The organism is Algoriphagus litoralis (assembly GCF_003259255.1).
GTDB classification, from domain to species: domain Bacteria; phylum Bacteroidota; class Bacteroidia; order Cytophagales; family Cyclobacteriaceae; genus Algoriphagus; species Algoriphagus litoralis.
The window spans coordinates 1-57,671 of record NZ_QGOL01000008.1 but is presented as its reverse complement, the minus strand read 5'-3'; the positions used below and the strand labels follow the sequence as shown (position 1 = coordinate 57,671).

Here is a 57,671-nt window from a genome sequence, read left to right as displayed (position 1 = left end):
TATCTGGATATGAACCTGGGTATTTCCCAGCAGTTTGTGACAGTGATCAACCCAAAGATTCCGCCAAAAGTCTTTGAAAAGGCTCAGGGAAATTTCGTTAAATTGGAAAGCACAGGAGCTGACCTTGGGACAGTGAGTAACGGCAACCCTAAACCCGGGGAGCGCTTTCAGGTTTCTTTCGAACAAAACAGCCAGATCCTATCTGCAGGGATTTCGGTTTCTAATCCCTATTTACCAGGAGAGCAAGTTCAATTCAAGTCATCGGATGCCTATGCTTCGCTTGAGCAAAAGGCACTTTTGCCGGAGCTTTTTGGACATATTGTCGAATCAAGGGTCTCCAAATCGGATACCAGCTTGACCTATTTCCTTTCGCTGCATGGGAAGCAAAGCGCCCTTTATACCGACCGTCCGGATGAAAATGGACAGATCCTATTTGATGCTGGTGGACTTTCACACTGGGATCGAATGATCATCCAGTTGGAAGACGGCGCAGAGATGGAAGGGCTTGAAATCATATCGCCAGTGATTGCCACTAAGTTTAAGCCTGATTTTGTTTTCCCGGCTTTATCCATTGTACCAAAGGATCTCAGTTTTCTGGATCAGCTCCAAAAAGCCTCGGCGGTTGAGAGTTATTACCTGGAAAATTACGATCAGGATTCATTGGAAGTGGTCACAGGATTTGTGGCAGATCACACGTTTTTGCTGGATGATTATACCCGATTTGAGACTGTGGAGATTGTGATCCGGGAGTATGTTCCGAGTGTCTTCGTCAGAAATCAGGATAAGAAAAAAGTATTCCGATTGGTCAATGAAGCGGTCAAGTCAGTGTTTGATACGAATCCCCTGATTTTAATTGATGCTATGCCGGTTTTTGATTCAGACTTGCTTTCGGGATTCAATCCCAAGTTTATTTCCAGATTGGATATACTAAACAGGGAGTTTTATCTGAATGACCGAACCTATCCCGGTGTGTTGAGTTTTAGCAGTTATGAAAATAATTTTGGGCTCTATCCTTTGGCACCAGCCTCTCGATTTTTTGATTATCCGGGCTTGCAGCCCAAAATAGAATTGGATAAATCCCAATTTGCTAGGCCTGGCTCAGGCGGTGAATTTCCAGATTTTCGAACTGTAATTTATTGGGGCAAAGCCGAATCATCCACCATTGAAGCGCCTAAGTTTACCGGTGAGTATTTGCTTTGGGTCAGATATACGGATCAAACAGGTCAAATTCAGATTTCTAAAAGAAAAATCACCATTACGCCATGAATCGGTGCTACTTAACCTTTTTTGTGCGCCGATTTAGTTTGGCTTTGCTGTTTGCTTCTGGATTATTGGGGTGCAGGGAGCCCTTTGATCCAGAGCCAGCTCAACTCCAAACATCAGTTTTGGTTGTCGAGGGATACTTGGATTCTGAAGGCAGGGAGAGCCTTATCAAGCTAAGTAGAACTGTAACTTTGAATTCAGACACAACGCTGGCACCTGAAATTGGTGCAAAAGTCAATTTGCTAAGTGAGGATGGTATGGTATATCCCCTACCAGAAAATGAGCCTGGACTTTACTTTTTTTCCTATGATGTGCCGGAGGATAGGAATTACAAGGTGCAAATAGAACTTCGAAATGGAGATCTTTTTGAGTCTTATCCACTAAAACCCATATTGACTCCGCCTATCCTCGATGCTGGGTTTCTAAGAAAGGAAGATGGCGTAGAGATTTTTGTTACCACCAAAGGAGATGAAAATGCCGATGACTTTCTCTGGACGTATGATGAAGCATGGATTTACCGTCCTAGGATTCGGGTACCTTACATTTATGATTCCACGATCAACACTGTGCGGGATCGTACTGACGCTGAAAATATTTCCCGTTGTTTCAAATCTGAAGTTAGCTCTGATATTCTTTTGGAGACTAGTTCAAGATTTCAGGAGCAGGTAGTATTTCGGCAGACAATTACAGAAATCCCTCAAGGTAATGAGCGGATTCAAGAGCGCTACAGCATCTTGATTAGCCAAAAGGCAATTGATTCGACTGCTGTAAAATTTTGGGAAACTTTGAAAAGGAATACGGAAGATATCGGTTCTATTTTCAGTCCTCTTCCATCTTTGATATCCGGAAATATAACAGCGGTGGGAAATCTGCAAATTCCGGTAATCGGACAGATCAGTATGGGAGTAATCCAAGAAAAAAGAATCTACATCGACCTGGAGGATGTTTCACCCTGGGGCTATCTTGATCCGGAATTCAATGACTGCATCATTGAAAAAGATTCCGTACTTGCTAGATTTTATGACCCTATTTTTGTCAATGGCGCCGTTCTTCCCGCAAGGCCCTATATTCCTCCTGGCGGAACCGTCATCTTGGGTTATTTCCCTACGTCTCGCAGATGCGGAGACTGTACTCTTTATGCATCACCACTTACACCTGACTTTTGGGAAGATGATTAATTTAGGACAAATACGTACTGCTTTTTGGAAATTTGATCAGTGGATAAATGTTGTCAAGACTTGGTTTTCCTTTTCTTGTTTCTCCATTTATCTGCGCAATTCTAGTTTGCTTGTTGCTTTTGTGGTCTTGTTTTTTTCCTGCAGAGAACCATTTGAACCGGAACCAACTCAAGTTCCGACTTCAGTTTTGGTCGTGGAGGGATATTTGGATACGGAGGGATTAGCAAGCGAAATCAAACTTAGCAGGACAGTGCCTATCAGTGCCCAGGATACATTATTGGCTGAATCAGGTGCTTCAGTCACAGTTTTGGCTTCAAATGGTACCACTTATCCGCTGCAAGAGCAGAATCCTGGAGTCTATATTTTCTCTTATGATCTTCCAGAAGAAGGCGAATATCGTCTCGAAATAATCCTCAGAGGAGGGGATCGCTATGAATCTAAGCTGATGCGTCCCATCATCACTCCAGATATTTTGGATGCGGGATTTATCAGGGATGAAGATGGCGTTGAGGTATTTGTCAATACTCAGGGCAACGAATTGGCGGATGATTTTCTGTGGACGTTTGAAGAGACCTATATATCCCGTCCCCGGATCAGGACAGGATATATCTATGATGCCGCTATCAAAGACGTTAGATTCAGTACTGATGAAGAGCAAATCGCGCTTTGCTTCAAAACTGAATATAGTCCCGATATTTTGCTTGAGACCAGCTCGAGATTTCAGGATCAGGTAGTATTCAAGCAGACCATTACCGAGATCCCCGTGGGAGATGAGCGGATTCAGGAGCGGTATAGTATTTTGATTTCCCAAAAAGCCATCGATCCCGATGCGGTGAAATTTTGGGAAACATTGAAAAGAAATACAGAAGACATTGGGTCCATATTCAGTCCTTTGCCTTCTCAGATTACCGGAAACATGAGATCGGTCAATGGTGAAAATACTCCTGTGGTAGGTCAGGTCAGTATGGGTGTAATTAAGCAGCGGAGAATTTATATAAATCTGGCAGATGTAGCTCCTTGGGGATATATCGATCCTGAGTTTAATGACTGTGTCATTTCTGAGGCACCGGTAATGATCAATGAATATGATCAGGTTTTCAGCAGTGGATTTATCCTGCCTGTTCGAGAGTTGATGGTGGGCACAACCATTGTTGGTTATTTCACCACGTCAAGAAGATGCGCTGATTGTACGCTGTATGCTTCGCGGATCAAGCCTGATTTTTGGGAAGATGAATGAAACTAGGTGTTTTTCTTTCCCAATTCAGATTGGAGGAAATTGGACAACCGAGTCTTGTATTCGCTCTCTCCTGGATAAGAAGGCGTGAGCCCGGATTTTTCTGGGAAGGATTCCATGTGAAGGGTCTGAGTCGGAAAGGCAAAGCGAACACCCAGTACATTAGCCAACTTCACGATTTGAATCAGGATCTCATGACGAGCCTTTAGTTCCTCTGGCCAGGTGGGCACTTCAAAAAAGATGTAAAACATCACATCCTGACTGTAGGCAGAAAGATTGTTGAAGAAGATGTTGAAGTAGTCTTTTCGAGTCTTCGGATGCGCCAATACAATCTCATGCAGACCTTTGACAAACTCCTCGATCAATTCAGGCGGCGTATTGTAGGTGATAGTCAGTATAGTGAAAAACCGCCGGTATTGTCGTAGGCCATGATTATCTACGACCGCATCGGCAATTTTTCCGTTTGGCACATACATCACAGAATTTCGGAAGGTACGAATCCGGGTGGATCTAAATCCCACTTCTTCTACTGTTCCGTCGATTTCTCCGGAAGTCACCCAATCACCCACCTGAAATGGCTTGTCAATAAAGATCATCACCGAGCCAAAAAAGTTTTTGATCGTATCCTGAGCCGCGAGAGCGATTGCCACCCCACCGATAGAAATCCCTGTGAGGAAGGGGAGAATGTCAAAGTTTAGCCCGTCGCGGAGGACAAACAATGTTCCCACGATTATGACCAAGGCTTTAAGCGTTTTTCGGATCAGCGGGACAAGCTGGTCATCCAGGGTAGATTCCGTCTTAGAGGCTAAATGACCAAAATATGCGGCTACCACATCGACGATTTTATAGAAAATCACCGTGATCAAAAATGGCTTCAGTGTATCAAAAACCGGAATGATCCAGGCATAGATCTCTACTGGCAACTGCAAAACCCGGATCATAAATGAAAGCAGGAGCACGATCAGGTAGAAGCTGGTAATTTTGGCAACTGGGAGCAGGTAGTTTTCTCCCACATTGCTATATCCCAGCCGATCTACGAAATAGATCAAGCCTCTATCCACCAAAAAGGTAAAAATCAGATGAGCCAAAAAGGTCAGGAAAATTAGAAACGTGATCCCGACCAGTTGCCATAATTGGAGTCCCAAGTATTCGGTAGTGCCTATTTTAGGCAAAATATTCAACAGTCGATCGGTGCCATAGGGATAGGTCTCTTGGTGAAGTTCACTGATCTGAGCGACGGAGAAAGAGGAGAATTTCCATCGATTGCCTGTTTTTTCCAGAAAAATCCCGGGAAGCTTGGTGCGGTCAAAATAAAACCGTTGCTCTCCATTAGCGGTGGAATCTTCGAAATTTGGATCATTTGGGATTTCACTGGTCCGGATCACGATTCCTTTTCCTTCAAATATCTGTTGAAGTTTGACCACCAGTTCTTCCGGTTCGGAATCGTTGTTGGCGAGATCCAAGGTTTTTGCTGCTCTTGCCGGATAAAAATGATTTTTGTCCAGATTATAGAAAAAGGTAAGCGTAGTATGGTAGGGTGAGCTCAGATTGATTCCATCTTGGACCAAATCGAGATCTTCCTGATCTGTAATAAGTTGAGAATAAGTGGGGTTGGCGAAGGAAAAGAGAAAAAGAAATCCTAGTAAAATCTTTTTAATCATGGGTGATTTTGTTGATTTTGACGCTGCAAGGTACTCAATCCATCGGGGCAAGCCAAGTTTGGAGTCATTAGTCAGGCATGAGGTATTCCATGATTCGACTGCCGCTCACTGTTCGGATGATGTATTGGTTTTTTGTCGGCTGGTGACTCACTTGGATTACTCCCTCGCTTTCCAGTGGTGTGGTGGTAAGCATATTTCCCTTTAGGTCGTGAATGTAGCCAAAGCCCTGCTCAGGGTCTGACACTGCGATGATCCTCCTGCTGGATCCAAAATCAAAATACCCAAACCAGAGTCTCGCTCCAGAAAGCGGAAGCGTGAACAATTCTTTTTCAGCATCATCCAGGATGATTGTTTTGGAATATTGTCTGGAAAGAATGACCTCAGAGATCCCTGCCTGGTCAGTTACCAATTCAAATATGTTGTCACGATCGGCCTTGACCAGCTGGGTTCGATACGTAATTTCTCCATTGAAATTGGCATGGATCAATTCTCCGGATTGGGAAATTGCCGCGATTTTCAAAGTGTTTCCACCTGTTCCGGAAGTGATTTTCACCGGATCGGCAAAGTCTTTACCCAAATTAAGCGGTGCCCCAGCTTGCTTTTCGCCTCTTCTATTAAATAGATGCACAACTCCTCCTTCGACCTGTGCGACCATGTAGTCGCCCTTGCCGGGTACTCGGATGTGGCTGGGAGCGAGGACCACAGGTTTGTTTAATTTTAGTGGATCCCATCCTTCCAGCTTTTTACCGGTGCGATCCAGCAGCCAAAGGTTCCCCGATGCAGTAGCGATGAAATACCTGTAGTCTCGGGTATTGTCATAGTCTACTAGTGTTAAGTGCGTGATCGGTTCATTCCAAGCAATGGGGAATCCGGGCAGGGAATTTCCAAGGCGATCAATGCCGTAGATATTTTCCGCAGTGGCGATGAGCAATTGGAGTTTACCGTTTTTGAGATAGTCAATCTGGTATGCCTCAGATACTATCGGGCCGGAGAGCTGCTGCGTATAGACTGTTTCGCCTGCTGAATTTATCAGATACAAGACATGATTCCTGTCCTGGACTACCAGATCCTCGGTTTTATCGTTGAAATTGAGGATAGCTTTTGGCCCATAGCTAATCCGCTCAGGCAGAGAGATGGTATTGGAGGGAACTAGGTTCACTCCTGATTTCTCCTGAACTGCGGATAGTTCAGTCGTCTGGTATGGGATAGTAAGGCTTGCTTCCGGTTCTCCGCCTATCTGATTGATTCGAAAACTGAGGTAGGGAAATGCTTTGAAAACGCCTGAATAGATTTGAAGGAAGGGACTCCATTTTGGATTTGTGGTTTTCTCCCATTTTTCCCAAATCCTATCCAAAATGAACGTTTTGGAATATCCGGCTGCAGGGTGAATGGATCCCTGGGCAGGAGAGGATTCTGGAGCTTTGGCCCAAGTATTTCCCGATGCAAAGTCATCCAAAACCACCTTCATACCCGGTGCGGAATTGGCCAGGATCAGGACTTCATCTACTATGCTGAGATGAGTCTGTGGGAATCCCATGAATTTGCCTCCAAACAAATAGGCGGGAAATTCTTCCTCCGGAAAGAACAGGATTTCTGAATCACGATAGAAGTCAGATTGATTCGATTCTGTGTTGTTTCTGAATTCTTTTAGAAAAGCTAAGGTCTGACCAGGATCCTGGATTCTTGCTAAAAGGACCTTGTTATTGCTCTGGTTACCGATTGTTTCCAAATCAAGCAAATAAAATTCACCAAAAAAATTGTCCAAAAATCCCCGATCCGTAAGTCTGTTTTGAATTTCACCGCTGAGAGTGGACTTTGGATTAAAGGCGGCATTCTGAAGTTTTTGAGTTTCAAAGACCCCATCCAAATTGATTTGGGTGATGGCCTGAGTGCGATTGGAAATCAGCTTTTCAATGACCGGAAAATTAGCTTGAACTGATGGGGTAAAGTTGATCTCCTGGCCCAGAATAGCAGGTCCCTTGAAGGTCAGCTGTCCTTCCTCAAAGCTCAAGTTCATCACAAAAAGTGCCTCATTTAGAGCCAACTCTTTAATCGTTGAGTTTTCTCGCTCTGTGGTGACTCCCCGCAGAAAATTTGAAATGCCTTTGGCCGAAAGTATCAACCTGCCCAAATTGGACTCTTGGTTGAGGACGGGACCCATGGTCGATGCAAGGGAATTAGGCTCAGCACTGAGGTATAGCCGAATGGCATCTTCCAGGATAAAGGATGAGGATGAAGCCAGCAAAACATTTCCCAGAACAGTTATACTCCATTTTTGGGTATTATCTGAGCCAAAAAACTCAATTACATCCAAATCACTGTATTTACGGGATTGAACTCTGATAGTCTTGGGTACTTTAGTTTTGATTTCGTTTAGGAAGTTTTCTGGTGAACTAGCTCCAAAATTGACCGTAAACAAAAGTTCAAAACTGTCTATACCAGTTGGATGGTAGCTGACCGTGACTTGTTTACTGCGGAGCGTTCGCGATATCTGGCCATTTCCACCGGTTATACTATCTAGGTAACTTAGTTGTTCGGCCGTCTTGGAAAAGGCAGGAATCTGGGATAGGATTCCCCAAACGGGCTGATTGACCAATTCATTCCAGGTCTGATCTGCCTGGTTTGATTCAAAAACAAAAACCGCATCTGACTGAATCAGTTCTAAACTATTGAGATTTCGGGATGAAAAATAATTCTGATAGACCCAATATCCTGCCCATGACACGAGGATTAGGGCTGCTAGGACTAAAAGACTTTTCCAGATTTTCACTAGGCTACTTGTATGGTTTTGACAGATAGTATACAAAAAATAGACCTAAGAAACTCCAGTTTGAGCCGGAGAATCTTAGGTCTAGAAGTTTAATGATTAGAAATTACTTGGACAGCTTGTCCAAGACATTCATTACTTCTTTGACATGACCTCGGGAGGTTTCCAAAAGCGCTTTTTCTTCAGCATTCAGATCAAGCTCAAGCACTTTTTCTACCCCGTTTTTGCCCAAAATCACCGGTACACCTAGGTAGCAATCATCGATGCCATACTCTCCGTCCAGTTTGATGCAAACTGGGAATACCCGGCGCTGATTCTTGAGGATAGCTTCCACCATTTGTGCAGCAGCAGAACCAGGAGCATACCATGCAGAAGTTCCCATCAGTTTGACCAGTTCTCCACCGCCAAACTTTGTTCTTTCAATAATTGCATCCAATTTATCTTTGGCTACTAGTTCTGTCACAGGTATACCTGCTACAGTAGTATAGCGAGGAAGCGGTACCATGGTATCACCATGTCCACCCATTAGGATCGCCTGGATTTCTTTGCCGGATACGTTGAGTTCTTCAGCTAAAAATGCTCTGTAGCGTGCTGTATCTAGGATACCTGCCATGCCGATCACTTTGTTTCTGCTCAGTCCTGAGGTCAAGTGCGCTTGGTAAGTCATGACATCCAGAGGATTGGATACTACGATGATGATGGCATTAGGGGAATATTTCACCACATTTTCAGTCACTGACTTCACGATACCTGCATTGGTTTCGATCAGGTCATCTCTTGTCATGCCTGGCTTGCGGGGAAGTCCAGAGGTGATCACCACGACGTCGGAATTTGCTGTCTTGCTGTAGTCGTTGGTGCTGCCCACAGTGCGGCTATCGTATTGGTTGATTGGGGCTTTTTGCCAGATATCGAGGGCTTTACCTTCGGCGATACCTTCTTTGATGTCTACTAAAACAATTTCTTCGGCTATTTCGCGATAAGCTAAAACATCGGCACAGGTCGCGCCTACATTGCCTGCACCCACTACGGTTACTTTGCTCATGATTTTATTGATTTTTATTTTTGATTACTGGCTTGAAAAGCGCCGCTAAGATATTAAACAACAATTAGGATTCGAAGTTTGCCCAAGAATACTTTAGCCAGCAAAATGGTTTTTTGATAGACGAAAAATTGAAAGGATAAACAGGCTATTCAAACATCTGTCTCAAACTGAAAAAGCCAAAAGATTCCCGATAGGACCGGAAGAGTCGTTGATTGTTAGCATTGTAATACTCAGCCAGAGAAGTCATCATTTTGGCTTTTATTTTTGGATTACTGTCAAAAATCTCCTGAATCGCAAAGTGGGGAATCACGATCAATTCGGCTTCTTCAGAGACAATCAGGGCAGTGTAGGTACGCTTGGCATTTTCTAGGAGGGAATTTTCCCCAAAAGCTTCCCCACGACTCACTTCCATGATCGTTTCAAAATTATCCTTGATGTCTATGGTCAGGTTTACTTTCCCCTTTTTCAGTAAGTATAAGGCCTGACTGGGGTCTTTGCTGAAAAATACGACCTCATCGCGAACATACTTTCGGTGGTGCATCGCAGGAATAAACTTGGCCATTTCCTTTTGCCGCAGGCGCTCAAAAAATTTGATCCCCTGCATAAAATCAAACATGAGCAGTTGGTCCTCATCGTAAGTTTTTGAAAATGGATTTATCATGGATCAGATCTTTTTGAAATAGACGATACGTTGGGTCGCTGGAGTACATTTAGCCCAGTCAGCGATTCTCATACCGATGACCCAAGCGATTTCTCCACCTGAAACTAAGACTTTTACCGCTCTTTTTTTAGCCAGAGGCACTTTGAGATCGATTAAAAAATCCGAAAGCTTTTTGGAAGCACTCATGCCCAAAGGATTGAATCGATCCCCTTCTTGCCAGGATCGGATTTCGAGCGGAAATTCCAACTTTGATTCATCCAATTGCGCGTGGATTGGATTTTTGTCCAAGGGAATGGGCCGGTTATGTCTTGAAATTGAAAATCTTCCCTCAGGAAGAATGACCTCATTTTCACTTCCCGAAATAAAAACCGGTATAAAATCCTCGTCTTTCGGTGCCAAGATCAATTCTTTTCTGTCGAAGTGGAGGCTGTAGGTTGCACTTTGAAATACAGCGCCGGTTTTCGGTTGATCCAAACCCTCAGCGATCACCTGGGCTTGCTCTGAATTGAACCCAAAGGGTCGAAGCCAAAAGTACAGTAAAGTGGCCGCTCCAGGTTGATACTGTATCGCAGCGAAGGGGAGGTATTGATATCCTGATTCCTCCCGGATAGAAGTGGTTTGCCAGGTTTCAAAAAGTCCTCCAAAGGCCTTTCCTGTATCTTTCAGTCGCTGAAAACTGGTTAAGAGGTTTTTTTTAGCGTCTGTCCCAAGACTATAGATGGCTGGAAGTCCGTTGATTCGGAGGTTGTTGCGCTTGTAGTCAGCCTTGTCATTTGAGCTGTCATCTCTCCAAAGGAGTCGTCTAGAATCCATGTAGCTGCGGATTTCTTCTCTGGAAAATGGCAATAAGGGTCGAATTAGCCAGCCTTTTTTATCAGCCATTCCATAGATTCCCTCGATTCCTGTACCGCGCAGGAGATTGAGAAAAATGGTCTCCACTTGATCATCTTCATGATGGGCCAGCAAAATTCCATCGAGGTTTCGTTCGGCTCTGATTTTTTCAAAAAATGCATATCGAATTTCTCTAGCTGCCATCTGTACCGAGATGCCCTTAGCCTGGGCATAGACTTCCGTTTCGGCACGACAGAGATGGAAGGGGATGCTATTTGCCTTGGACCAAGTTTCAACAAATTCCTGATCTCCCTTACTTTCAGTGCCTCTAAGTTGGAAATTGACGTGTGCAATTTCAATAGGAATTTTGGATTTGACCAAAAGATCACCCAAACACATACTGTCCATACCTCCGCTACAGGCTAGAAGGTAAACTGACTTCTGATCCAGAAGATGAGTGGCGAAAATATGGGTTTGGAAAGCGTCGAGCATTGATCAAAAATAGAGGTTTCTTCGTGAAAAAGAGAAATAAGATGGCCTGTTAAGAATGATCAAAATCCCAGGCTTAGCCAAAACCGTAATAGAGTTTTCCAGTGCTTTCTTCTATTTTTGCCGACAGCCAAGCCGTTATGACTATTCGCTTTCCATTTATTGCCATGTTGTGTTTTTTGTCTTTATCCTTTTCAGGAGAAAGTTTTGGGCAGCAGACTACCACTCTTGAAATCAATAAGGCTGATCTGCTGAAAGGGGCTTCTGGATTTGAGCGCCTCCTAGGCAATGTGGAAATGAAGCATCAGAATTCCTTAATCTTTTGTGATTCGGCACATTTTTACAGAACAGAAAATCGGGCTCAGCTATTTGGGAAAGTGCGGATCGAGGATATCGAAGACCCAATTACCACCACGAGCGCCTATGCAGAATATGATGGAAATACCAAGGTAGCCAAGCTCAGAAATAACGTCATCTTCACCAATCAGGAAACTACACTCTACACGGACTATCTCGATTACAATCGGGAGACCAATATCGCCACTTACTTCAATGAGGGCAGGGTAGTCGATTCGACCAATGTGCTCACCAGTGAGCGTGGCGTGTATGAGGTCAATTTGGAGCGGATTACTTTTCGGCAAAATGTGGTCTTAGTCAATCCCGACTACACCATGAAAACCAACAATCTGATTTACCTGACTATTCCTAAAACCTCCGAAACCAAAGGATTGACTAATATCGTGTCCAAGGAAGGCTACAAATTGGATGCACAGAAGGGGAGTTTTTATGACACGCAGCAGAAACAGTTTCGGTTTTTTGATGGGATCGTGGAGACCGAAGAGAGCCGGATCAAAGCGCAAGAATTATTCTACGACGAAGGCAAAGCCTATTACGAGGGAAAGGAAGACGTCAGGGTATTGAACAAAGAGCGGCAGGTAGAGGTCTATGGGGATTTTGGAAAATATTGGGAAGATCGCAAATACAGCCTGGTCCATGGTAATGCGCTCGTCCGAAAGTATTTCGAGCGGGACACCTTGTTCATGATTGCCGATACGCTGATCTCCCAAGACAGTGAGGCGGATACTGCCAAGTATTTATTGGCATTTAATTCGGTCAAACTGACCAAAACAGACCTTGCCGGAATTGCAGATTCCTTGGTTTACAACTATTCAGATTCTTCAATCAGGTTGTTTCAGGATCCGGTCATGTGGAATCAAAAAAGCCAAATATCAGCCGACTCCATGGTCTTTTTCATAGCCAATGAGGAATTAGACAGGGTTTTCATGAAGGACAAAGCTTTTGCCATCATGCCAGATACCCTGCTAAACTACAACCAAATGAAAGGGAGGCAGATGACAGGGTATTTCGCAGAAGGAGAGATGGAGAGTTTACTCATCGAGGGAAATGGGGAATCCTTGTATTTTGCTCTGGAAGCTGATACGCTGACGCAAGGCGTCAACCGTATCCTCAGCGCCAATATAAAATTGACTTTTATAGATGGAGCCATCCGCAAGGCCAATTTTGGAATCAGGCCGGACGGTAAGTTTACCCCGGTGCAGAAAATTGATGAAAAAGTATCACGCTTGGATGGGTTTAATTGGAGAATTGCAGAAAAACCCGATCAAAATGTAATCGATGCATGGCGAAAACCTGTGGAAATAGACCTGGAGGCAGAAAATCTTTTTGACGAACCGGATGTCAAATTGGAGCTGCCAACAGACGCGCAAATACAGGAAAACCTAGGAAAATCGGGTTTGGTCCCAATTAAAAAGTCGTTGACTCCATTAATCAAAAAAGGCAACTGATTAGACTGAAAACTACCGGCTTTGGTTTTTTGAAAGGTTAACAACAATTAACCCATAATTTTATTGTATTGGGAATCAAAAAAGTAATTTTGTCCGTATATTAAATTTCAGAAAACCAATCTGACGATCCTATTGATTAAAGTTTTACATGAAGTCCTTATTCAGATTTTTTACTTGGATGCTATTCTTTGCCCCGCTGTTGGCTGGTGCACAGCAGGTCCGTGTATTGAGTGAGGTAGTCGATTTTTCAGGAGAGATCGGATCATCCCAGCGCAAAACAATCCTTCTTCAGAACGAATCCAATCAGGCAAAAACCTATTTTCTAAAAAATGTCAGGGGAAGTGTCGGGTCTTCACAAAAGGTAAAAATCTGTCTCAACGATCAGTGTTTTGACTCAAAAAAAGACTTGAGTAAGATTTCACTCAAATTAAAACCAGGTGAAATATTCACTGATTTATACTTGGAATTTGAAATGGGGATAGCTGAGACTCGGGGAAGTTTCGACTTATTTTTTGTTAACGTTGAAAATATTCGTGAAAACTTTGTCGTTGAAGCCAGGTATGAAGTAGCTGCAGGATCGACCACTGATTTTACACATAAAGACATCAAATTGAGTGAAATCTACCCTAATCCCAGCAATCGAATTGCACAATTGGATTATGAGTTGGTCAACCCAAAAGCAAAAGCAAAAATTACAATCAACAGTTTTATCGGGAACCCGGTAGCTGAATTTGAACTTGACCCAGAAAGAAATTCGTTGGTTATCAACGTGACAGATTTTCAGCCAGGCGTCTACTTCTACACCCTTTTTGTTGACAACAAAAATGTGGTGACTAAAAAGTTGCAGGTCAAGAAGTAAAAATCCTTGAATAATTCAGGCATTTGAATACGAACAATTTACCCGTATATTTGCGGTCTTGAAAATGAGTATGCAGTCAAAATCCCTCCTATTTCTATCCATTCTGTTTCTGTTAGCTTCCTGTGGGCCTTTCTCTAAGCTGGAGAAGAGCACTAATTGGGAAGAACTGTACAATGGAGCCAATAAATATTATCAAGAGGGAGAATATAGCAAAGCAATTATTCTCTACGAAAAAGTCTTGCCTGTAATCAAAGGTTCAGAAAAGGCGGAATTGGCTGAGTATAACTATGCCAACTGCCACTTCAAGATCAAGCGATACATAGAATCTGCCGGGTATTTTAATACCTTCTACAGAACCTACAATAGAAGTCCATTGGCAGAGGAAGCGCTTTTTATGCATGCCTATTCCCTGTACCTAGACGCTCCCGATTATAACTTGGATCAGCAAAGCAGTCAGGAGGCAGTAGCCGCTATTCAGCAATTTGTTACCCGGTTTCCAGAATCTGCAAGCTATGAACGAGCCATGGAGATGTTGATAGATCTAGAGGGGCGGTTTGAAGAGAAAGCCTACAGTGAGGCGCAGATGTATTATAGATTGAAGGACGGGTTATTTCCAGGCGATTTCTATCGTGCTTGCATTGTGAATTTTCAGAATTTTGCTAAAGACTATCCTGAAAGTGAACACAATGAGGAGCTTGCTTACAAGCTGGTGGAAGTAGGTTTTGGCTATGCCAAAAATTCAGCTTTCGACAAAAAGGAAGAAAGACTTAAGGATGCCATCACGTTTGCCAATACCTTTTACAGAAAATATCCCTCTAGCCCATACATGGGCGATGTAAAAGAATTTGAAAGTGATACCCGAGAAGAGCTTGATTCGCATCTAAAGCTTAAAAAGGAATTTGCAGAAAGAACCGCAGCAGCAGAGGCAAAAGCGCTGTCAGAGGTTAATGCAGCGAAAGAAGATAATTAATCAGAAAATTTAAAACCAATAATAGCATGGCGATCAACCCATCAATTGTAACACGTGATCTTGACAAAGTGGCTGAAAAGACTGGAAACATCTATGAGTCACTTCACATCGTAGGTCAGCGTGCCAAGCAGATCTCCTCCAATCTGAAAGAAGAACTGAATAACAAACTTTCCGAGTTTGCCTCTACAGTAGATAATCTTGAGGAAGTGTTTGAAAACAAGGAGCAAATAGAGATTTCCAAGTTTTATGAGCGTATGCCTAAGCCATCTACCATGGCCATGGAAGAATTTATGGAGGGAAAAGTCTATTTCCGATTCCCTGAACAAGAGGGGGCAGAGTAATCACCATGAGCCTTCAAGGTAAGCGAATCCTACTTGGAGTGACTGGCAGCATAGCCGCCTACAAGTCCGCTCATCTGACTCGCCTACTTATCAAATCCGGAGCTGAAGTGCAACTCATCATGAGCGCTTCAGCTCTTGATTTTATTACCCCGCTGACCTTAACTACCCTCTCCAAGCGTCCGGTATATTCTGATTTTTTCGACAAAAAAAGCGGCGAATGGAATAACCATGTCGAGCTAGGCCTTTGGGCAGATCTTTTTATTGTTGCGCCATTGAGCGCAAATACACTCGCCAAGTTTGCCAATGGCCTGTGCGACAATCTTCTATCTGCAACGTATCTATCTGCCCGTTGTCCTGTAATGTTGGCTCCGGCCATGGACCTGGATATGTACCAGCATCCCGCCGTAAGAGACAATCTTCGCAAAGCCCAGTCTTTTGGAAATATTCTGTTGGATGCCGAAAGCGGTGAATTGGCCAGTGGGCTAGTGGGGCAGGGTAGAATGATGGAACCTGAGCATATTTTGATGCAAATAGAGAGGTTCTTTCACCATAAGGCAGACTTTAAAGGAAAGAAAGTCATGATCACACTGGGGCCAACCCAAGAAGCCATCGATCCGGTAAGGTTTATCAGCAACCATTCCTCCGGAAAAATGGGGTTGGCACTCGCAAATTCCTTTAAGTCCAGAGGTGCAGAAGTTTATTTGATCTCTGGTCCAATTTCGATTGCTATCGATTCAGCCGATTTTTATTTAACTCAGGTGAAATCAGCCTCGGAGATGTATCAGGCTGCGGAAGCGATTCATGGAAGTATGGACATCTGTGTTTTTGCAGCAGCAGTCGCGGATTATGCACCTGCTAAAATAGCTGAAGAAAAGATCAAAAAAGATGATTCAGAAATGTCCATTCAGTTAAAAAAGAATGTGGATATCGCTTTTGAATTGGGTAAAATCAAAAAGCTAGGACAGATTCACGTAGGATTTGCGCTAGAAACGACGAATGAAGAAGCCTATGCCAAAGCCAAATTGGACAAGAAAAACTTCGATATGATCGTTTTAAATTCTGCCACTGAAAAAGGAGCCGGTTTTCAGCATGATACCAATAGCGTGAGAATTTTTAGACCCGATGGAAAGTCTCTGGATTCCGGACTTGTCTCCAAAGTTCAGGTAGCCGAATTGATCTTGGATGAAATCAAAAATATTCCTGTTTGGATTTGAGTACAGTGATTTTACCTACTTTAGAAGCATGACCAAACTGAGATTTCTGATTCTTTTTTATTTTTTGGCTCTAGGAGCACAGGCTCAAGAGCTCAATTTCACCGTGATCATCAACAGCGACCGATCTCAATTTCAAAATACAGATATCTTCAATCAGATGAAGACCAACTTTGAGCAATTTCTCAATGGCAGGTCTTGGACCGATGATGAGTTTCGGCCAGAGGAGCGAATCAAAGGCAATCTACTGATCACAATCAATGAAGTTCCGCAGATTGGATTTTATAACGCCACAGTACAGGTCCAAGTCGTTCGGCCAATTTATGGCACCAACTATGAGTCACTGATATTTAATTATGTTGATCGGAATTGGAGTTTTGAATACCTGGACTCCCAACCCCTTGAATTTAATCGTTTTACCTTTCTGAATAATATCAGTTCGCTATTGGCTTACTATGCGCATATCGCATTGGGGATTGATTATGATACCTTCGAAAACCAGGGGGGCAACCCCTATTTTGAAGTGGCAAATGATATCGTAAACAATGCCCAGCAATCTGGAAGGCCAGGGTGGGTACAATCTCAATCGGATCGGAGAAGCCGGTATTGGTTGATCAATGATATTTATGTCTCGACGATTTACGGTTCTATCCGTGAAGCCTATTACTTATACCATCGCCAAGGGATGGACCTGATCCAGATTGATCCTGAAGCAGCCTATAAGAATATTTTGGAAGCGATCCGGCTGGTGGCTCAGGCAAATAAACTCCAGCCCAATGGTATTTTTACCATTACTTTTGTGGATGCCAAATCCGATGAAATTGCGGAGGTACTCAAAAGTGCTCCGTTTGATATTCGTGACGAAGCGGTCAAGCTGCTTTTGGAAGTAGATCCAAATAACGCTAGAAAGTACAACGAGCTACTAAGAAGCTAAGGCGGTTTTTTTTAGCTTTGCCCAAAGCTTATCAAGTATATGCTCAAATCACTCAGTATATCTAATTATGCCCTGATCGATCAGTTGAATATGCAGCCCAGTAAAGGGCTCAGCATGATCACCGGAGAGACTGGCGCGGGTAAATCCATTATGCTCGGAGCAGTGGGACTTTTGCTGGGCAATCGATCTGACTCCAAGGTGCTCCTTCATGAAGACCGAAAATGTGTAGTAGAAGGAGTCTTTGACATTTCTGAATACGGACTTAAGGATTTTTTTGAACAGGAGCAATTGGACTATGAGGAAAGCTGCATCATTCGCAGGGAAATCAGTCCAAATGGGAAATCCCGATCTTTTGTCAATGATACTCCCGTTTTGCTTGATTCTTTGAAAATCTTGGGATCAAAGCTGATGGATGTGCACTCCCAGCATGATACCTTACAGTTAGGAGAAGGGGGATATCAGCTTGGTTTGGTGGATGCTTTTGCCCAGACTTCGGTTGAATTAGGGATATACCAAGATCGATTTAGAAGTTTTCGCGCCGCGAAAAAGAACTATGAGCAACTCAAGCAAAAAGCTTTTGAGATGCAAAAGGAGGCAGATTTCAACCAGTTTCAACTCGACGAGCTGAGTGCAATGGCATTGGTGGCAGGAGAGCAGGCAGAGCTGGAATCTACCCAGGAAGTACTGGAAAACGCAGAGGAAATCAAGTTGAAAATCAATGAGATGCTGGGGCTTTTTCAGGAAGAGCAGTTTGGAGTGATTCAGGGAATGGGTCAAATTCAATATGGCATGCAGAGCCTTGAACGCCTGGCACAAAAATTTTCAGAGCTGAAAGAACGCTTTCAGAGTGTATTTATTGAGGTAAAAGACCTGACCGAATCACTTGTGGATGAAGAAAGCAAGGTGGAAATTGACTTTGAGAAATTGGAGCAAATCCGGGATCGGCTCAGCAAAATCTATCAACTTCAAAAAAAACATGGTGTGGGCACGGTGGAGGAATTGATGCAGATTGAAAGTGAGCTCGCGGACAAAGTTTTCCAGTTTCAAAATCTGGATGAAAGTCTGGCAGAAGCTGAAAAAGAACTCAATTCAGCCAAGCAATCAATGGAAGCCGCTGGTCGAATACTTACTGATAAGCGCAAATCTTGCTTTTCCCAATTCGAAAAAGAGCTCCAGGTATTGTTGGCTGGCTTGGGAATGGAGAATGCCAGGATTCAGTTTGAGCATAAAGCTATTGCTCCTTCTCCTTTAGGTTTGGATGAGCTGGAAGTGCTCTTCTCTGCGAACAAAGGGGGCACACTTCAGGGCTTAAAGAAAGTCGCCTCTGGTGGTGAATTTTCCCGATTGTTATTTGCGATTAAGTATTTGATGGCAGATAAAATGGCGCTTCCTACACTGATTTTTGATGAGATTGATACGGGGATTTCCGGAGAAGTTGCCCTACAAATGGTTCGGATGATGAAGGAGATCGCGACGCGACATCAAGTCATTTGCATTACCCACTTGCCACAGGTGGCGGCTAAGGGCGAACTGCACTACTTTGTTTACAAGGACAATTCTGCTGCGAAGACGGTGAGTAAAATCAAGCTTTTGGGATCTGAAGAGCGGGTTGAGGAGCTTGCCAAAATGATCGCCGGAGCCAATCCATCAGCTTCTGCGCTGGAGAGTGCCAAAGAGCTCTTGGCGAATTGAGCCTTCTTCTCCCAAATTTTTCCTACTTTTACCCCGTATTTTTGAAATCAATCCAAAAGCTATATGCCAGAAAATTTGCTAAAAGGAAAAGTAGGGATCATCACGGGTGCACTGGATGAGAATTCAATTGCCTGGAAAACTGCCTTAAAAGTAAAAGAACAAGGTGGTCGATTTGTACTCACCAATGCTCCGATCGCCATGCGTATGGGCGCCATCAAAGAACTTGCAGAGGAATGCAATACCATCGTAATCCCTGCTGATGCCACTGTAGTGGAAGATATCGAGAAGCTATATGCTGAGGCTAAGGAGTTTTTGGGATCTGACTTTGATTTCCTTTTGCATTCTATCGGAATGTCACCTAACATCCGTAAAGGACGTAGCTATGGCGACCTGAATTATGAATGGGCAATGAAGTCATATGACGTTTCGTCCATTTCATTCCATAAAATGATGCATGTGGCCGAAAAAATGGACGTGATGCGGGAATGGGGATCGATCGTCGGACTATCATACATCGCAGCACAGCGAGTTTTCCCTTTCTATACGGATATGGCTGACGCCAAAGCTTTGCTGGAAAGCATCGCCAGAGGCTATGGTTACCGCTATGGCAAGCTGAAAAAAGTAAGGGTAAATACCATTTCCCAGTCTCCGACCAAAACTACTGCAGGTTCTGGAATCGGAGGATTTGACTCCTTTTATAACTTTGCAGAAGCACTTTCTCCACTTGGAAATGCATCTGCTGAGGCTTGTGCGGATTATATCGTGACGATGTTTTCTGACTTGACTAGAATGGTCACTATGCAAAACCTCTTCCATGACGGTGGATATTCCTTCACTGGAATCTCTGAGGATATCATGGAAAAGTTTAAAGATTTATAAAACCACTAATCTCCACCGAAAAACCCGATTGATTTCAGTCGGGTTTTTTTATGGCCCTCTTTCAATCCAAATCACATTTTTTCCTGACGCATTTTATTTTAACTTATTGTCTTAATTCCTAGCCACCCATCTTATGTACAAGCAAATTTTACTCACTGCCATAGTTGGCATTGCTTTAGTTTTTCAGAGTATTTCTCAAATCATGCCAGCTCCTGCTAGGGCAGAGGGCGAAGGGCCTTATTCCAAATTGATCATCCGGGGAGTGATTTTGGTCGATGGGACCGGTGCTCCACCTGTAGGGCCTGTAGATATCGTGGTTGAGAAAAACCGCATAACTCAAATCCAGACTGTCGGCTACCCAGGTCTTCCCATTAGTGAAAATCGTCGTCCAAAGGCAGATGAAAACACAAAAGTGTTGGATCTTGAAGGGCACTATTTACTTCCCGGATTTGTCGATAGTCATGGTCATATTGGTGGTGATGGACAAGGAACACCAGCAGAATATGTGTTTAAACTTTGGATGGCACATGGGATTACCACAGTGAGAGATCCATCTGCGGGGAATGGTTTGAATTGGGTTCTAGATCAAAAGAAGAAATCTGCCTCAAATGAAATAACAGCCCCAAGACTTTTTGCCTACACCGCATTTGGTGCGGATTTAGATCGAAAAATTACCAAGGAAGAAGAGGAATTAAGAGAGAAGAAGGAGCGCACTCCAATTACTACTGCCGAGCAAGCCAAAGCTTGGGTAAATGAAAATAAGGCTAAAGGAGCTGATGGGATCAAATTTTTTGGAGCTAATCCAGAAGTAATGCAGGCAGCAATAGCTGAGAATAAAAGAATAGGACTTCGCTCTGCGATGCATCACCAACAATTGGATGTGGCGAGATGGAATGTGCTGAATTCGGCTCGGGCAGGGCTGACTTCAATGGAGCATTGGTATGGATTGCCAGAGGCACTTTTTCAGGATCGTACGATCCAGGATTTCAGATTGGATTACAATTACCAAAATGAGCAGCATCGGTTTGCTGAGGCAGGTAAGCTGTGGAATCAAGCTGCACCTCCTTTTTCCGAGCATTGGAATAAAGTGATGAATGAATTACTAGAGCTTGACTTCACTCTCGATCCGACTTTTAATATCTACGAAGCCAATCGGGACCTCATGCGCGCTAGGACTCAGGAATGGCATGCAGTTTACACACTGCCATCTTTGTGGCGTTTTTATGCTCCCAGTAGACAATCTCATGGTTCGTATTGGTTTGATTGGACTACTGAGGAAGAAGTGCAGTGGAAAAAGAACTACAATCTCTGGATGACTTTTGTCAATGAATATAAAAATCGCGGTGGTCGGGTGACGGCTGGATCTGATTCCGGATTTATCTATCAGCTGTACGGATTTGCCTACATCCGGGAGCTGGAGTTGCTCCGTGAAGCCGGTTTTCATCCATTGGAAGTGATTCGATCTGCTACCATGTATGGGGCGGAAGCACTGGGAATGGATAAAGAAATCGGGACTGTTGAGGTTGGCAAACTGGCGGATTTTGTCATTGTGGAAGAAAATCCCCTTCAGAATTTGAAGGTTCTCTACGGGACAGGATCCATTCGAATCAATGAAAATAACGAACCCATCAGAGTAGGCGGCGTTAAGTACACTGTGAAGGACGGGATCGTGTATGACGCTAAGCAGCTTCTGGAAGATGTGCGAAAGATCGTGGATGAGCACAAAGCCAGAGAAAATGCACGGATTACCCAGCCTGGCTTGGACTGGGAATGATCAAAGTCGGAAAATAGCGGTTGAAGACAGATCAGGATTGCCAATTCCCCACTTAATTAATCCAGCCATAGAAACCCAAAAAAGTAAAATATGCCCAATATCGAAGTCAACGGAGTGAATCTCTACTATGAGGAAAAGGGATCTGGGAAAGAGACTGTTTTTTTCGCTCATGGATTGCTTTGGAGTCATCGAATGTTCCATCAACAAATGGATCACTTGAGTAAAAGGTACCGGGTGATTGCCTACGACCATCGGGGACAGGGGCAAAGTGAGGTTAAAGGACCTTTTGACATGGACACGGTGGCATCTGATGCAGCAGCATTGATCCAAAAGCTAGGAGGTGGCCCCGTTCATTTCGTGGGATTATCTATGGGCGGATTTGTGGGAATAAGACTGGCGGCAAGGCATCCTGAATTGATCAAGAGTTTGGTTTTGTTGGAGACTTCGGCCAATGCTGAGCCAGTGGAGAATTTGCCTCAATACAAGACTTTGAATGGTATCGTCAAGTGGCTTGGCGTGATTCCTCCTATCGCATCTAAAGTAATGCACATCATGTTTGCAGAGAGTTGGCTATCAAATCCTGCGAATAAGGCCTTAATCAAACATTGGAAGACGGAACTATCCTCCAACAAAAGAAGTATTACCGGTCCTGTGGACGGTGTCATCTATCGCAAAGGCGTCGAGGATGAATTGTCCAAAATTTCATGCCCGACCATGATCCTAGTTGGGGACGAAGATGTTGCTACTAAGCCCGAGAAATCAAAATACATCCAGATGGGAATAGCTAAAGCAAAACTCCATGTCATTCCCGGCGCGGGTCACAGCAGTTGTATTGAAAAGCCTGATGAAGTCAATCGCCTGATCGGAGAATGGCTGGAGGAAATGGGATAAATAAAAAAAGGCCAAACGGCCTTTTTTTATTGGACAGGAGCAAGTTCTTCCAACTTAATAGAAGTGATGTTGTATCCAGTAGGTGCTTCTCCTCCCATGAAATTATAGATAATCGGTCCAAACGCAATTCTCTGAGGGCCAGGGATGCTATTTGTGAAAAATAAGACAGCTTCCTTTTGTCCTTGTTTTACTTCCACTTCAAGCCCTTTTTCTGCCCCAATTTCAAACAAAATAAAGGCTCTAGAAATTAGTAAAAAATCATTGATTTCTAATGTGAGTTTATAATCCTTACCTACTGCCATATTTGTCGTAAGGTAGTTGGAGACCGGGAAAAAATACCCTCGACTACCTACGATTTCCGGCGAAACTCTAAAAGCAGTTTTACTATATCCTCCAGAAATCTTGACATCCATTCCGGTAGTTACAGGTCTGCTTGGAGTTATTTCCCAACTTTTTATTCGGTTCCTTTCCAGTTCTTCTTTAGACGGAATAGCAGGGATAGTTTTAGAAATATAATAGTCCGAAGTCCTTGAGTCCAATGTTTTAGGATCAAGCTTTGAATTGGTTATCAATTTGTTTTTTGTCAAAGCTGTAGTGGGTTTGACCGTTGATGAAGGGATTTTAGACGTTGTAAACTGACCAAATGAGGACCAGACTATTCCAAACATCAGAATCTGAATTAATAATTGTTTTTTCATGGCTGTGTGAGATATGGTTAAAATTTCTTGAATTCCACTCGTCGATTCGCCGCTTTTTCCTGAGCGGAGGAGTTGCTGATTACGGGTTCGGACTCACCTTTTCCAACCGTCTGAAATCTGGAGCCTGAGATGCCGAATTTTTCCGTCAGGTAATTGGCCACAGCCATCGCTCGCTTTTCCGAAAGGATCTGATTGCTGTTTTCGTCACCGTCGCTGTCTGTGTGACCAATGATCTGGATTCGCAGGTATTCGTCATCCTTCAGCACTTGTCCCAATTCATCCAAAAACTCAAAAGAGGATGGTTGAAGCTGGTCTGAGGCCGTCTGAAAGAGGATGGCTGTGGTGGAAAATCCTTCTGCCTTAAGCAGCTTTGACCTCAAATCCTCACCTTCCTCCGTGATTTTCAGGTTGGCAAATGCAACCACGAGGTCTTTCTGCAGGTCTACTTCCCGCACATAGAATTGAATGTATTTGCCCAGGTTATCCGAGGCGAGCGACGGAATGTCAATGACTTTGGTCTCATCTAAAAACAGCCGGACACGCTTTCCATTTTTGATCAGCGTAAAGTGAATGATGTCATTGAGCATTTCGGTATAATCAAATGGGATCTTGTTGCTGATTTTGGAAGCAGTGCCATAGGTCTCTACCAGAAAGTAATCGGAGGCGCCATTATACCACAGTGGCATCTCGATTCCTGCACCTTTTTTTGATTTAGAAATCAAGGGCTGCTCGACCAAATGGATTTCAAACCGAAGCGCAGAGGTTCCCTTGTATTCGAGGTTGTAGGTGAAAAGGTCAAACTCAACAGCATAGTTTTCTGGCAATTCAGAAGGGAGATTTGGAGTGTAAAATCCTGTGCCTGAAGTACGCAGTGCTTTGAAATCATCTACCGTGACGATCTCGCCTCCAGAGTTGGTCTCCCATTTTGATGGGAAATCTCCCAGTGCATCCCGCTCAAAATTGTCGGTATACATGACCTGACCATTTGGAATGAATTGATCTGCTACAGAAATAGTCCTACCTGTGGATGCAGAGGATCCTCCAGCTGAATTCGAATTGCCTGATTTGCTTTGTTTTGATTCGGAGGTATTATCAGATTCCTCTGTGCCGGACTTTCCGGAATTTTTCTTTGACTTGAAAATATTGGGTGCATCGAAGACCGCTTCTACAGCTTCATCTGTTTTTTCTGCAGTTTTGTCTTCTACTTTTCGTTCTACTGTCCGTTTGGCTGATTCTTCGGCTGCTTTTTTCAGATCCTTGATGAATTTGGATTGGGAAAATGCAGGATTTGTTCCTAGGAATAAGCTAAAGAGTGCAAGGGTGAATGCCGATTTTAATACGTGATCAAAAGTTCTCATAGTAACAGGATTTGATTAGGGCTTTTTGAAAATGATGCGTTTAAGCGGGATTCCATTTTGAATAAGGATGAGTTCATACTGTCCTTTTTCCAGTTCATTGATATTTAATAGAATCTGCCGACTCTTCAGAAGAGGAAGATTTCCTTCATATTTGCCGGGCTTCTTTTTCATACCAAATGCTCAAACCAAAACTACTTGCCTGAATTGGGAAGGAGTTGTCAGCCTGTAACAAGATCTTGGTCACAGGTAACAGACCAAAAAAAAGGCCTCTGAATTGATCCAGAGGCCATAAATTCATTGAAAAACTAGCTCAATTAGTTTGTTGATATTCGGTTGGGCTTAGTCCAAAACTGGCTTTGAAGCTTTTCGAAAAGTGGGAGAGGTCATTAAATCCAACCGAATACGCTACATCCGAAACACTCAGATCACCTCGTTTCAGCAAGCTGGCGGCAGTTTTCAGGCGTTGATCCTTCAGGAATTCCATGGCAGAATGCCCAGTGAGGTGTTTCAATTTCCGATGAAGTTGCATCCGGCTCATGTCCATGGCGGCTGCAAAATCCTCCGCCCCGAAGTCAGGGTTTTCGAAATTCTCAGTGACTACCTCCTGCAGTTTTTCCAGAAAGCGCTCTTCCACCGAGTTGATGGCAAGTTCCACCGGCTTTAGAATAACTTCTTTGCTGTAGCGTTCACGGAGTTTTTTGCGCTGAGCGATCAGTTTTTTGATTTCCTGTGCCAGCAACTCATGATTGAATGGTTTAGATAGGTAGCCGTCTGCTTCGGCCTCACTTCCCTCCAGCTGCGTGGATAGTCCCGCTGAGGCCGTCAGGAGAAAAACTGGAATGTGCGAAAGAAATTCATGGGTTTTGATCCTGCGACAAAGTTCGAGACCGCTGACCTGAGGCATGGCGATATCTGATAAAATCAGATCTGGGACTATTTCCTGACAGATTTTCCAAGCCTCCTCTCCGTTGCTTACTGGAATGACCTGGTAGTCATTTTGGAAAATCTCCAGAAGAATGGCGCGAGTGTCCTGATGATCTTCAGCAATCAGTAAAATGGGGATTTCTTTGTTGGGAGAGACTTCTTTTGGATAAATCAAGTCTTGACTTTCCTGATCAAACAAGATCACGTTTTGGGGTAAATGGTCCAAAGCTATTGGTAAAGTCACCTCGATAGCCAATTGATCCTCAACTTTCTCCGCATTTATACTTCCGTTGAGCCGCTTGACCAAAGCATCTACAAGCGACAGTCCTATACCAAAACCGGGGTTGGTCTGCTGATTTTGGTAGAATCGGTCAAAGATCCGTTTCACCTCCTGTGGTCTTAATTCTGGAGCCGTGTTTTGAATTCTGAAGCGAAGTTGGGATTGATCGGCTGAGGAATTGATCTTGATGGCACCGCCTTCTGGGGTATATTTCAAGGAGTTACCAACTAGGTTGGTGAAAATTTTTTGGATCAGATCAAGATCAAACCATACCAAATCGTCTGAAAAATCGAGCTTGGTCTTCCAAATCAGCCCCTTTTCTTTTGCTTCAAACTCAAAAGATTCCAAGAGCGAAGGGAGGTGGTGGCGAAGCTTTCGCTTCTTTAGCAGGACCTGGATCTCACCGTTTTGGAGTTGATTCAACGATAGGATTTGGTCTACCAGTTCCAGCAGCCGGTTGCTTTGCTTTCTGATCAAAGCCAGTTTAGCGGAGTACTCTTCAGAGATTTCCGGATCTTTTTCCAAGACTTGGAGCGGACTGTCGATCAGCGTTAGAGGAGTACGGAATTCGTGGGAGATGTTTTCAAAAAAACTGCTCTTGACCTGATCCAACTCTGTGATTTTTCGGGCCAGATCCAGTTTTTTTCGTTGGTAGTAGAAAAAAATAAAAAAACCAGCTACTACCAGCACAAGTGCTAAAATCCCAATCAGAAGCTGGAATTTTCTTCGTTGCGAGACTACTTGGAGGGCTACTATTTCTTTGTCTTTTTGGGCAGTTTGGTATTTGGTTTCCAGTTCTTGAAGCTGATCGAATTCTATCGCCCGATCAATAGAATCCTGCATGACCCAGGCTTTTTCAAGGAATTCATAAGCCTCCCTGTCTCGGCCTACTTTGCGATAGAGGGTTGCGAGATTGTAAATGGTACCATTCAATGGGCCGATATCTTGTTCTTCTTCGGACTGAAAGAGTTTTTGGGCAGTTTCAAACTCGAGAATTGAGGCCTCCCATTCCTCCATACGATTCAAAAAATTGGCATAGATCCAATGCGCTCTAGCATTGCCATTGATGTTTTGAGGATTTTGCGCGTTCTGCTGAATAGTTCTCAGATAAGTCTCCCTTGCTTTTTCCAGTTCACCCTCTGATTCATAAGCCCATCCAAGTCCCCAAAGAGTGGATGTCAGGAGCTTTTGGTCTCCTTTTCTTTCAAAAAAACGAATAGCATCCGTGTAGATGGTTTCGATCGAGTCTAGTTTCCCTTTGCCAAAGTCCTGAGTGGCGACGTAGGTGCGGAGATCATAGTATCCGGTGCTGTCTCCCGTTTCCAGTGCAAGTTTCAGCCCTTTGGAATAATAGAAGTCACCGGTCTGAAGGAAGTTTTCGTCCCGATTTTCCTTGGTGCTTAGCATCAAGGTGCCCAAGTTGGTCAAAGCCTTGATCTGCGTTTCCCGTCCTTTTTTGGTCGCATCCCCGAGGCTGTCGATTTGGAGATAATAGGAGGTGGCTTCATTTTGGCGAAACCGTGAATAATTCACATTTCCTAAGACTAGGAGCGCCTTCATTTCCAATTCTGGATAAGGCTCGAATACGCTCGTTTGTAGAAGACTGTCTGCGATGTGTGAGGCAGGCGTATGCTTTTTTTGAGATTGGAGTGCCACTGCTTTCAGAAGAAAGGCATGAGCCTGATTAAGGGGATTTGCTGAGGTCGAATTGATCAGAGAATCTGCAAGTGTAAGTGCGGATTCAAATTTCCGCTGGGTCAAATAGTTGTCAAATCTGGATTGCAGGTTTTGCTGGATTTGGCCGAAAGAATGATTGGCTGAAAGAACATTCAGCAGAATAAAAATGAGCGAAAACAGCAGCTTTTTCATAGTTTTTGTAAAAAGTGCAAATTGAAGTTATAAAATCCTAAGTTTCAAAGAATCGGATTTTTCAAAAAAATCAAAAAGATTGAAACCTTTTCTTACATTTGAATGTATATACATTAAATCCAATTGTAAATAAAATGGGAAAAATAGAGGAGGCGATTCAGCAGAAGGAGTTCAAAGATCCATATAACAAATTGGTGGTGAATCTGTTGTACACACATAGTTATATGGTGACTACGCAAAATTGCTTATTTAAGCCGCATGATTTGTCACCGGAGCAATATAATGTATTGCGCATTTTGAGAGGTCAGAACGGAGCTCCTACGACAGTTTCCTCTATTCAGGACAGGATGCTTAATAAAATGTCCAATGCCTCGCGTCTGGTAGACAAATTGAAAATGAAGGAACTCGTAAAAAGGGAGGAATGTCCAAGCGATCGCCGACAAGTCGATGTTGTGATTACCCAAAAAGGACTGGATCTTTTGGCCCAGCTGGAATTGCTGGTCGAGGAAAACAATAAAAACGCCTTGCATCTCTCTATCGAAGAGGTCAATCAATTGAATGACTTACTAGACAAACTGAGGGGATAAAAAAAATTGAAAAAATAAATGTCTATACAATAAATGTCAACACAATTATAACTAACCAATAAACAATACAATTATGAGCACTACAAAATGGATCATCGACCCTACACATTCAGAAGTATCATTTAAGGTAAAGCACCTAGTAATTTCAACCGTGACTGGTTATTTCAAGAGCTTTGAAGGTTCTGCGGAATCTACTTCTGATGATTTTGACGGGGCTAGCGTGAATTTCTCCGCTGCCATTGACAGCATTGATACCAATCAGTCTGATCGGGACAATCACTTGAAATCTGCAGATTTCTTTGACGCTGCCAACCATCCCAACTTGACTTTCGCCGGAAAAGTAGTAAAAAACGGAGGCGATTATAAGCTAGTAGGAGATCTTACAATCCGTGGAAACAAGAAAGAAGTCACTCTGGACGTTGACTTTGGTGGCGTGGCTGGTGATCCTTATGGCCAAACAAAGGCCGGATTCGAAATCGAAGGTAAAATCAGCCGTAAAGAATTTGGATTAACTTGGTCAGCAGTGACAGAAGCAGGAAGCGTGGTTGTAAGTGATCAGGTAAGATTGCTTCTAAACGTGCAAGTTGTAAAACAATAAGGAATATTCGGTCCAGAGGTTACCGAGTAAAATTGAAAAAGCTGCCTCAAAGGGCGGCTTTTTTTCTTAAAATCCAACGCTTATATAACCACAATACCCCTTGATCCTTTGGAAACCCAAGGGCTCTTAAAAACAAAAATCACATGACACCATTAATCACCGGCATTCATCACATCACTGCGATCGCCGGAAATCCACAAAAAAATATCGATTTCTATTCTGGTATTCTAGGCTTGAGACTGGTGAAGAAGACGATCAACTTTGATGCACCGGATGTGTATCATTTCTACTTCGGAGATGAATTGGGAAGACCTGGGACTGTTTTTACGACTTTCCCATTTACTGGAGCGAGAAAAGGTACCAAAGGGACAGGAGAATTGACCTATACCGCTTTTTCCATAGGAAAAGATTCCTTGGACTATTGGATCGAGCGATTGAAAAAGTTTGGGATTCCTGTCTCTGATGTTCAGACTCGATTTGGTGAAAAGCTGATCCGATTCGAAGACCATGACAGCATGGGAATCGAATTGGTAGCCAATGACCAAGACGAAAGACCAGGTTGGACTTATGGGCATATTCCTGCAGTCCATTCGATTCGAGGCTTTTATGGAGCAACTTTGAATCTCCGTGCCAAAGAGTTGACTGAGAAGCTTTTGATCCAGCATATGGATTACCGATTCATCGGTCAAGAAGGCGATCGCTATCGCTACGGTACTGAGGGTAAGCCAGGCGATATCGTTGATATTGTGATTGACAAAAGCGGAAATCGTGGAGTTCAGAGTGCTGGTACGGTGCATCACATAGCATTTCGGACTGCCAATTCTTCCACTCAACTGGAGGTTCAGGCGATCTTGATGCGAAATGGCTACCAAGTGACCGAAGTCAAAGACAGAAACTATTTCAAGTCAATTTACTTCCGTGAACCGGGAGGAGTACTGTTTGAAATTGCCACAGATGAACCCGGATTTGCTATAGATGAGGATGAAGCTCACTTGGGGGAATTGGTAAAGCTTCCAGATTGGGCTGAGCCGAGTCGGGAAAAAATCGAAAAAAACCTAGCGCCTGTGAAACTAGACATCGAGTCCTATGCCTGATATCAAAAAAACCGGTCTTTCGCTGACCGAAGCGAATAAGGCTATCATCATGATCCATGGACGTGGAGCTACCGCTGAAAGTATCCTTTCGCTCGTTCCCCATCTTAATCTGACCGATTATGCAATTCTTGCCCCGCAGGCCAACAGAAATTCCTGGTATCCGTTTGGATTTATGGCATCAGACGAAGGCAACAAAGTTGCATTGGAGAATTCTCTTCAGATTTTGGAAGAAACCTGGAGCAAAATTAAAGAGGCTAACATCCCTACAGAAAACATCATTTTGTTGGGATTCTCGCAGGGGGCATGTCTTAGTCTTGAATTTGCAGCCCGCCATGGGCAAAGATTCAAAGGGGTAGTGGCATTCACTGGGGGATTGATCGGAGAAAAGTTGAGGCCAGAAAATTATTCAGGTGATTTTCAAGGTACTCCGATTTTCATAGGTAGCAGTGATCGTGACTTTCACGTCCCTGCAGAAAGAATAGATGAATCAGGCAAACTGCTCCGCAAAATGGGAGCAGAAGTCACCATAAAATTATTCGATGACCCGGATCATACCATTCGGGAAGAAGAGATTAACTGGGTCAACCAGAATATTTTCATTTGATGGTTCGTTTTATGCGTATCAAATTGTTCTGAAGAAAGATTCCAATCTCAATTTGTCCCTTCGTGGGATAGACCAGTTTTCTTGTAAGGTCTATTTAGTTTAAAAAGTCCCCGGTTAGTTGCCGGGGTATTTTTTTGCCTTTTTCCCCCAAATCCAAAACAATTCAATCTCTTTTAGGGTCAAATTTCACTGATTTTTTACTTAAAAATTATTTTGCAACTCACTGATTTTAAATAAAATGGATGCTTAATTTGATATTTACTCAATGTAATGAGTAAATTTACTCAGTATTTTGAGTAAAGTAAAAATGGCCTACCAAAGAGCAGAAAAAACCCAGATTCAAAACCGCCTTCAGAATGAACCTCGCAGTTTTATTCAGGTGATCTATGGACCTCGGCAAGTAGGTAAAACTACCCTAGTCCGTCAGGTGATTCGGGACATGAACTGTCCGTATTCCTTGGTAGCTGCAGATGCCGTGCCTGCAAGTGATCAGGTATGGATTGCTCAGCAATGGGAAAATGCACGAGTCAAGCATCAGCTTTCACCTGAGATTCCCTACCTCTTGGTAATTGATGAGGTTCAAAAGATCGATAACTGGAGTGAGCAAGTCAAAGCGGAATGGGATCGGGACACCCTAGAGGAGCGGGATATTCGGGTGATTCTGCTCGGCTCTTCCCGCTTGATGCTACAGCAAGGACTGACAGAGTCTCTTGCCGGGCGATTCGAGGCGATGTATCTGGGACATTGGTCCTATGCTGAGATGAAAGAAGCTTTCGGTTTGACCCCGGAAGAATACATCTGGTATGGAGGATATCCAGGAGCTATTACCTTGAAGGAGGACGAAGACCGATGGAAAAGTTACGTGCGGGATTCCCTGCTCGAGACCAGTATCTCGAGGGATATTCTGATGCTGACCCGTGTGGATAAGCCTGCGCTGATGAAGCGACTGTTTGAGATTGGTTCGGCTTATTCAGGTCAGGTGCTCAGCTTCACCAAGGTCATGGGACAATTGGCAGATGCAGGCAATACCACCACGCTGGCCAATTACTTGGAACTGCTCAATGAGGCTGGTCTTCTAGGCGGGCTGGAGAAATTTAGTCCCAATCTTGTCCGTAAGCGCTCCTCCAGTCCCAAGTTCATGGTACATAATACCGCCATCATGTCGGGGATTTCCAATGAAACCTTCGAGACCCTGCAGGCAGATCACAAAGCCTGGGGTCGATGGGTGGAATCTGCCGTCGGGGCACACTTGGTCAATCAAGCCTTCAAAGACAAAAAGATTTCTATCTACTATTGGAGAGAAGGGAACGACGAGGTGGATTTCATTGTCGAATACAAAAAACGCATCATCGCCTTGGAAGTGAAGACTTCAAAAGTAGGAGGGCTGAGCGGAATGAATGCCTTCGTCAAAGCTCATCACCCTGAAAAGTCTCTCGTGATCGGTACAGGAGGGATACCTTGGGAAGACTTTCTTCAGGTGAATATTCTAGACTTATATACCTAAAAGACAGTCAATTTGGCTGTCTTTTTCGCTTAATAATTATTTTGTAACAAATTGTAAATCAATACATAAAGTCGCTTTTTAGGATTTTACTCAATGTACTGAGTAAAATTATTCAATGGGATTTTTTGGCTACAAAGTCACAAATGCGCAAAGAAATTTTTCCCAAAGACCTGCTGTCTTTTTAGCGCAGGTATTCTGACTTGTCCTTAGGATAATGCAGTCTTCAGGCTGCTTCAACAAAGAATTGATCATTAAACAGAGGCTGTCTCATAACTGCTGTTTGTCCCATTGAGCAACCTGACAAACGAGAGTTGGGAAGTTCGAAATGCGCGGCTGTAATCACTGAAAATGGCCTTCGACTCCGCTCAGGCTGACACAATCAGGCCTTTTGAGACAACCTCATAATTGTGGGTCCAAGTTTGAAAACTTGAACCAAATGAATGGCAGTATTTTCTTCGCGGCTTACTGTCTTTGTGGCAAAGATTTCCTAAAATGAATAACTCACCTGCGAACCTTTTTCAGGATCAAGTTCGATTTGCGCATAGACGCCGACTTCCTGCTGCAGCTCTTCCACGTGGCTGATGATACCGACGATGCGGTTTTCGTGGCGAAGTGATTTGAGCGTCTCAAAGACGACCCGAAGCGCATTCCGGTCCAAGGCTCCAAAGCCTTCATCCAAAAAGAAGAAACTCTGGTCGGCTTGATTGAGCGCTTTTACTTTTTCTGCCAAAGCTAAAGCAAGACACAGCGATGCCTGGAAAGTTTGCCCGCCTGAAAGTGTCTTGAGCAAGCGTCTTTTTCCTCCGTTCAGATAATCCACGACCCAAAATGTATTATCGTCATCAATCTCTAGACTGAGGCTATTTTTGCTCAGCTTCATGAATCGCACATTGGCGGTGTTGCAGAGCTCCTTGAGGTAAATCGAACTGACATATTTGACAAAACCGCTGCCGCGAAACAGATTGTCTAGCTCTCGGAGATAGCTTTCCCGATTTTGGAGCTTGGAAAAGACAGCTTCCAGCAATGATTTTTCGGAGAGGTTCTTTTGGGCCTCCTTGATTTCCTGCCCGAGGAGGATAAACTGATTTTGGAGTGTCTCCGCTTCAGATTTGAGGAGTTGCAACTTTGCTGAAAGCTTCAAAAAAGCCTCCTCTTCAAACTGACTGACCTCCGGGTTTTCTTCCAGTTCACGGATTCGACTTTGTGCCACTGCCAAATCCTGATCAAATTGGGTGATTTCCTTCAGGATTTTTTCGGCATCGAGCGAATGCTCAAAAAGCCGGATCAACGCAACTTCATCCGTAAACCCATACTCGATTTTCAGTTTCTCGAAGCTAGCTTGGAGGGTAACTATCTTGTCACCTGTTTCTTTTTTTAAGCGGGAAAAAGTCTCTAAATCCGCCAGATTTTTTGCCTGTTCGCCACGCTTTTCACGGAGGTGTTTTTGCTTTCCTTCCAGAAGCTGAATGGCCTCATCGATGTCCTTTTCTACTTTTTGGATAGTCTGTCGAATGATTTCGGGGGCTTTTTCATAGAAGCCTTCACAGAAGACCGGATCCTTTATTTCCTCTTGTTTGGTGCTGATTCCAGAAAGAATGGATTGAGCTTTCAAGCGCGCCTGATTCAGCTCAACTTCCGCTTTTTCGATTAGTTCCTGCTCGGTATCGTAGTTTTTCCGAAGCGTTTTGAGCTCCAGTTGCAGCTTCTCCAGCGCCTTTCCTGAGTCTGCCATTTTTTGGATTTGGACAGTAAGAGCTTCTGGCGTTTCGATTTCCAAACTTGCCAATTTTGATTTCAAATTGCCTAGCTGAAGCGTAATCTCTGCAATTTCAGATTTCTTGGATTCGATGTTTTTCAGGTTGTTTTCCTGATGAATCGCCAATTCGTTTTGGCGTTGAATGGCGCTGCTGATTTGCTCGAGAATTACTTTCCCAGCTGAGATTTCCCTGTTTTTCTCTTCCAGTTGGCGGACTTCGCTTGCTGATTGAAGTGGATCTGGATGCTCCACAGCACCGCATAGCGGACAGGCCTCTCCTTCGTGGAGGAGATGAATATGGGCTGCTAAGCCCTGCTTTTGAATAAGTGTATCCCGTTCGATTTCGAGCGTTTTTAACTGGCCCTTTTGTGCTTGAAGCCAGTTTTCCAGGGTTTCAAAGTCATGTGGTAAACTACTAAGGAGTTGCTCGGATTCCTGGCCAATTTTCGATGCAGCTTGATTCAACTGATCCAATTCATCTGTAAGTTTCTTGTGCTGGATTTCCCAGGTTTTCCAGTCTCGCTCTGCCGATTTCAATTCTGCCAAGAGCGTACTGTCCAAGACTGGAATCTTTTCGATATCAACTTCGAGTTGCTGAAGCTGAAGTTTCAAGGATTTTTGGGCTTTCTTTTTTGCTTCGATAGAAGGCTGAAGCGTATCGAGCAGCTGCTGGGCGGCAGTTAGATTTTGACGTAAAACCTGCAATTCCAAGACTTTTTTCAGATCTCGGATTTTCGCTTCTCGCTGTGGTCTTTGCTGGTTTTTTTCTTTCAGGTTCAGCTCCTCTTTTTCGAGACCCTCAATTTCCTGTTCGAATCTTTCTTTGAATCTTGCGCAATCCTCGACACTCACGGTGTATTTTTCCAACTCTACCTGCGCATCGTTCCGCTGATCCCAGATCGGCTTGAGGTGGGTTTTGGCCGTGATGAACTCCTGATGAAGTTGGCGTTTGGATTCGATGTCCGGTTTTTTCTCCAAAAGCTCAGTTCGAAGTCCTTGGAACTTGAGCAGTTCTTGATGCTTTCCTCGCAGTACTTCTTTCGCGCGGTATTCAGAATCGACTCCTTTGACGAGTTCTTCGGCTTGGGTTAAGTTGGTCCTCAGCTTGGCAAAGTGTTCTTCTTTTTGGGCCAGATTTTCTTTCGTGAAGGCTTCCAACCCCAAAAGCTGTGTTTCCAGACGGATTTTCTCTTCCCGAACGGCTTTGAGCAGCGAGCCTGTTTTTCCAGATAGATCAAATCGCTCCAAGCCAAAAAGCTCCTTCATCATTTCCGCCCGAGGTCCGGGAGTGAGGTCGATGAATTCCCGAAATTTTCCCTGGGGAATGATCACCGTCTGCTTGAAGTGGTTCTTTTGCATCCCAACGATCTCCTCGCCTCGCTCGGTTAGCGCTTCCCAAGAGTCGCCGACTCGCTTATAAAACGTGTGCTCGGCAGGTTTTACATCCTCAAAATTCTTTGGGTTTCGCTTTGCAGCATAGCGGGCCAGATAGGTTTTGGCGTTGTTTTTTCCGGCACGGAACTCAAAATTAATCAGGAGCTGATCGCTTTGGAGGTTGAGCATGGAGTTCTTTTCCCCTCGATCCGATAGCCGCTCCGTGCTGCCATAAAGTGCCAAAAGAATTGCCTCCAAAATCGAGGACTTTCCGCTGCCCACAGCGCCGAATATCCCAAAAAGTCCCGCCCCAGTGAGTTGGTCAAACTCGACGGTTTGCTTTTCCCTATAGGAATATAGGCCTTGAATTTCCAGTCGTACAGGGATCATACTTGGTCGTTTTGGCTGATGACTTCTTTGAAAATGCCCAACAGTTCTTCATTCGGTTCTTGGCCTTTTTCACTTTGGTAGAAAAGCTGAAAAAGCGTGACCATGTCTTTACCCAAATCTGCTACCTGCAGGCTGAAGTCCTGCTGCCCCAGCGGATTTTTGATTTGGGGAATGAGATTGACGATTCCATCGTGCGCTTTCAGGATTGCCTTTCGGGTTGCCGCGTCGATGGAATGGTCCGTTTCATAGGTCAATTCCACAAAACAGTATGGATTTTCCTCCAGCCACTGCAGCGCTTTTGCGAGTTCGTCAAACTTTACCCGATACAAAGGTCTGCCTTGAGAAAGACTAATTGATTTATAGCTGACGGGTTTGGCTGGTTCTGCATCGATGATCACGACTTTTTTCTCCTGATCCGCTTCGCTAAAAGAGTAAGCAAGCGGCGAACTCGAATATACTACTGGAATGCTGGAATGGGAGACGGCATGGTAGCGATGCAAGTGACCCAAAGCTACATATTGGATTTGGGTGGGAAGATGATCTGTGAAAAGTGCCTGCGTGCCTCCTACATGAAGAATCGGGCGCTCGGATTCTGGTTCGGCCTCGGGCTTTTCGCCCTCTTTCATGAAGAAAAAGTGCCCCACAAAAAGATTGACTCCCGCTGTGTCACAGTAGCGATCAGCGAGATCTTGCCAGTTTTTGGCCAGTAAATTTCTGAATTCAGCTTCCCGATTTTCTTCCCCTAAGTAAGTTCGGAGGCTTACTTCATTAGCATAAGGGGCTAAAATTACTCGAACCGGAAAATCAAACTGAGGCAATTTCAGTTCTACAAAACCGCTTTCGGAACTGGTGATTTCAACTCCTGAATCTAACTTGTCGACTGGAATAATCGTGTCATATCGACTGTAAAACAAAATCCCCAATTCCCTCGCCAGAGGATCCGGTGCCTCGACAAACTGCGTGCTGTCGTGATTTCCCGAAATGGCAACGATGGGTCGGGTGCCGTTTTTAGAGAGTCTTCGCAGCATTTTGTACAGCAATTCGACGGCTTCGTGCGTAGGATTGAAGGTGTCAAAAATATCTCCGGCCAAAAGGACGAGATCGACCTCTTGCTGATCAGCGATCTGGCAGATTTCGTCCAAGACGAGCTTTTGCTCTTCGAGACGGGAATATTCCTGAAGTCGCTTACCGAGGTGCCAGTCGGCGGTGTGGAGGATTTTCATCATTTGGAGTAGGCAGTTTACAGTGTCAGTTTGCAGAATGGGAAAAAAAAGTTGGTCTTTTTAATTCCAAATTATAGACTTTCGGCTGCTGACTAAACAATATGTACTAAGATAAGCCGCAAGTCTGCATCCTGCAAGAGAACTTAGCAGCTTGACAGGAATTAGCATTCTTATTGGGAAATCGGGCGGAAATGGTAGATTCGGCGGTGAAAATTCGGTTCCTTTTGATTTTTCTTTTTGGGTTTTGGGCTGCTGTGGCGGAAGCACAGGTCGATTCTTTATTGATCCAGGAGGGGACGGCCAGCTTTTATGGGAGGAAATTTCATGGGCGGAAGACGGCAAGTGGTGAGATTTTTCACTTGGACAGTTTGACCGCAGCACACAAGCGATTGCCTCTTGGAACTGTCGTCCGAGTGATCAATCAGAAGAACGACCTGGCAGTGGTAGTAAGGATCAATGACCGACTTCCCACCTACTCAAAGCGTCAGATTGATCTTTCGCGAGCAGCGGCAACTCGAATTGAAATGATTCAAGACGGTCTGGCAAAAGTGCGGATTGAGGCAGTAGATCTCGACGAACTCGAAAAACTGGTGGAATACTACGCTGGCAAGGAGCATCCAGGATTGAGGATAAGGCCTTATTATAAAGCGATCATAGTCCCAGAGAGAAAATTGGACATTAGGATATTAGCTTTTATGAAATTTTAAATCATCCTGATCCAACACTCTTGTTTTTTCTTATATCTTAGTTCCTCTACTTTGAAATCATAAACCAATGTCTGTCTTTTCTACTGTTCGATTGGGGGTTTTGGCTCTTTTGCTCTTCTCCTGTTCCAAAGCCGAGGAGGAATCCCAAGAGATTCCCTCTGAATCCTTCCGAAATGAAGTCGCTTCCACTGAAGTTCGTGTGGCGGTTGCGGAGCGGAAAAGCTTTGATTACCTGATCAATGCCATAGGAAAGCTGGAGGCGCAAAGCGAGGTGAAAGCGCTTGTGGAGCGGGAGGGCTACCTAGAGAAGGTGTCTGTGCTCGAAGGACAATATGTGGAAAAAGGCCAAATCATTGCCATTCTGGATAAGCGCGAAGCGGAATTTGCGTTGGAAAAAGCAAAAATCGCCGTCATCAAAGCGCAGGCTGAATTGGATGTGCTGCGAACGCAATTTCACCTTGCGCTTGAATCTACGGATACAACTGTTGCTAAAACTGTTGAAAGTAGAATCCTGGTGAATAGCGGACTTTCCCTCGCTGAGGTCGAACTGAAAGAAGCCGAATTGAATCTTTCCCGCTGTGAGGTCCGCGCTCCAGTTTCCGGCAAAGTCGCCAATATCAAGTTTCGTCAGGGAAGTCTGGTCACCAAAAATGCTGAGTTTGCAGAAATACTTTCCACCGATCGACTGTTACTTCGAGTGAATGTCTTGGAATCCGACATTCCACTCATCTCTTCCAATCAGCGGGCGGAGGTTTACCCCATCTCTGATTCCCAAAATGCGATCGAAGGCCGGGTCTCTGCCATCAATCCCCAAGTTGATGAAAATGGTTTGGTGCAGGTCTCGATCACTTTAAACTCTGTCAAAAATCTCCTTCCCGGAATGAACGCCCGTGCTATCATTCGTGCCCCACAAAGTAACAGTCTTGTCGTTCCCAAAGATGCCGTGGTCTATCGCTCCGGACGTGCAGTGGTCTTTACCGTCGAAAATGGCAAAGAATCCAAATGGAACTATGTGGAAGTAGGAAAGGACAATGGGCAAGAGATCGAAATCCTCGAAGGAATCCCCGAAAATAGTACTGTCATCACCACCAATAACCTTCAGCTGGCGCATCAGGCACCTGTCCAACTTGTAAAAGAATAAGCCATGATCCGATTTTTGCTTGAGCGGCCGATCGCGGTGACGATGTCTTTTTTGGCTTTGATGGTGTTCTCGGTGATTGTCTTTCGACTGTTGCCGATTTCGCTGTTGCCGCCTATCGATGTGCCGCAGATCGTGGTCAAAGTCACCTATCCCAATGCTTCACCCGAATCCATCGAGCAAAATGTCCTGCAGCAGATCCGTGAGGGACTGATCACGCTCAATGGTCTGGAGGAAATGGAAAGCAAGGCAGGTTCGGAGATCGGGACGGTTCGCTTGACCTTTGACTACGGAACCAAAATGGAATTGGCTTACATCGATGTCAATGAAAAGATCGACCGCCTGACCAATTCCCTTCCCAACGACCTTCCCCGACCAGAGGTCATCCGGATCAATACTTCAGACATTCCTGTCGCTCGCGTTCAGGTGATTCCAAAACCCGATGTGGATCAGGTCGAGGTCAGTCTGTTGGCAGAGAATGTCCTTAAGAAGCGAATCGAACAGCTTCCTGGAGTTTCCTTGGTGGATATCAACGGGAAGCGGGAGCGCATCATTTCCGTTCAGCCGAATGATGCTGCACTTGCGGCATTGGGAATGAACCAAACCGAACTGATTGAAGCCATCCAATCTGGAAATGCAGAGTTGCCGGGGATCAGTGTGAAAGACGGACAGTTTCGATACTACCTCCGACTGGCGACAAGGGTAGATTCACCGAGCGATATCGAATCGCTACCTGTGCGCTCTCCTAGGGGGGCAATTGTGCCTTTGGGAAGAGTGGCAACGGCTAAATACGAAACTCAGGAAATGTTGGGTTATCACCTTTTTGGCCAAAAAGAAGGACTGGTGATCACCGTGCATAAGCAAGCCTCGGCGAAAATGAATGAGTTGATCCCCGAGCTAAAAACCTCAATGGAGCTCTTCCGGACTGACTATCCTCAGGTTGATTTTGAGATTACCCAAGATCAAAGCAGCTTATTGAATGCTGCTATTTCCAACCTACAAACCAGCTTGCTTTTCGGTGGGATTTTCGCTTTCGGCGTGCTTTTTCTATTTATCAAAGACTATCGGATTCCGCTGATCATGGGCATCAGCTTGCCATCTTCCTTGCTGATCAGCTTCTTGGTTTTCTACTTTTTCGATATTTCGATCAATATCATCTCGCTCTCGGGCTTGGCATTGGGTATCGGGATGCTGATTGACAATGCGATCATCGTGCTGGATAACATCACCCGGAAGCGGGAAGCTGGAATCCCGCTGTTTGAGGCTTGCGTGCAGGGATCCAATGAAGTGATGGGCGCGCTGATCAGTTCGGTATTGACGACCTTGGCGGTTTTTGTGCCGCTGGTTTTCCTGAGTGGGATCTCTGGAGCTTTGTTTTACGATCAGGCGGTTGCAGTAGCCGCGATTCTTTCGGTTTCGCTTTTGGTGGCTTTTGTCCTGCTGCCGCTTTTGTACTGGTTGATTTTCCGGGTAGGAAAGCGGGATTCGCTTAGAGGCGAGCCCAAGGCTTTTCTGAAAGTATTGAGGGTCTATGAAAAAGGGTTTCACTGGATTTTTGGAAGAAAGAAACTGGCGCTTTTGGGATTTTTCATCATCATCCCCTTGGGATTAGGCTTGAGCCTTTTACTTGAAACCGAAGGTTTGCCCGAAATCGAAAAACCCGACGCTACGCTCGAAATCGACTGGAATGAGCCTATTTCGGCCAGTCAAAACCGGGACCGCTTGGTCGGATTGATCCAAGAAATCAACGATTACACGCAGGCGGAAGCAGATATTGGCGTTCGGCAGTTTTTGCTTTTTGACGGGGATAATTCCATTCAGAAGTCTTTGCTCTATTTGCTTTTCCCTTCGGAAAAAGAAAAAGAAACCCAACTCGAACTTCTGCGAAAGCGACTGGAGGAGGAATATCCGGTGGCGACGTTTAATCTCGGTGATGCGCCCAATGCTTTTGATCAGCTCTTCAGTTCCAACATGCCGTACTATGAGGTTCGCTGGAAAGACCTGAAAGCCAAGAAACCCATCGAAGCGGCCAAGATGAAGCCTTGGTTGGACGATTTTCCGACAGAAAACTGGGAACCCGGACCGGGCCTGCAGGAAGAGTCTTCGGTAGTTTTTACCCTTTTGGCAGACAAACTCGCCCTCTATCAGATTCCCGTTCAAAGTGTTCAAGATCAGTTGTCCCGGCTTTTTGGAGTTTTTACGATCACAGATATCCGCCGATTTGGGGAGATTACGCCGATCCGGCTTCAGGAAAATCAGGATCGATTTGAGGATCTGTTGCGAACGACTCGGGTTTATGCCTCTGACAGCACATCCTATTTGCTCCAGGAATTTGTAGACTATCGCTATGCGGATCAGTACAAATATGTCACTGCGGATCGTGGCGGGATTTTCCAAAGTGCCCTGATCAATTCTGAAAATCCCCATGCCCAAGCTACTGAGTTTGTCAAGTGGGGAGCCGACAAAAATCTTGCAGTGGAGACTAAGGGGCAATACTTCCGTGACCAGGAAAATATCAGGCAGTTGGTTGGCATTTTAGGGATTTCGGTTTTGCTGCTGTACTTCATTTTGGCGGCCCAGTTTGAGAGTTTTGTGCAGCCGCTGATTGTGGTGTTCACTTTGCCATTGGGGATTGGCGGCGCTTTCCTGGTGCTTTTACTTTGCGGAGCTACACTGAATGTGATGTCGGCAATCGGCTTGGTGGTGATGCTGGGCATCATGGTCAATGATGCGATTCTCAAGATCGATACGATCAATCGGCTGAAAATAGAGCTAGCCCAAACTCAAGGGCTTGGTGGAGCCGTACTTTTGGAAACTGCCATACATGAATCCGGTAAAATCAGACTGAAGCCTATCTTGATGACTTCGATTACGACAATTTTAGCGCTGATACCGATTGTCTTCAGTGCAGGTCTCGGGGCAGATTTGCAGCGGCCCTTGGTGTTTGCGGTGATTGGTGGATTGACGATCGGGACGGTAACGGCACTGTATTTTGTGCCCTTGATGTATTGGTTTTTTGATTCTGTGGCGGGGAAAAAGGAAAAGGGATGACGGCATTTCGGGTACTGATCGCTTTCGTGGTTTTGGGGATTTTGGGCGTTGCCGTAGTTCCCTTGCTGTCGGTGGATCTGAATCCCCGGGAGCGTGAACCCGTATTGACGATTGCTTACGGAATTCCGAGGTCATCGCCAGAAATCATCGAGAAACTGGCTACTTCGCCCCTTGAAGGGGCATTTTCCCAGCTTGCTGAACTTAAGAAAATCAAGTCTGTCTCCAATTACGACCGGGGATCGATCACCCTCACGTTTGACAAGAAGTCGGATATGGAGCTGAAGAAGTTTGAAGTTTTGGCACTGATCCGCCAAGTCTATCCTCAGCTCGACGAGCGGCTCACTTATCCGATTGTGACGCAGTCTGCCCAGGCTCGAGATGACTTCAAAACGCCGATTTTGACCTACAGTGTCAATGGTCCATTTGCTTCTTTTGAAATCAAAAAGATCGCTGAAGATGTCCTGAAGCCTGCTTTGACGCAATTTGCAGAGGTGGAGGAAGTGCAAATTCGCGGAGCAAATGACTTACAAGTTTTCGTGACTTTTGATGCGCAAAAGATGCAGTCTTTCGGTATCTCGCGTACCCTGCTGAATACGGAAATCAATCAGGCATTTGGTCAGAAGTTTCCCGGAACGGTCTACAACAATCAAGATCAGACCCTATTTGTCACCTTAGACCGTAAGCTGAATTCACTCGATCAGCTTGAGAATCTCAACATCCGTCAAGTCGGAGGAATGGAAGTTCGGCTGCGGGATATCGCTCAAGTGACGATGGAAGAAGGCGAAGCCACGAACTATTACCGAATCAATGGAAACAACTCGGTGACCTTGACGGCCATCAATCGAGATGGTGTAAATAAGGTTTTGCTCGCAAAAACACTGAAGGCAGCCATCGAATCGGCAAAAGCGAATCTTCCACAGGGTTTTGAGGTCCGATTGGAAAACGATGACACAGAATTTCTTGAGAAAGAATTAAACAAAATCTATCAGCGCTCGGGTTTGTCCATTTTGATTCTGATCACCTTTATTTTCTTGATCAATCGCAATTGGAAGTATCTCAGCATCCTGTTTTTGGGAATTGTAGTAAACCTGAGTCTGACGGCGATGGTGCTCTATTTTTTGAACGTGGACATCCACATGATCACGATTGCCGGATTGACGATCAGCTTTGGGTTGATCGTGGACAATGCGATCATCATGATGGATCACTTGCATAAGTATCGCAATCGGAAGGTCTTTGTCGCACTGCTGGCGGCTTCCTTGACTACGGTGGTTGCCTTGATGATGGTGTTGCTTTTGCCTGAGGAAGACCGGAAAAGTTTGACTGAGTTTTCGATCGTCGTTTCGGTGATGTTGGGAGTGAGTTTATTGGTTGCCCTCTTTTTTACGCCTGCGTTTTATGAGGTTTTGTTTAAGGAGTCAGTTCAAAAAGGCAGAAAACTTACTTTACCAAAGCTCCGAAGAAGAGTGAATTGGCTTCGACGCTATGAGTCGGGAATAGCTTTTACAGCAAGGTATAAGAAGACCTTCCTTTTTGCGATTTTATTGCTTTTTGGAACTCCCATTTTCTTCCTTCCTGCCAAATGGGAAGGGCAGGAATGGTACAACAAGACGGTGGGAAATACCTTTTATCAGGAAGAAATCAGACCCTATGTTGACAAAGCACTTGGAGGTTCGCTTCGGATGTTTGTCCGGGGAGTGTATGAGAAAAGTACTTACCGGGAACCGGAGAAAACCCGGCTGTATGTTTCAGCTCGACTTCCTTTTGGCAATACACTGGACCAGATGGACTTTATCATGCGGGAATTTGAGACCTATCTCAAAGACGTCGAGGGAGTCGATCAGTTTGTGACCTATGTGATGTCGGGGCAATACGCGCAGATCGTGATCACCTTCAAGGAAGCCTATGAAAATGGCGCTTTGCCTTATCAGTTGAAAGGGAAACTCTCCGTGAAATCGACCGATTGGAGTGGTGCGCAATGGAATATTTTTGGTGTAGGACAGGGGTTTTATACGGGAAGTGGGGGAGAAGGAATTCCAAGTTTCCGCGTGGAAATGAAGGGATACAACTTTGACGAACTGGAGCGACAATCGGAGATTTTGGCGGAGAAACTCGTGCAACATAAGCGAATTCCCGAGGTGAATACCAATGAGCGATTAAGCTACAACGAGCAGAAAACACAGGAATATGTCCTGAGACTGGATCAAAATCAGATCGCGCTGGGCGAAACGAATCAGTTTGAAGTGCTTAACACACTTCAGGACCTGTCCAAACCTCAGGGGCCTTCAAGTTATCTTGAATTGGCAGACCAAAACTACGGATTGATCCTGCGGGAACGTCAATCTGAGCGCTTCAGCAAGTTTGATTTGGAGCAAAAAGGATTGATCAGCGGGGAAGATCGTATTTTGAAGATTTCGGATTACGGCACGCTGAATCTGGAAACGACGACGAATGCATTACATAAAGAAGATCGGCAATACATCCGGGTGGTTTCCTTTGAGTACATGGGTTCGGCCAAATTTGGGAACGAATACCTTGATGAGGTTTTAGAAGAAATGAAAGTCATCATGCCCATTGGTTACGAAGCCAAGAAGCAGACTTGGAGTTGGAACTCTGACAAAGCCAAGCGGGAATATGGGCTGCTGGGACTGCTGATTGTCGGGATTTTCTTTATCTGTACGATTCTATTTGAAAATTTCAAACAGCCAGTTTACATCATTCTTCTGATTCCGATCAGCTTCATCGGGTTGTTTTTGATCTTTTCTTTATTCGATTTTTACTTTGATCAGGGTGGCTATGCGGCCTTTGTGATGCTTGGGGGGTTGGCGGTGAATGCGGGGATTTTTATTCTCAATGACTTCAATAACCGCAAATCGGGCGTGTACAATCGGAACATTTTAAAGTCTGTTGCTGGAAAGGCGATTCCGATCTTACTGACAATTCTCTCGACTTGTTTTGGCTTGGTGCCATTCCTGATCGAAGGTCAAAATGAAATCTTTTGGTTTTCGCTGGCGATCGGCACCATTGGTGGCTTAGTCTTCAGTATGGTAGGAGTTTTTTGGATTTTGCCGGTGATGATGTGGCAGAAGCAGAAAAAAGCTGGTGCTGAATCGCGATAAAAAGTCTGATCGGCATGTTATAACCGAAGGTTTGAGTATCCGGTGACTAAAAGCTGAGGAGCTAACCTAAGCGGATTTTTAATTCCAAAATCAGCTAAGGCCAACTCCTAAAACGCGTCATACACCAGTATTCCGATAGAAAAAGAGAGCTTGGTAAGCGGGGCACTTCTGACTTCATAATCGAATGTACCGCCCCCGTTGGGAAGTGGGTCAAAGGTCGTATCGCCTTTGGTCAAAAAGCGAAGGGAATTGCTGCTTTGGTAGTTGGCTTTGAATTCAAGCACCAAGTCCGGGTTAGTTGGAATGGGAAATTGGACACCTGCCCCAAATCCATGTGCCAAAGTCCAGTTTTCGAAGTCCTTTCCTGCCTCAATAGTGTCTTCAGCTGCGATACTTTCCCTGATTTTATAGCGGGTGTAGAGGTAATTTGCTCCAAATTTTGCCTCGATAAATGGGCTTAATTTGCTTTCTGGAAAAGGCAAATACCGAATGACTACCATACCCGTGGCAATGTTGTTATTTCTCCGTAATCGGAGTTCGTCTGAAAATCCTTCGTAGAGATCGGTGCGCTTTTCAAGTTTGGAGCCGTAGATTCCATAGCCTAATTCCAGGCCAACCTGAATCGGTGCACTACGCGCCTCATGAAGGAGAATTCCTGAAAGTGAGGGAAAAAACAATCCACCTGTTTCACTTTTCAATTGCCCAGTTGCTAATCCACCGTTGAAATGACCTCCAGCGATGAAGAATTGTGCTTTTACCGGAAAGCCAAATGCGAGAAAGAGGAGAGCGAATAATAGCTTTTTCATAGGTGTGAACTAGCTTTTCATACGTCAAAAGGCCCTCGGTTGGTTACTGATAAATAGATTGATTGGTGAGAAAAAGATTAGAAAGAATGGTTTTCCTTGATTAGAGCTTAGCAGTAATTCCAAAAATCCCCGAGAGGGTAAAGAAAAAGAAATCCCGAACTGAAACTAGAGTTCGGGATTTGAATTGGGAATATGAAAGACTCAAATCAGACGTTTTTCGGTTCGGGGTGAACGTAAGGAGCCCGGTATGGTCTACGAAGTTTGGCTGTAGCTTCAGGATCATCGATTACCGTCATGTTTTTTGGATCATAGCGAAGAGCTCGGCCTCCCAGTTCCATGGAGATGTTTGCCAAAATGCAAGAGGCAGTGGAAATATGGCCTTGCTCGACATCAGCGATTGGCAAAGTGTCCTGATCTATCGATGCTATCCAATCTTTCATGTGCAGTCGCGTGGCTGGAGCGGCATTTAATTCAATTCGATCTTCGGTCAGGTCTTCAGGATATTTTTCCCGCTCAAAGAAGCAGTCGAAATGCACTTTTTCTTCCTTGGAGTCAAAAGGAATGTAATCGGCCTGCATGGTGCTTCCTGCCAGCATCCCTTTTTCCCCATAGATTTTGAAAGCCCAAGGATATTCTGGATCGACTGGATTTCCCCAAGTGCGGTGTTGCCAGACTACATTGAGTTCAGGGAATTCAAATATTGCGGTTTGTGTGTCGGAGATATTGGATTTCCCTTCCTTTTGCACATAGATGCCTCCGGTAGAGGTGATTTGCGTCGGCCAGCCAAGTTTAAGCATCCAGCGGACAGTATCCAGCATGTGTACACACATGTCACCGGTGATACCATTACCATATTCCATGAATGTTCTCCACCAGCGGATATGGGGAAGTCCGTCGTAGGGACGCATCGGTGCCGGTCCGGTCCACATTTCGTAATTTAGAAAATCTGGTACAGGCTCCACAGGAGGGTTGCCATTGGCACGCATGTGGAAGTAGCAACAGACCTCCGCGTGGCTGATTTTCCCGAGCTTCCCGGTGTCGATGATTTGTTTTTTTGCATCGATCAGGTGAGGGGTGCTCTTGCGTTGGGTGCCGATCTGCACTTTTTTATTGTATTTGCGAGCAGCGGCCAGGATTGCTTCTCCTTCGATCACATCGACTGAGATCGGCTTTTGCAAATACACATGCGCACCAGACTTCAATGCGTCAATTGCCTGCAGCGCATGCCAGTGATCAGGCGAGCCAATCAATACGAGGTCGCATTTATGTTTTTTTAGAAGATCTTGATAGTTTTCGAAAAGCTCAGGGACTTTCTTGGATTTTTGACGCTGGGATACAAGTTCACCTGCTGCAGTTAGCAGATTTCTGTCCACATCACTGAGTGCGACTACTTCCACATCAGCTACTTGGATCAGGCGGAAAAGGTCAGACTTGCCATACCAGCCTGTTCCGATCAGGGCGACTTTGAGCGGTCCTTCCTGATCTTTGAAATCCATTCCGAAGAGGCCAAAACTCGCCAAAGTCATCATGGCGGATGAGCCTTTCAAAAAGTCACGTCGATTCAATTGATTCATAGGTTTTTGGGTTAAAGAGTAATGTGCCTTTCAAGATACAAAAAGGGCAGATAGATGCAAATCGGGATGGGATGGGAGGGAGAAAGTTGGAAAGTTGTAAGATTGAAAAGTTTAAGTTATAAGAATAGAGTTCTCTTAGATGGTTGTCGAGCTATCCCATTTTTTTGATTTGAAAGAAAGTTTTATCCATCCGGGGAGGATTATCCAAATCATACCCGTAGGCAATGCTATTAAGATATTGGTGGATTCTCAGCCGTCTCTGCCAGGTCAGTTTTTGGTGTTCCTTTCCTTAGTTTACTTGTTCGGATACGTTCCAAGCCTCAATAGCGTTTCGATCAAGTTTGTATTTTTTTTGGGAATCACTCATGCACTCTAAAATTAGAAATGTTGGTAAAATGATTTACAAGTCGAAGCTAATTAATGTGAGACCAAGTTTTTTCGAGATCTGTATTTAACCCCTCAAAGAACAAGTTTAATATGCTCGTTGTCTGATCGAGTTCTTATCGATGACAGTTAGGGCATTTGCAAAAGAGAAATTTTTGGAGATTAAGTCTAGAAGGATCTTTCCGGGATCTTTTGGCTCAAATTCATTAAGTCTAAAAAACACAACTCCTGATTCCGGTTTTAGGCCATACTTGAAGATCAATTCTCCATAATCGGAATCATGAGTAAGAATAGTGAGTTTTTGAGAAATAGCTATTTTCATCACTTCTGGATCCGATATTCCTTGGTATTCTTCAGCAATTGATGTGATTTCGACATTATTTTCTCTCAAAAAAATGACACTTGGCCAAGGGAAATTTTCATTAGCTAAAAAACTCATTATGAAACTTTGCTTCGGATTTCAACCATCAATCCATCTTTGACAAAATCATTTAAATAGGAAAATACTGCCTGTAAATCTTCTTTTTTAATATGAGGATATGACTCAAGAATTTTTGATTCCGACCAACCATCAGCTAATCTTTCAAGTAGAAATTCCACAGAAATGCGGGTGCCCTTAATTACAGGTTTGCCAAGTAATACATTTTTATCTGATATGATTCGTTCTTTCCAATCCATAGTCTAAAATACAGAAATTATGGCTATAAGTTTTGAATGGCGCTGAATTTTGAAAAACGATGAAACTACTCGTATAGAAGCATAAAACACGAATTCCTTGATTGGAATCCAAAGCTTTTCTGTTAAAATCCTTAAAACTTCACTCCAAACCGCTCTCCAAGTTCCGTCAGATCCTTCACCACGGGATCAAGGAGTGGAATACCGTCAGATTTTCGAATGGCTTCCAGTTCCCGCTCTGGGTCACCAGGGATCAGGACTTTTTCATTTCCCCGAGTAGGCGTAGCGGATCTAAAGCGCGTAATCCAATTATCCATATGGGATTTAAATTCATCGGCAGGACGGAAGGCATCCACGCGCATGGCACCGAAAAAGTGCCCGATCCCTTCTCCGACCAAGTTTGGTAATGGATCCAGAAAAGCCACAAATGGAGGTACCCAAGGACCGTAATTCGCGCCGGAAAGTACTGCTGAAAAAATATCCACGATAGCACCCAGTGCATAACCTTTGTGCGAACCGTGCTCTCGATCTCCGCCAAGCGGAAGTAAAGCCCCACCGTCTTTTACCCCATTAGCGGAAGTTGTAGGACTTCCGTCTTTGTCCTGAACCCATCCAGTTGGCGTGTCGAGTCCCTTACGCTGTAGAATTTCCAATTTCCCGTTTGCAGCAGTGGTCGTTGCCATATCGGCCACGAACGGAGGTTGGTTTTTTGCCGGAATGGCCACGGAAATCGGGTTGGTGCCAAGAAGTCTTTCTCTGGAAAATGTCGGGGCGACTAGTGGACTTGCATTGGTCAGGGAGATTCCGATCATGTCGTGCTCCAAAGCCATCATGGCATGATAGCCAGCGATGCCGTAGTGGTTGGAGTTTTTCACAGACACCCAGCCTGTGCCTACATTTTTGGCTTTTTCAATAGCCACTTTCATAGCAAATGGTGCGACGACCAAGCCCAATCCACCATCTCCATCGACTACTGCCGTGGAGGGTGTTTCGTAGGAAACATGGATATTGGGTTTGGCATTGATTCTTCCTTTTTCCCACAATCTCACATAGCCAGAAAGCCGCGCAACGCCATGACTGTCCACTCCGCGGAGGTCTGCAGATAGCAAAACTTCTGTACCAATCTTCGCATCCGCCTCAGGACATCCGATTTTGGTAAGCATTTCAAAAGTAAACTGATAAAGTTGATCGTAGGAGAAAGTTTGCATGAGAACGTTTATTTGCTGGCGCAAAGATAGGCTCTCTGGCCACAGATGCATAGGTGAATAGGGTTGAAATGGAAATCTTAAGCCGAAAAATAAATCCAGGCTGTCACGAAAAAGCTGAGGCTATCTGAAAAATCTTCCAGTAATTCGTTTCGTTCCTTTTGCCACTAGTGACTTTAAAAAAACTTAAACAGTCACCTTTCCTGAGATCAACCTGGAGACAGCGCCTTCTTTAAGAGAATAATGCGAGCAGACAATCGCCTCGACAGGTACATAGCGTAAAATAAACTCGATCAGGCAACTGGCCACCACAATCATATCAACACGCATGGCGATCATGCCGGGTATTTTCATCCGCTCTTCTCGATTTTTTGTCTTAAGCAATTCAAAGATGCGTTCAAATTCGGCTTTTGGGAGCTCAAAAACATGCTGACCTGTCAGCTTACACTGAAGCATTGATTCAAAATAGATGTCTGTCAGCGTGTCAAAAGTCCCCGATGCACCAACCAAACCGGTCGGTTTGAATTTTCCAATAGCTTCGATAAGAGGCTTCAGTTTTTCCAGACAATAGGCTTCCAGTTTTTCGACTTCGTCGGGTAAAATGGGATCATGATAATGGAATGCATCCAAAAGCCGCTGACCGCCGATTTCAAAGCTTCTTTTCCAAAAAACCTCCTGAGAAGTGCCGATGATAAATTCCACGGAGCCCCCACCTATATCCATCATCAGATTAGTATGTCCATTGAGTGAACCCGAAAGATTGATTCCCTCATAGATCAATTGAGCTTCTTCTTCTCCTGAGATTACATTGATATGAATGCCGAGATCTTCCCAGACCTGTTTGACAAACTCGGGTCCATTTTCGGCATTTCGGACTGCGCTGGTAGCAAAAGCAAAAACCTGATCGATATGCTCACCGTCGATCAGGTTTTTGAAATGCTTGAGTGTATGAAATGCTCTTTTTTGAGCTTCAGGTGCGAGTTGGTTTTGGCTGATACCGCCTTGTCCGAGTTTGACAGGGATTTTTTCCTTGTAAATAGTCTTGAAACCTATTCCGTTCACTTCCACCAATAACAAGTGAAATGTATTGGTTCCCATGTCAATCAATGCAGCTTTTCGGGTACTCATTTTCGGCCAAAATTTTGGATGGGCGAATATAGAAAGTTTTTCAAATGTTCAAGTTAAGAATTGTGATCTACCGTGTTAAGCTATTTTCATACGCTAATTCTTCGATTTTCGGGTCTTCCAATTCACCAATCCAATCAAGGGGCTATATTTGGTCAGGATTAAAATCAGAGAAATGTCAGAATTAAATAAACCCATTTATACCCTGCCAGGTAACGCCGAAAAGCAGGAGCTTTTGCAAAAGAAAAATCTTGAAGCCCTGAAAGGTGGAGGAGATGCAAGAATCGCAGCTCAGCATAAGAAAGGTAAGTTGACAGCCCGAGAGCGAGTGGATTTGTTGATGGACGAGGGGACTTTTGAAGAAATAGACAAGTTTGTAATGCATCGGTCCAAAGATTTTGGATTGGATAAAGAACATTACTTGGGTGATGGAGTCATCACTGGCTACGGAGAAGTGAACGGCAGATTAGTATACGTGTATTCGCAGGATTTCACAGTTTTCGGAGGCTCTCTTTCTGAAACCCATGCAGAGAAAATCTGCAAAATCATGGATATGGCCATGAAAAATGGTGCACCCGTTATTGGATTAAATGACTCTGGAGGAGCTAGAATTCAGGAAGGGGTAAACTCTCTGGGCGGTTATGCAGATATTTTTTATCGAAATACGTTGGCTTCCGGTGTGATTCCGCAGATCTCCGCGATCATGGGACCTTGCGCCGGAGGAGCAGTATATTCTCCTGCGATCACGGATTTTATATTGATGGTAGAAAATACCTCCTACATGTTTGTCACTGGTCCAAATGTGGTGAAAACTGTGACGCAGGAAACTGTAACTGCAGAAGAACTCGGCGGAGCTTCTACACACAGCACCAAATCAGGAGTGACACATTTTGCCTGCGCCAACGAACTCGAAGCCATTCGCCATATCAAGCGACTGCTGAGTTACATCCCACAAAACTGTGAAGATCAGGCGCCAGTCTATCCCTATGAATTGAAAAAAGACGAGTCTAGAAAAGTTTTAGATTCCTTGATCCCAGAAAATCCCAACCATCCTTACGATATACGTGACGCAGTGCGGGGTATAGTGGACGAGGAATCTTTTTTGGAAGTGCATGAAAACTATGCGGACAATATCGTGGTTGGTTTTGCAAGAATCGCCGGAAGAAGTATTGGTATAGTTGGCAATCAACCTCAATCTATGGCTGGTGTTTTGGACAATCATGCCTCTGTAAAGGCGGCTCGTTTTGTCCGTTTTTGCGATAGTTTCAATGTCCCACTGTTGGTTTTGGTAGATGTTCCGGGGTTTTTGCCGGGCACAGATCAGGAGTGGAATGGAATCATCACCAATGGAGCAAAATTGTTGTATGCCTTCTCTGAAGCGACTGTGCCGAGAATCACGGTCATCACCAGAAAAGCCTATGGAGGAGCCTATGACGTAATGAACTCCAAACATATCGGAGCCGATATGAATTATGCCTGGCCGACTGCGGAGATAGCTGTGATGGGTGCTAAAGGCGCTGCAGAGATTATTTTCAAAAAAGAAATTTCAGAGGCTTCTGATCCGGAAGCTAAGCTCCAGGAGAAAGTGGATGAATACACTGCCAAATTTGCAAATCCGTATCGTGCGGCTCACCGTGGATTCATCGATGAAGTAATCCTGCCTTCTGAGACAAGATCCAAATTGATTAAAGCTTTCAAAATGCTCGAAAATAAGGTGGATAAGCTGCCGAGGAAGAAGCATGGGAATATTCCGCTTTGATTGGGGAATTGGTTATTGAGTTATAAGTTAATTGTGGCTTAAACCGTTTATTTGATGAATTTAAGGACTTTTGAAGATTTGGAAGTTTGGAAAAAGGGTTGAGATGTCAGGCTTTTTATCCAAGATGTTGTGAAAAAGTTTCCAGCAGAAGAGAAATTTGCTCTTTCACTCCAGATCAGAAAGTCTTCAAGATCAATTACCAATAATATTGCAGAAGGATATGGAAGGTTCTTCTATCAAGAGAATATTCAATTCTGCAGAATTTCAAGAGGTTCTCTCACTGAGACTTAGGACCATATGTTAGTTGCCTTCGATGAGAAATATATAAATGGTACAGAATTGAATGACTTTAGAGTATTACATGATGATTGTTTAAGGCTACTCAATGGATACATTAGCTATCTACAAAAAGCGAAAACTGGCTCCTCAAACCAATAACTTAATAACCAATAACTCAATGATACTAAATGAATAAGTCTAATACCCCACTCCAGTTCCTAACTACTTACCTCAACAACGCTTCCCCTACAGGTTTTGAAGCTTCAGGCCAGCAAATTTGGTTGGATTATGTCCGTCCTTTTGTCGATACATACTTCACCGATAATTACGGGACGGCTGTCGGTGTGATCAATCCAGAAGCCGAGTTCAAAGTGGTAATCGAAGCCCATGCCGATGAAATCAGTTGGTTTGTTAACTACATCAAAGACGACGGCTACATCTATGTCCGACGAAATGGTGGTTCAGATCATATGATTGCTCCATCCATGCGTGTGAATATTCACACCGACAAGGCAATCATTCCCGGGGTTTTCGGTTGGCCGGCGATCCATGTGAGGAAAGAAGGAAAAGAAGACGCGCCAACTCTGGACAACATATTCATCGATGTGGGAGCCAGGTCCAAAGCAGAAGTCGAGGAAATGGGAATTCACGTAGGATGTGTAATCACATTCAAAGATGAACTGATTGAGCTCAATGGCAAGTTCTGGTCGGGACGGGCTCTGGACAACCGAATTGGTGGTTACATGATCGCCCAAGTAGCCCGAAAAATCAAAGAGGCAGGAATTCAATTGCCATTTGGATTATACATCGTCAATGCCGTTCAGGAAGAGATAGGACTTCGGGGCGCCGAGATGATAGCTCACCGAATCAAGCCCAATCTCGCCATCATCACCGATGTATGCCACGATACTACTGCACCACTCTATAATAAGGTGACAAGTGGAGATCAAACTGCAGGCAAAGGACCTGTCCTTACTTATGGTGCTTCAGTTCATAAAAAACTCCTGGATTTGATTATTGCCAAAGCAAAAGATAAGTCGATTCCTTTTCAGCGGGCGGCCGCATCCAGAGTTACCGGTACGGATACGGATGCCTTTGCTTACTCCAATGAGGGCGTGCCATCAGCCTTGATTTCGCTGCCTTTAAAATATATGCATACCACAGTGGAGACGGCTAGCAAAGCAGACATTGAGCAAGTGATCAGTTTGATGTATGAATTCTTAGTAGACTTTGATCCAAGTTTTGATTTCAGATATATAAAGTAAGGTTTGATTGGTTATTAGTTATTTGGGAAAAGGACGCTGGTCTATTCCCGATCAACTAATAACCAATAACTTTTTCGCACAGATGCATTTCACCGATCATTTAAACCGTACCATTTTTCTCCCAAAGCTGCCAGAGCGAATCATTTCTTTAGTTCCGTCGCAGACTGAATTGCTAGTAGATTTGGGATTGGAGGATAAGATTGTAGGCGTGACCAAGTTTTGTGTGCATCCGGCGCATTTAAGAAAGTCAAAATCGATTGTTGGAGGGACTAAAAATTACCGCTTTGATGTGATTGATTCGTTGAGGCCTGATTTAATTATTGGCAACAAAGAAGAAAATGATCAACAAGGAATAGAAAAACTAGCAGCAAAGTATCCCGTTTGGCTAAGTGATATTTTTAATCTGGAAGATTCCCTTCGGATGATTTCTGATTTGGGGCTGATCACTGGGACCAAAGAAAAAGCTAGGGCGATAGCTTCCCAGGTCCTTCAGTCCTTTTCAAGGCCACTTGTCAAGAAAGGAAGCTGTGTTTATTTGATTTGGGAAAATCCAAAAATGGCTGCAGGAAAGGACACTTTTATTGATTCTATGCTTTCGCTGGCAGGGTTTGAAAATGTGGTGGGTAGAAGACGTTATCCTGAACTTACCGAAGAAACTTTGCTTGAGCTTTCCCCAAATTATTTGCTTTTGAGTTCCGAGCCTTTTCCTTTCAAGAAAAAACACATCCAGTATTATCAAGAGCTTTTACCTAACTCCATAATCAAACTAGTCGATGGAGAGTTGTTTTCTTGGTATGGAAGCCGATTGCTTTATTCTGCAGATTATTTCACTCGTTTATGATTTGGTTCTCAATTGCCACACCGAATCATCTGATTCGCTTTTTCGATATCTCAAGCCCTCTTTCATTCGGGTATTACAAAAGATTATCGGAGAAGCTAATTGATCGATAGGATTTCCATTTGTAAAAATTACGCTTTCTATCAGGTACTTTTTTAAAAAATTCAATTAACTTTTGAGCGTTAACATTAAACCTGTTTCATTTAAATGGAAAATAATCGAAGGAACTTCCTCAAGAAGCTCGGACTGACTACAGGTGCCGCAGCAATTGCTCCTGCAATATTGGCAGAAGCAAAAACCATCAGTCAGGAATACCTTACCAGATCCAGCGGATTCTCAGCCGATCAGCCGATCCGATTGGCCTTGATCGGTGCGGGCATTATGGGTACTGAAGATACGAATACTGCCTTGATGCACCCTAATGTTTCGCTAGTGGCAGTTTGTGATCTCTACGACGGAAGGCTGGAAAGTGCCAAGAAAAAATGGGGAGACCATCTTTTTACCTCCAAAGACCATAAGGAAATTCTAAAAAGATCAGATGTAGATGCAGTGATCATTGGAACGCCTGATTCTTGGCACAAGCAGATTTCAATCGATGCCTTGAATGCAGGAAAGCATGTGTACTGCGAAAAACCAATGGTCCATTCGGTACAAGAAGGCGCGGAGGTGATCGATGCCTGGAAGAAATCTGGGAAAGTAATGGTAGTCGGATCACAGGGACTTTCTTCCCTCGGTAATGAAAAAGCCAAAGAATTACTTGCTGCGGGTGTTATCGGTGATCTGGTTTATGCGGAAGGATTCTGGGCGAGGCATTCACCGGAAGGTGCTTGGCAGTACAACGTCCCTGCTGATGGGGATGAAAAGACGGTAGATTGGAAGCGGTATATTTCCAATACCACCGCTCGTGATTGGGATCCCTTACGTTTCTTCCGTTGGAGAAATTACCTGGATTATGGTACAGGAATGTCTGGAGATCTTTTTGTTCACTTATTTTCTAGCCTACATTTTATTACCAATTCCAAAGGACCAAACAAAGTCTCTTCTATGGGCGGCTTGAGGTATTGGAAGGATGGCAGGGAGGTTCCGGATGTGCTTCTCGGAATGTTTGACTATCCCGAGACCCCTGAGCATCCCGGTTTTAACCTTTCGCTTCGGTGTAATTTTGTAGATGGGACTAGCGGTACTACCTATTTGAGAATCGTGGGAACCAAAGGTTCGATGGATGTCAAATGGGAAGAAGTAGTCGTGAAGCTAAATAACAATGCAGAAAGTGATGATCCGTTTATGAAGGAGCAGGCAAAGCTACGGGCTGAGTCAGGACAGGAAGATCGAGCCAAAATACTGCCACCAAGAGAAACGTCCTATACTGCCGAGAGATCTTGGAAAGGCGCACATTTTGATCACTTTGGCAATTGGTTTAATGCCATCCGAACCGGCGGAACTGTCGTGGAAGATCCTATCTTTGGATTTAGGGCAGCAGCACCTGCCTTATTATGTAATGACAGCTACTTTCAGGATAAATTCATTAAGTGGGATCCAGTAAATATGAAATTGATATAAACTATGAAGAAAAGTTATCTAATGGGGGTGGCATTGCTATCCTTGGTATGGGCTTGTGGCCCAAAAGAATCAGCTGAAACGACTGAAGTGGTCGAGGCAGTGGTTATTCCGGACAATACACTGACAGATGAAGAAAAGGCTGAAGGTTGGTTCCTTCTTTTTGACGGTACATCCATGGAGGGCTGGAGAGCCTTCAATGGTGATTCCACTCCGTCCAATTGGATCATTGAAGATGGGGCGATGAAAGGACTTGGGGCTACAGGGGGTGAAGATTTTGGAGGGGACGTGGTGTTTGGGCCAATGGAATTCGAGGAATTTGAAATGGAGTTCACATGGAAGATTTCTCCGGGGGGCAATAGTGGTGTTTTTTACCATGTAGTAGAGGGACCCAACTATAAGGCTCCATATTATACAGGTCCAGAATATCAGGTGATTGATCAGATTGGATTTGCTCAGCCGCTAGAGAAGTGGCAATCATTGGCCGCAGATTATGCTATGTATGAGCCAGATTATGAAGGTGTGGTAAAACCTGCCGGCGAATGGAATACTTCCAAAATCATTTTCTCAGAAGCAGGATCAAGCTATTGGTTAAATGGCAAAAAGACAGTTGAATTTATTCCTTACTCTGAAGACTGGAATACCCGAAGGAATTCTGGGAAGTGGAATGATTTCCCGGATTATAAAATTGCAAAAAAAGGATTGATAGCTCTTCAGGATCATGGAGACCCAGTTTGGTTCAAAAACATAAAAATTAGACCCCTATGAAAAAGATAATAATAATCGGGTTGATGCTGTTGGTCGCCCAAGCTTCATTCGCTCAAAAAAAGCAAAAACTATTCAATGGTAAAGATCTTACTGGTTGGATAATTTATGGAACAGAAAAATGGTACGTCGAAGACGGTCTCTTGATTTCTGAAAGTGGTCCTGACAAAGGGTACGGATATCTCGGAACCGAAGAGGATTTCAAAGACTTTGAAATTGAACTTGAGTTTAAGCAGGAGGCCAACGGCAACAGCGGTGTTTTTATCCGCTCTACAGTAGACGGAACTAAGGTTTCTGGGTGGCAGGTAGAAGTGGCTCCTCCAGGCAGCGATACTGGAGGGATTTATGAATCCTATGGTAGAGGTTGGCTGATCAAGCCTGATCCTGAAAAAGACAAAGCACTTAAATTCGGAGAGTGGAACAAAATGAAGATAGTCGTCAAAGGAGACAATGTGACATCGTATCTGAATGGCGTGGAAATGGTGAATTTTTCAGATGCTAAAATAGGCGAGGGCAAAGGTGGAGTTCTCTTACAGATCCACGATGGTGGAGGAATCAAAGTGTATTGGAGAAATATTGTTTTGAAGAAACTGTAAACTGATTAAGTCATTAAAAGTGGAGCTTCGGGGCATATGACCTCGGAGCTTTTTTTTATTTTAAAATTTTCCTGATCATTTCCAGTG

Annotated in this window: 46 protein-coding genes (1 of these 46 running past the window's edge); 29 read left to right on the top strand and 17 right to left on the bottom strand. The window is 44.2% G+C overall.

The window, feature by feature from the left end; genetic code table 11:
• The 3 genes in view from DK188_RS09905 to DK188_RS09895 are tightly spaced (each overlapping or abutting the next) and all read left to right on the top strand, a layout consistent with a single transcriptional unit that may run on beyond the window.
• Positions 1-1,266 carry the 3' portion of a hypothetical protein gene (locus DK188_RS09905; protein WP_157963217.1) on the top strand. It extends 408 nt beyond the left edge of the window, so only the last 1,266 of its 1,674 coding nucleotides appear in the window; the start codon falls outside the window, past its left edge; its stop codon occupies positions 1,264-1,266.
• A complete protein-coding gene (locus DK188_RS09900; RefSeq protein ID WP_111670677.1) occupies positions 1,263-2,441 on the top strand; it encodes a DUF4249 domain-containing protein in 1,179 nt (392 codons plus the stop codon). The genes DK188_RS09905 and DK188_RS09900 overlap by 4 nt, the downstream gene beginning before the upstream one ends.
• On the top strand, positions 2,401-3,678 hold the full coding sequence (locus tag DK188_RS09895; protein ID WP_198673002.1) for a DUF4249 domain-containing protein: 1,278 nt from the start codon (positions 2,401-2,403) through the stop codon (positions 3,676-3,678). Before DK188_RS09900 ends, DK188_RS09895 begins: the two co-directional genes overlap by 41 nt.
• A gap of 2 nt (positions 3,679-3,680) precedes the next feature.
• Here the strand turns inward: DK188_RS09895 and DK188_RS09890 are convergent, their stop codons facing one another.
• From DK188_RS09890 to tilS, 5 genes are all read right to left on the bottom strand, one after another.
• Positions 3,681-5,336, bottom strand: a complete 1,656-nt coding sequence (locus tag DK188_RS09890) for a mechanosensitive ion channel family protein (protein ID WP_111670675.1) — start codon at positions 5,334-5,336, stop codon at positions 3,681-3,683.
• A gap of 67 nt (positions 5,337-5,403) precedes the next feature.
• Positions 5,404-8,106 (bottom strand): hypothetical protein, encoded by a 2,703-nt coding sequence (locus tag DK188_RS09885; RefSeq protein WP_111670674.1) that lies wholly within the window; start codon positions 8,104-8,106, stop codon positions 5,404-5,406.
• Positions 8,107-8,209: 103 nt separating this feature from the next.
• A complete protein-coding gene (mdh, locus tag DK188_RS09880; protein ID WP_111670673.1) occupies positions 8,210-9,145 on the bottom strand; it encodes a malate dehydrogenase in 936 nt (311 codons plus the stop codon).
• 145 nt (positions 9,146-9,290) lie between these two features.
• Positions 9,291-9,806 (bottom strand): Crp/Fnr family transcriptional regulator, encoded by a 516-nt coding sequence (locus tag DK188_RS09875; protein WP_111670672.1) that lies wholly within the window; start codon positions 9,804-9,806, stop codon positions 9,291-9,293.
• Between the two features lie 3 nt (positions 9,807-9,809).
• Entirely contained in the window at positions 9,810-11,129 is a 1,320-nt protein-coding gene (gene tilS, locus DK188_RS09870) for a tRNA lysidine(34) synthetase TilS (protein WP_111670671.1), read from the bottom strand.
• A gap of 137 nt (positions 11,130-11,266) precedes the next feature.
• Here tilS and DK188_RS09865 point away from each other — a divergent pair, with 137 nt between their 5' ends.
• The 10 genes from DK188_RS09865 (at position 11,267) to DK188_RS09820 (ending at position 22,482) form a co-directional block, all read left to right on the top strand.
• Complete coding sequence (locus DK188_RS09865) at positions 11,267-12,931, top strand: OstA-like protein (RefSeq protein ID WP_111670670.1); 1,665 nt, start codon at positions 11,267-11,269, stop codon at positions 12,929-12,931.
• Positions 12,932-13,079: 148 nt separating this feature from the next.
• Positions 13,080-13,790: a T9SS type A sorting domain-containing protein gene (locus tag DK188_RS09860; RefSeq protein WP_111670669.1), complete on the top strand. Its 711-nt coding sequence runs from the start codon at positions 13,080-13,082 to the stop codon at positions 13,788-13,790.
• A gap of 70 nt (positions 13,791-13,860) precedes the next feature.
• The gene (gene bamD, locus DK188_RS09855) at positions 13,861-14,760 is read left to right on the top strand and encodes an outer membrane protein assembly factor BamD (RefSeq protein WP_111670668.1); all 900 of its coding nucleotides are present in this window, start codon (positions 13,861-13,863) and stop codon (positions 14,758-14,760) included.
• A gap of 26 nt (positions 14,761-14,786) precedes the next feature.
• Positions 14,787-15,101 carry a DNA-directed RNA polymerase subunit omega gene (locus DK188_RS09850; protein ID WP_111670667.1) on the top strand — a complete coding sequence of 105 codons (315 nt, stop codon included), beginning with the start codon at positions 14,787-14,789 and terminating at the stop codon, positions 15,099-15,101.
• A 5-nt stretch (positions 15,102-15,106) separates the two neighbouring features.
• Positions 15,107-16,315: a bifunctional phosphopantothenoylcysteine decarboxylase/phosphopantothenate--cysteine ligase CoaBC gene (coaBC, locus tag DK188_RS09845; protein WP_111670666.1), complete on the top strand. Its 1,209-nt coding sequence runs from the start codon at positions 15,107-15,109 to the stop codon at positions 16,313-16,315.
• Positions 16,316-16,343: 28 nt separating this feature from the next.
• Positions 16,344-17,246: a type IX secretion system protein PorD gene (gene porD / locus DK188_RS09840; RefSeq protein WP_111670955.1), complete on the top strand. Its 903-nt coding sequence runs from the start codon at positions 16,344-16,346 to the stop codon at positions 17,244-17,246.
• A 39-nt stretch (positions 17,247-17,285) separates the two neighbouring features.
• Positions 17,286-18,938, top strand: coding sequence for a DNA repair protein RecN (recN, locus tag DK188_RS09835; protein ID WP_111670665.1), 1,653 nt, complete (start codon positions 17,286-17,288; stop codon positions 18,936-18,938).
• Between the two features lie 63 nt (positions 18,939-19,001).
• Complete coding sequence (locus DK188_RS09830) at positions 19,002-19,817, top strand: enoyl-ACP reductase FabI (protein WP_111670664.1); 816 nt, start codon at positions 19,002-19,004, stop codon at positions 19,815-19,817.
• 133 nt (positions 19,818-19,950) lie between these two features.
• Entirely contained in the window at positions 19,951-21,591 is a 1,641-nt protein-coding gene (locus tag DK188_RS09825; RefSeq protein WP_111670663.1) for an amidohydrolase family protein, read from the top strand.
• Between the two features lie 90 nt (positions 21,592-21,681).
• Positions 21,682-22,482: an alpha/beta fold hydrolase gene (locus DK188_RS09820; RefSeq protein WP_111670662.1), complete on the top strand. Its 801-nt coding sequence runs from the start codon at positions 21,682-21,684 to the stop codon at positions 22,480-22,482.
• Positions 22,483-22,508: 26 nt separating this feature from the next.
• On the opposite strand, the gene DK188_RS09815 is transcribed toward DK188_RS09820, so the two are convergent.
• The 4 genes from DK188_RS09815 to DK188_RS09805 form a co-directional block, all read right to left on the bottom strand.
• Positions 22,509-23,180, bottom strand: a complete 672-nt coding sequence (locus tag DK188_RS09815) for a hypothetical protein (RefSeq protein ID WP_111670661.1) — start codon at positions 23,178-23,180, stop codon at positions 22,509-22,511.
• Between the two features lie 17 nt (positions 23,181-23,197).
• On the bottom strand, positions 23,198-24,538 hold the full coding sequence (locus tag DK188_RS09810) for an OmpA family protein (RefSeq protein WP_111670660.1): 1,341 nt from the start codon (positions 24,536-24,538) through the stop codon (positions 23,198-23,200).
• A gap of 15 nt (positions 24,539-24,553) precedes the next feature.
• Positions 24,554-24,709 carry a hypothetical protein gene (locus DK188_RS21465; protein ID WP_157963215.1) on the bottom strand — a complete coding sequence of 52 codons (156 nt, stop codon included), beginning with the start codon at positions 24,707-24,709 and terminating at the stop codon, positions 24,554-24,556.
• A 139-nt stretch (positions 24,710-24,848) separates the two neighbouring features.
• A complete protein-coding gene (locus tag DK188_RS09805) occupies positions 24,849-27,611 on the bottom strand; it encodes a hybrid sensor histidine kinase/response regulator transcription factor (protein ID WP_111670659.1) in 2,763 nt (920 codons plus the stop codon).
• A gap of 134 nt (positions 27,612-27,745) precedes the next feature.
• Between DK188_RS09805 and DK188_RS09800 the strand changes: the two genes are divergently transcribed.
• The 5 genes from DK188_RS09800 (at position 27,746) to DK188_RS09780 (ending at position 31,998) form a co-directional block, all read left to right on the top strand.
• Positions 27,746-28,198 carry a MarR family winged helix-turn-helix transcriptional regulator gene (locus DK188_RS09800; protein WP_111670658.1) on the top strand — a complete coding sequence of 151 codons (453 nt, stop codon included), beginning with the start codon at positions 27,746-27,748 and terminating at the stop codon, positions 28,196-28,198.
• Between the two features lie 73 nt (positions 28,199-28,271).
• Positions 28,272-28,796 (top strand): YceI family protein, encoded by a 525-nt coding sequence (locus tag DK188_RS09795; RefSeq protein WP_111670657.1) that lies wholly within the window; start codon positions 28,272-28,274, stop codon positions 28,794-28,796.
• Positions 28,797-28,939: 143 nt separating this feature from the next.
• Positions 28,940-29,890: a ring-cleaving dioxygenase gene (locus DK188_RS09790; RefSeq protein ID WP_111670656.1), complete on the top strand. Its 951-nt coding sequence runs from the start codon at positions 28,940-28,942 to the stop codon at positions 29,888-29,890.
• The gene (locus DK188_RS09785) at positions 29,883-30,494 is read left to right on the top strand and encodes an alpha/beta hydrolase (protein WP_111670655.1); all 612 of its coding nucleotides are present in this window, start codon (positions 29,883-29,885) and stop codon (positions 30,492-30,494) included. The genes DK188_RS09790 and DK188_RS09785 overlap by 8 nt, the downstream gene beginning before the upstream one ends.
• 292 nt (positions 30,495-30,786) lie before the next feature.
• On the top strand, positions 30,787-31,998 hold the full coding sequence (locus DK188_RS09780) for an ATP-binding protein (protein WP_317046867.1): 1,212 nt from the start codon (positions 30,787-30,789) through the stop codon (positions 31,996-31,998).
• 487 nt (positions 31,999-32,485) lie between these two features.
• Here the strand turns inward: DK188_RS09780 and DK188_RS09775 are convergent, their stop codons facing one another.
• A complete protein-coding gene (locus DK188_RS09775) occupies positions 32,486-35,518 on the bottom strand; it encodes an AAA family ATPase (RefSeq protein ID WP_111670653.1) in 3,033 nt (1,010 codons plus the stop codon).
• Positions 35,515-36,744: a metallophosphoesterase family protein gene (locus DK188_RS09770; RefSeq protein ID WP_198673001.1), complete on the bottom strand. Its 1,230-nt coding sequence runs from the start codon at positions 36,742-36,744 to the stop codon at positions 35,515-35,517. Before DK188_RS09770 ends, DK188_RS09775 begins: the two co-directional genes overlap by 4 nt.
• A gap of 188 nt (positions 36,745-36,932) precedes the next feature.
• Here DK188_RS09770 and DK188_RS09765 point away from each other — a divergent pair, with 188 nt between their 5' ends.
• The 4 genes from DK188_RS09765 to DK188_RS09750 all read left to right on the top strand — a co-directional run bounded on the left by DK188_RS09765 (position 36,933) and on the right by DK188_RS09750 (position 44,756).
• On the top strand, positions 36,933-37,448 hold the full coding sequence (locus DK188_RS09765; RefSeq protein ID WP_111670651.1) for a septal ring lytic transglycosylase RlpA family protein: 516 nt from the start codon (positions 36,933-36,935) through the stop codon (positions 37,446-37,448).
• 67 nt (positions 37,449-37,515) lie between these two features.
• Complete coding sequence (locus DK188_RS09760) at positions 37,516-38,589, top strand: efflux RND transporter periplasmic adaptor subunit (RefSeq protein WP_111670650.1); 1,074 nt, start codon at positions 37,516-37,518, stop codon at positions 38,587-38,589.
• A 3-nt stretch (positions 38,590-38,592) separates the two neighbouring features.
• Complete coding sequence (locus DK188_RS09755; RefSeq protein ID WP_111670649.1) at positions 38,593-41,637, top strand: efflux RND transporter permease subunit; 3,045 nt, start codon at positions 38,593-38,595, stop codon at positions 41,635-41,637.
• Positions 41,634-44,756 carry an efflux RND transporter permease subunit gene (locus DK188_RS09750; protein ID WP_111670648.1) on the top strand — a complete coding sequence of 1,041 codons (3,123 nt, stop codon included), beginning with the start codon at positions 41,634-41,636 and terminating at the stop codon, positions 44,754-44,756. The genes DK188_RS09755 and DK188_RS09750 overlap by 4 nt, the downstream gene beginning before the upstream one ends.
• 107 nt (positions 44,757-44,863) lie before the next feature.
• On the opposite strand, the gene DK188_RS09745 is transcribed toward DK188_RS09750, so the two are convergent.
• The 6 genes from DK188_RS09745 to DK188_RS09715 all read right to left on the bottom strand — a co-directional run bounded on the left by DK188_RS09745 (position 44,864) and on the right by DK188_RS09715 (position 50,528).
• Complete coding sequence (locus DK188_RS09745) at positions 44,864-45,562, bottom strand: hypothetical protein (protein ID WP_111670647.1); 699 nt, start codon at positions 45,560-45,562, stop codon at positions 44,864-44,866.
• 206 nt (positions 45,563-45,768) lie between these two features.
• Positions 45,769-47,136 carry a Gfo/Idh/MocA family protein gene (locus tag DK188_RS09740; RefSeq protein WP_111670646.1) on the bottom strand — a complete coding sequence of 456 codons (1,368 nt, stop codon included), beginning with the start codon at positions 47,134-47,136 and terminating at the stop codon, positions 45,769-45,771.
• Between the two features lie 472 nt (positions 47,137-47,608).
• Complete coding sequence (locus DK188_RS09730) at positions 47,609-47,959, bottom strand: DUF5615 family PIN-like protein (protein ID WP_111670644.1); 351 nt, start codon at positions 47,957-47,959, stop codon at positions 47,609-47,611.
• Positions 47,959-48,198 carry a DUF433 domain-containing protein gene (locus tag DK188_RS09725; RefSeq protein ID WP_111670643.1) on the bottom strand — a complete coding sequence of 80 codons (240 nt, stop codon included), beginning with the start codon at positions 48,196-48,198 and terminating at the stop codon, positions 47,959-47,961. The genes DK188_RS09730 and DK188_RS09725 overlap by 1 nt, the downstream gene beginning before the upstream one ends.
• 131 nt (positions 48,199-48,329) lie before the next feature.
• Positions 48,330-49,403, bottom strand: coding sequence for an Ldh family oxidoreductase (locus tag DK188_RS09720; protein ID WP_111670642.1), 1,074 nt, complete (start codon positions 49,401-49,403; stop codon positions 48,330-48,332).
• Positions 49,404-49,586: 183 nt separating this feature from the next.
• Entirely contained in the window at positions 49,587-50,528 is a 942-nt protein-coding gene (locus tag DK188_RS09715; RefSeq protein WP_111670641.1) for a Ppx/GppA phosphatase family protein, read from the bottom strand.
• Between the two features lie 172 nt (positions 50,529-50,700).
• Here DK188_RS09715 and DK188_RS09710 point away from each other — a divergent pair, with 172 nt between their 5' ends.
• From DK188_RS09710 to DK188_RS09680, 7 genes are all read left to right on the top strand, one after another.
• The gene (locus DK188_RS09710; protein WP_111670640.1) at positions 50,701-52,284 is read left to right on the top strand and encodes an acyl-CoA carboxylase subunit beta; all 1,584 of its coding nucleotides are present in this window, start codon (positions 50,701-50,703) and stop codon (positions 52,282-52,284) included.
• A gap of 129 nt (positions 52,285-52,413) precedes the next feature.
• On the top strand, positions 52,414-52,575 hold the full coding sequence (locus DK188_RS21705) for a four helix bundle protein (protein ID WP_232825708.1): 162 nt from the start codon (positions 52,414-52,416) through the stop codon (positions 52,573-52,575).
• Positions 52,576-52,751: 176 nt separating this feature from the next.
• A complete protein-coding gene (locus DK188_RS09700) occupies positions 52,752-53,828 on the top strand; it encodes a M28 family peptidase (RefSeq protein WP_111670639.1) in 1,077 nt (358 codons plus the stop codon).
• A gap of 82 nt (positions 53,829-53,910) precedes the next feature.
• Positions 53,911-54,669 (top strand): helical backbone metal receptor, encoded by a 759-nt coding sequence (locus DK188_RS09695; protein ID WP_111670638.1) that lies wholly within the window; start codon positions 53,911-53,913, stop codon positions 54,667-54,669.
• 204 nt (positions 54,670-54,873) lie between these two features.
• Positions 54,874-56,226: a Gfo/Idh/MocA family protein gene (locus DK188_RS09690; RefSeq protein WP_111670637.1), complete on the top strand. Its 1,353-nt coding sequence runs from the start codon at positions 54,874-54,876 to the stop codon at positions 56,224-56,226.
• 3 nt (positions 56,227-56,229) lie between these two features.
• Positions 56,230-56,991: a 3-keto-disaccharide hydrolase gene (locus DK188_RS09685; protein WP_111670636.1), complete on the top strand. Its 762-nt coding sequence runs from the start codon at positions 56,230-56,232 to the stop codon at positions 56,989-56,991.
• The gene (locus tag DK188_RS09680; protein WP_111670635.1) at positions 56,988-57,584 is read left to right on the top strand and encodes a 3-keto-disaccharide hydrolase; all 597 of its coding nucleotides are present in this window, start codon (positions 56,988-56,990) and stop codon (positions 57,582-57,584) included. The genes DK188_RS09685 and DK188_RS09680 overlap by 4 nt, the downstream gene beginning before the upstream one ends.
• Positions 57,585-57,671 lie beyond the last annotated feature (87 nt).

Coding starts and splice junctions, on each gene's coding strand:
- DK188_RS09900 (WP_111670677.1), top strand. CDS start 1,263: ATGAATCGGTGCTACTTAACCTTTTTTGTGCGCCGATTTAGTTTGGCT.
- DK188_RS09895 (WP_198673002.1), top strand. CDS start 2,401: ATGCATCACCACTTACACCTGACTTTTGGGAAGATGATTAATTTAGGA.
- DK188_RS09890 (WP_111670675.1), bottom strand. CDS start 5,336: ATGATTAAAAAGATTTTACTAGGATTTCTTTTTCTCTTTTCCTTCGCC.
- mdh (WP_111670673.1), bottom strand. CDS start 9,145: ATGAGCAAAGTAACCGTAGTGGGTGCAGGCAATGTAGGCGCGACCTGT.
- DK188_RS09875 (WP_111670672.1), bottom strand. CDS start 9,806: ATGATAAATCCATTTTCAAAAACTTACGATGAGGACCAACTGCTCATG.
- tilS (WP_111670671.1), bottom strand. CDS start 11,129: ATGCTCGACGCTTTCCAAACCCATATTTTCGCCACTCATCTTCTGGAT.
- DK188_RS09865 (WP_111670670.1), top strand. CDS start 11,267: ATGACTATTCGCTTTCCATTTATTGCCATGTTGTGTTTTTTGTCTTTA.
- DK188_RS09860 (WP_111670669.1), top strand. CDS start 13,080: ATGAAGTCCTTATTCAGATTTTTTACTTGGATGCTATTCTTTGCCCCG.
- bamD (WP_111670668.1), top strand. CDS start 13,861: ATGCAGTCAAAATCCCTCCTATTTCTATCCATTCTGTTTCTGTTAGCT.
- DK188_RS09850 (WP_111670667.1), top strand. CDS start 14,787: ATGGCGATCAACCCATCAATTGTAACACGTGATCTTGACAAAGTGGCT.
- coaBC (WP_111670666.1), top strand. CDS start 15,107: ATGAGCCTTCAAGGTAAGCGAATCCTACTTGGAGTGACTGGCAGCATA.
- porD (WP_111670955.1), top strand. CDS start 16,344: ATGACCAAACTGAGATTTCTGATTCTTTTTTATTTTTTGGCTCTAGGA.
- recN (WP_111670665.1), top strand. CDS start 17,286: ATGCTCAAATCACTCAGTATATCTAATTATGCCCTGATCGATCAGTTG.
- DK188_RS09830 (WP_111670664.1), top strand. CDS start 19,002: ATGCCAGAAAATTTGCTAAAAGGAAAAGTAGGGATCATCACGGGTGCA.
- DK188_RS09825 (WP_111670663.1), top strand. CDS start 19,951: ATGTACAAGCAAATTTTACTCACTGCCATAGTTGGCATTGCTTTAGTT.
- DK188_RS09820 (WP_111670662.1), top strand. CDS start 21,682: ATGCCCAATATCGAAGTCAACGGAGTGAATCTCTACTATGAGGAAAAG.
- DK188_RS09815 (WP_111670661.1), bottom strand. CDS start 23,180: ATGAAAAAACAATTATTAATTCAGATTCTGATGTTTGGAATAGTCTGG.
- DK188_RS09810 (WP_111670660.1), bottom strand. CDS start 24,538: ATGAGAACTTTTGATCACGTATTAAAATCGGCATTCACCCTTGCACTC.
- DK188_RS21465 (WP_157963215.1), bottom strand. CDS start 24,709: ATGAAAAAGAAGCCCGGCAAATATGAAGGAAATCTTCCTCTTCTGAAG.
- DK188_RS09805 (WP_111670659.1), bottom strand. CDS start 27,611: ATGAAAAAGCTGCTGTTTTCGCTCATTTTTATTCTGCTGAATGTTCTT.
- DK188_RS09800 (WP_111670658.1), top strand. CDS start 27,746: ATGGGAAAAATAGAGGAGGCGATTCAGCAGAAGGAGTTCAAAGATCCA.
- DK188_RS09795 (WP_111670657.1), top strand. CDS start 28,272: ATGAGCACTACAAAATGGATCATCGACCCTACACATTCAGAAGTATCA.
- DK188_RS09790 (WP_111670656.1), top strand. CDS start 28,940: ATGACACCATTAATCACCGGCATTCATCACATCACTGCGATCGCCGGA.
- DK188_RS09785 (WP_111670655.1), top strand. CDS start 29,883: ATGCCTGATATCAAAAAAACCGGTCTTTCGCTGACCGAAGCGAATAAG.
- DK188_RS09775 (WP_111670653.1), bottom strand. CDS start 35,518: ATGATCCCTGTACGACTGGAAATTCAAGGCCTATATTCCTATAGGGAA.
- DK188_RS09770 (WP_198673001.1), bottom strand. CDS start 36,744: ATGATGAAAATCCTCCACACCGCCGACTGGCACCTCGGTAAGCGACTT.
- DK188_RS09765 (WP_111670651.1), top strand. CDS start 36,933: ATGGTAGATTCGGCGGTGAAAATTCGGTTCCTTTTGATTTTTCTTTTT.
- DK188_RS09760 (WP_111670650.1), top strand. CDS start 37,516: ATGTCTGTCTTTTCTACTGTTCGATTGGGGGTTTTGGCTCTTTTGCTC.
- DK188_RS09755 (WP_111670649.1), top strand. CDS start 38,593: ATGATCCGATTTTTGCTTGAGCGGCCGATCGCGGTGACGATGTCTTTT.
- DK188_RS09750 (WP_111670648.1), top strand. CDS start 41,634: ATGACGGCATTTCGGGTACTGATCGCTTTCGTGGTTTTGGGGATTTTG.
- DK188_RS09745 (WP_111670647.1), bottom strand. CDS start 45,562: ATGAAAAAGCTATTATTCGCTCTCCTCTTTCTCGCATTTGGCTTTCCG.
- DK188_RS09740 (WP_111670646.1), bottom strand. CDS start 47,136: ATGAATCAATTGAATCGACGTGACTTTTTGAAAGGCTCATCCGCCATG.
- DK188_RS09730 (WP_111670644.1), bottom strand. CDS start 47,959: ATGAGTTTTTTAGCTAATGAAAATTTCCCTTGGCCAAGTGTCATTTTT.
- DK188_RS09725 (WP_111670643.1), bottom strand. CDS start 48,198: ATGGATTGGAAAGAACGAATCATATCAGATAAAAATGTATTACTTGGC.
- DK188_RS09720 (WP_111670642.1), bottom strand. CDS start 49,403: ATGCAAACTTTCTCCTACGATCAACTTTATCAGTTTACTTTTGAAATG.
- DK188_RS09715 (WP_111670641.1), bottom strand. CDS start 50,528: ATGAGTACCCGAAAAGCTGCATTGATTGACATGGGAACCAATACATTT.
- DK188_RS09710 (WP_111670640.1), top strand. CDS start 50,701: ATGTCAGAATTAAATAAACCCATTTATACCCTGCCAGGTAACGCCGAA.
- DK188_RS09700 (WP_111670639.1), top strand. CDS start 52,752: ATGAATAAGTCTAATACCCCACTCCAGTTCCTAACTACTTACCTCAAC.
- DK188_RS09695 (WP_111670638.1), top strand. CDS start 53,911: ATGCATTTCACCGATCATTTAAACCGTACCATTTTTCTCCCAAAGCTG.
- DK188_RS09690 (WP_111670637.1), top strand. CDS start 54,874: ATGGAAAATAATCGAAGGAACTTCCTCAAGAAGCTCGGACTGACTACA.
- DK188_RS09685 (WP_111670636.1), top strand. CDS start 56,230: ATGAAGAAAAGTTATCTAATGGGGGTGGCATTGCTATCCTTGGTATGG.
- DK188_RS09680 (WP_111670635.1), top strand. CDS start 56,988: ATGAAAAAGATAATAATAATCGGGTTGATGCTGTTGGTCGCCCAAGCT.